51 protein-coding genes (2 of these 51 only partly in view) are annotated in these 56,789 nt (G+C 73.5%); 31 read left to right on the top strand and 20 right to left on the bottom strand.

Going from position 1 to position 56,789, the window contains the following annotated elements; translation table 11 throughout:
• From IO33_RS0129430 to IO33_RS0129405, 6 genes are all read left to right on the top strand, one after another.
• Positions 1-423: the 3' portion of a carbohydrate ABC transporter permease gene (locus IO33_RS0129430; protein ID WP_031170483.1), read on the top strand. It extends 537 nt beyond the left edge of the window; the window shows 423 of its 960 coding nt (coding positions 538-960); its start codon lies off the left edge, out of view; the stop codon is at positions 421-423.
• On the top strand, positions 420-1,289 hold the full coding sequence (locus IO33_RS0129425; RefSeq protein ID WP_031170481.1) for a carbohydrate ABC transporter permease: 870 nt from the start codon (positions 420-422) through the stop codon (positions 1,287-1,289). The genes IO33_RS0129430 and IO33_RS0129425 overlap by 4 nt, the downstream gene beginning before the upstream one ends.
• Before the next feature lie 103 nt (positions 1,290-1,392).
• Positions 1,393-2,202, top strand: coding sequence for a LytR/AlgR family response regulator transcription factor (locus tag IO33_RS0129420; RefSeq protein ID WP_031170479.1), 810 nt, complete (start codon positions 1,393-1,395; stop codon positions 2,200-2,202).
• 125 nt (positions 2,203-2,327) lie between these two features.
• Positions 2,328-2,702 carry a hypothetical protein gene (locus tag IO33_RS0129415; RefSeq protein WP_078963943.1) on the top strand — a complete coding sequence of 125 codons (375 nt, stop codon included), beginning with the start codon at positions 2,328-2,330 and terminating at the stop codon, positions 2,700-2,702.
• A 31-nt stretch (positions 2,703-2,733) separates the two neighbouring features.
• The gene (locus IO33_RS0129410; protein ID WP_051927028.1) at positions 2,734-4,470 is read left to right on the top strand and encodes a sodium/solute symporter; all 1,737 of its coding nucleotides are present in this window, start codon (positions 2,734-2,736) and stop codon (positions 4,468-4,470) included.
• A gap of 93 nt (positions 4,471-4,563) precedes the next feature.
• A complete protein-coding gene (locus IO33_RS0129405; protein WP_031170474.1) occupies positions 4,564-5,751 on the top strand; it encodes a sensor histidine kinase in 1,188 nt (395 codons plus the stop codon).
• Between the two features lie 39 nt (positions 5,752-5,790).
• Here the strand turns inward: IO33_RS0129405 and IO33_RS46100 are convergent, their stop codons facing one another.
• From IO33_RS46100 to IO33_RS0129380, 5 genes are read right to left on the bottom strand one after another with little or no spacing between them, the layout of a single operon-like run.
• A complete protein-coding gene (locus tag IO33_RS46100; protein WP_031170472.1) occupies positions 5,791-6,324 on the bottom strand; it encodes a hypothetical protein in 534 nt (177 codons plus the stop codon).
• A complete protein-coding gene (locus IO33_RS0129395) occupies positions 6,321-7,496 on the bottom strand; it encodes a hypothetical protein (RefSeq protein ID WP_031170470.1) in 1,176 nt (391 codons plus the stop codon). Before IO33_RS0129395 ends, IO33_RS46100 begins: the two co-directional genes overlap by 4 nt.
• Positions 7,497-7,556: 60 nt before the next feature.
• Positions 7,557-9,788 carry a hypothetical protein gene (locus tag IO33_RS0129390; RefSeq protein WP_031170468.1) on the bottom strand — a complete coding sequence of 744 codons (2,232 nt, stop codon included), beginning with the start codon at positions 9,786-9,788 and terminating at the stop codon, positions 7,557-7,559.
• Positions 9,785-10,861 (bottom strand): hypothetical protein, encoded by a 1,077-nt coding sequence (locus IO33_RS0129385; RefSeq protein WP_157857926.1) that lies wholly within the window; start codon positions 10,859-10,861, stop codon positions 9,785-9,787. The genes IO33_RS0129390 and IO33_RS0129385 overlap by 4 nt, the downstream gene beginning before the upstream one ends.
• Positions 10,862-10,874: 13 nt before the next feature.
• Complete coding sequence (locus IO33_RS0129380) at positions 10,875-11,813, bottom strand: protein kinase domain-containing protein (RefSeq protein ID WP_031170464.1); 939 nt, start codon at positions 11,811-11,813, stop codon at positions 10,875-10,877.
• A gap of 243 nt (positions 11,814-12,056) precedes the next feature.
• Between IO33_RS0129380 and IO33_RS46095 the strand changes: the two genes are divergently transcribed.
• From IO33_RS46095 to IO33_RS0129315, 13 genes are read left to right on the top strand one after another with little or no spacing between them, the layout of a single operon-like run.
• Positions 12,057-12,908: a CHAT domain-containing protein gene (locus IO33_RS46095; RefSeq protein WP_157857925.1), complete on the top strand. Its 852-nt coding sequence runs from the start codon at positions 12,057-12,059 to the stop codon at positions 12,906-12,908.
• Complete coding sequence (locus tag IO33_RS0129370) at positions 12,905-13,543, top strand: hypothetical protein (protein WP_157857924.1); 639 nt, start codon at positions 12,905-12,907, stop codon at positions 13,541-13,543. Before IO33_RS46095 ends, IO33_RS0129370 begins: the two co-directional genes overlap by 4 nt.
• A gap of 1 nt (position 13,544) precedes the next feature.
• Positions 13,545-14,558, top strand: a complete 1,014-nt coding sequence (locus tag IO33_RS0129365) for a HesA/MoeB/ThiF family protein (RefSeq protein ID WP_031170459.1) — start codon at positions 13,545-13,547, stop codon at positions 14,556-14,558.
• Positions 14,555-16,054 carry an effector-associated domain EAD1-containing protein gene (locus IO33_RS0129360; protein ID WP_031170457.1) on the top strand — a complete coding sequence of 500 codons (1,500 nt, stop codon included), beginning with the start codon at positions 14,555-14,557 and terminating at the stop codon, positions 16,052-16,054. The genes IO33_RS0129365 and IO33_RS0129360 overlap by 4 nt, the downstream gene beginning before the upstream one ends.
• Positions 16,047-17,138, top strand: a complete 1,092-nt coding sequence (locus tag IO33_RS0129355; protein WP_031170455.1) for a JAB N-terminal domain-containing protein — start codon at positions 16,047-16,049, stop codon at positions 17,136-17,138. The genes IO33_RS0129360 and IO33_RS0129355 overlap by 8 nt, the downstream gene beginning before the upstream one ends.
• Positions 17,086-17,958, top strand: a complete 873-nt coding sequence (locus tag IO33_RS0129350; protein WP_157857923.1) for a hypothetical protein — start codon at positions 17,086-17,088, stop codon at positions 17,956-17,958. The genes IO33_RS0129355 and IO33_RS0129350 overlap by 53 nt, the downstream gene beginning before the upstream one ends.
• A complete protein-coding gene (locus IO33_RS0129345) occupies positions 17,955-19,865 on the top strand; it encodes an ATP-binding protein (protein WP_051927025.1) in 1,911 nt (636 codons plus the stop codon). Before IO33_RS0129350 ends, IO33_RS0129345 begins: the two co-directional genes overlap by 4 nt.
• 39 nt (positions 19,866-19,904) lie before the next feature.
• Positions 19,905-21,110 (top strand): AAA family ATPase, encoded by a 1,206-nt coding sequence (locus IO33_RS44595; RefSeq protein ID WP_051927024.1) that lies wholly within the window; start codon positions 19,905-19,907, stop codon positions 21,108-21,110.
• A 30-nt stretch (positions 21,111-21,140) separates the two neighbouring features.
• Positions 21,141-21,935: a hypothetical protein gene (locus IO33_RS0129335; protein ID WP_031170447.1), complete on the top strand. Its 795-nt coding sequence runs from the start codon at positions 21,141-21,143 to the stop codon at positions 21,933-21,935.
• A 3-nt stretch (positions 21,936-21,938) separates the two neighbouring features.
• The gene (locus tag IO33_RS0129330) at positions 21,939-22,211 is read left to right on the top strand and encodes a hypothetical protein (RefSeq protein ID WP_031170445.1); all 273 of its coding nucleotides are present in this window, start codon (positions 21,939-21,941) and stop codon (positions 22,209-22,211) included.
• Positions 22,208-22,882: a hypothetical protein gene (locus IO33_RS0129325; protein ID WP_031170443.1), complete on the top strand. Its 675-nt coding sequence runs from the start codon at positions 22,208-22,210 to the stop codon at positions 22,880-22,882. The genes IO33_RS0129330 and IO33_RS0129325 overlap by 4 nt, the downstream gene beginning before the upstream one ends.
• A gap of 37 nt (positions 22,883-22,919) precedes the next feature.
• Positions 22,920-24,575, top strand: a complete 1,656-nt coding sequence (locus IO33_RS49585; protein WP_157857922.1) for a hypothetical protein — start codon at positions 22,920-22,922, stop codon at positions 24,573-24,575.
• A complete protein-coding gene (locus IO33_RS0129315; RefSeq protein ID WP_031170439.1) occupies positions 24,572-27,739 on the top strand; it encodes a WD40 repeat domain-containing protein in 3,168 nt (1,055 codons plus the stop codon). Before IO33_RS49585 ends, IO33_RS0129315 begins: the two co-directional genes overlap by 4 nt.
• A gap of 63 nt (positions 27,740-27,802) precedes the next feature.
• Here the strand turns inward: IO33_RS0129315 and IO33_RS0129310 are convergent, their stop codons facing one another.
• The 4 genes from IO33_RS0129310 to IO33_RS0129295 all read right to left on the bottom strand — a co-directional run bounded on the left by IO33_RS0129310 (position 27,803) and on the right by IO33_RS0129295 (position 31,261).
• Entirely contained in the window at positions 27,803-28,012 is a 210-nt protein-coding gene (locus tag IO33_RS0129310; protein ID WP_031170437.1) for a radical SAM-modified peptide, FtsH ternary system-associated, read from the bottom strand.
• A gap of 4 nt (positions 28,013-28,016) precedes the next feature.
• Positions 28,017-29,024, bottom strand: coding sequence for an AmmeMemoRadiSam system radical SAM enzyme (gene amrS, locus IO33_RS0129305; protein WP_031170435.1), 1,008 nt, complete (start codon positions 29,022-29,024; stop codon positions 28,017-28,019).
• A gap of 117 nt (positions 29,025-29,141) precedes the next feature.
• A complete protein-coding gene (locus IO33_RS0129300; protein WP_031170433.1) occupies positions 29,142-30,296 on the bottom strand; it encodes a hypothetical protein in 1,155 nt (384 codons plus the stop codon).
• 140 nt (positions 30,297-30,436) lie between these two features.
• A complete protein-coding gene (locus IO33_RS0129295; RefSeq protein ID WP_031170431.1) occupies positions 30,437-31,261 on the bottom strand; it encodes a hypothetical protein in 825 nt (274 codons plus the stop codon).
• 235 nt (positions 31,262-31,496) lie between these two features.
• Here IO33_RS0129295 and IO33_RS0129290 point away from each other — a divergent pair, with 235 nt between their 5' ends.
• The 4 genes from IO33_RS0129290 (at position 31,497) to IO33_RS0129275 (ending at position 33,953) form a co-directional block, all read left to right on the top strand.
• Positions 31,497-32,144, top strand: coding sequence for a methyltransferase family protein (locus IO33_RS0129290; RefSeq protein WP_031170429.1), 648 nt, complete (start codon positions 31,497-31,499; stop codon positions 32,142-32,144).
• Positions 32,145-32,478: 334 nt separating this feature from the next.
• Positions 32,479-32,700 (top strand): CbtB domain-containing protein, encoded by a 222-nt coding sequence (locus tag IO33_RS0129285; RefSeq protein ID WP_031170427.1) that lies wholly within the window; start codon positions 32,479-32,481, stop codon positions 32,698-32,700.
• Between the two features lie 22 nt (positions 32,701-32,722).
• Entirely contained in the window at positions 32,723-33,475 is a 753-nt protein-coding gene (locus IO33_RS0129280; protein WP_031170426.1) for a CbtA family protein, read from the top strand.
• A 145-nt stretch (positions 33,476-33,620) separates the two neighbouring features.
• A complete protein-coding gene (locus IO33_RS0129275; RefSeq protein WP_031170424.1) occupies positions 33,621-33,953 on the top strand; it encodes a hypothetical protein in 333 nt (110 codons plus the stop codon).
• Positions 33,954-34,142: 189 nt separating this feature from the next.
• Here IO33_RS0129275 and IO33_RS0129270 read toward each other — a convergent pair whose 3' ends face one another.
• The 3 genes from IO33_RS0129270 to IO33_RS0129260 all read right to left on the bottom strand — a co-directional run bounded on the left by IO33_RS0129270 (position 34,143) and on the right by IO33_RS0129260 (position 35,922).
• Positions 34,143-34,724: a histidine phosphatase family protein gene (locus IO33_RS0129270; RefSeq protein ID WP_031170422.1), complete on the bottom strand. Its 582-nt coding sequence runs from the start codon at positions 34,722-34,724 to the stop codon at positions 34,143-34,145.
• 185 nt (positions 34,725-34,909) lie between these two features.
• Entirely contained in the window at positions 34,910-35,458 is a 549-nt protein-coding gene (locus tag IO33_RS0129265; protein ID WP_037686207.1) for an NIPSNAP family protein, read from the bottom strand.
• Complete coding sequence (locus tag IO33_RS0129260; RefSeq protein WP_031170419.1) at positions 35,455-35,922, bottom strand: hypothetical protein; 468 nt, start codon at positions 35,920-35,922, stop codon at positions 35,455-35,457. Before IO33_RS0129260 ends, IO33_RS0129265 begins: the two co-directional genes overlap by 4 nt.
• A gap of 56 nt (positions 35,923-35,978) precedes the next feature.
• On the opposite strand from IO33_RS0129260, the gene IO33_RS0129255 reads away from it, so the two are divergent.
• The 5 genes from IO33_RS0129255 to IO33_RS0129235 all read left to right on the top strand — a co-directional run bounded on the left by IO33_RS0129255 (position 35,979) and on the right by IO33_RS0129235 (position 42,176).
• On the top strand, positions 35,979-36,908 hold the full coding sequence (locus IO33_RS0129255; RefSeq protein ID WP_031170417.1) for a helix-turn-helix transcriptional regulator: 930 nt from the start codon (positions 35,979-35,981) through the stop codon (positions 36,906-36,908).
• Between the two features lie 224 nt (positions 36,909-37,132).
• Complete coding sequence (locus IO33_RS0129250; protein WP_031170415.1) at positions 37,133-37,936, top strand: intradiol ring-cleavage dioxygenase; 804 nt, start codon at positions 37,133-37,135, stop codon at positions 37,934-37,936.
• A 113-nt stretch (positions 37,937-38,049) separates the two neighbouring features.
• Positions 38,050-40,560, top strand: a complete 2,511-nt coding sequence (locus tag IO33_RS0129245; RefSeq protein ID WP_245235913.1) for an ATP-binding protein — start codon at positions 38,050-38,052, stop codon at positions 40,558-40,560.
• A gap of 67 nt (positions 40,561-40,627) precedes the next feature.
• Entirely contained in the window at positions 40,628-41,341 is a 714-nt protein-coding gene (locus IO33_RS0129240; RefSeq protein WP_031170411.1) for a FadR/GntR family transcriptional regulator, read from the top strand.
• A gap of 1 nt (position 41,342) precedes the next feature.
• Positions 41,343-42,176, top strand: coding sequence for a sterol desaturase family protein (locus IO33_RS0129235; RefSeq protein WP_031170409.1), 834 nt, complete (start codon positions 41,343-41,345; stop codon positions 42,174-42,176).
• A 165-nt stretch (positions 42,177-42,341) separates the two neighbouring features.
• On the opposite strand, the gene IO33_RS0129225 is transcribed toward IO33_RS0129235, so the two are convergent.
• Together IO33_RS0129225 and IO33_RS51785 are read right to left on the bottom strand one after the other, a co-directional pair.
• Positions 42,342-43,010, bottom strand: coding sequence for a peptidoglycan DD-metalloendopeptidase family protein (locus tag IO33_RS0129225; RefSeq protein WP_031170407.1), 669 nt, complete (start codon positions 43,008-43,010; stop codon positions 42,342-42,344).
• A gap of 9 nt (positions 43,011-43,019) precedes the next feature.
• Entirely contained in the window at positions 43,020-43,736 is a 717-nt protein-coding gene (locus IO33_RS51785; protein ID WP_209438932.1) for a peptidoglycan-binding protein, read from the bottom strand.
• A gap of 367 nt (positions 43,737-44,103) precedes the next feature.
• On the opposite strand from IO33_RS51785, the gene IO33_RS0129215 reads away from it, so the two are divergent.
• Complete coding sequence (locus IO33_RS0129215) at positions 44,104-44,874, top strand: AfsR/SARP family transcriptional regulator (protein ID WP_051927022.1); 771 nt, start codon at positions 44,104-44,106, stop codon at positions 44,872-44,874.
• Positions 44,875-45,036: 162 nt separating this feature from the next.
• On the opposite strand, the gene IO33_RS0129210 is transcribed toward IO33_RS0129215, so the two are convergent.
• The gene (locus IO33_RS0129210; RefSeq protein ID WP_157857921.1) at positions 45,037-45,222 is read right to left on the bottom strand and encodes a hypothetical protein; all 186 of its coding nucleotides are present in this window, start codon (positions 45,220-45,222) and stop codon (positions 45,037-45,039) included.
• Between the two features lie 170 nt (positions 45,223-45,392).
• On the opposite strand from IO33_RS0129210, the gene IO33_RS46090 reads away from it, so the two are divergent.
• Both IO33_RS46090 and IO33_RS0129200 read left to right on the top strand, forming a co-directional pair.
• Positions 45,393-48,794 (top strand): LodA/GoxA family CTQ-dependent oxidase, encoded by a 3,402-nt coding sequence (locus IO33_RS46090; protein ID WP_051927021.1) that lies wholly within the window; start codon positions 45,393-45,395, stop codon positions 48,792-48,794.
• Positions 48,795-48,834: 40 nt separating this feature from the next.
• Positions 48,835-50,043, top strand: coding sequence for an NAD(P)/FAD-dependent oxidoreductase (locus tag IO33_RS0129200; RefSeq protein ID WP_051927020.1), 1,209 nt, complete (start codon positions 48,835-48,837; stop codon positions 50,041-50,043).
• Here the strand turns inward: IO33_RS0129200 and IO33_RS46085 are convergent.
• The 5 genes in view from IO33_RS46085 to IO33_RS0129175 are tightly spaced (at most 51 nt apart) and all read right to left on the bottom strand, a layout consistent with a single transcriptional unit that may run on beyond the window.
• The gene (locus IO33_RS46085; RefSeq protein ID WP_051927019.1) at positions 49,955-50,845 is read right to left on the bottom strand and encodes an RICIN domain-containing protein; all 891 of its coding nucleotides are present in this window, start codon (positions 50,843-50,845) and stop codon (positions 49,955-49,957) included. The two genes, IO33_RS0129200 and IO33_RS46085, sit on opposite strands and share 89 nt — an antisense overlap.
• Before the next feature lie 34 nt (positions 50,846-50,879).
• A complete protein-coding gene (locus IO33_RS0129190; protein WP_031170398.1) occupies positions 50,880-51,647 on the bottom strand; it encodes a T-complex 10 C-terminal domain-containing protein in 768 nt (255 codons plus the stop codon).
• Between the two features lie 51 nt (positions 51,648-51,698).
• On the bottom strand, positions 51,699-53,876 hold the full coding sequence (locus IO33_RS0129185) for a hypothetical protein (protein WP_031170396.1): 2,178 nt from the start codon (positions 53,874-53,876) through the stop codon (positions 51,699-51,701).
• Between the two features lie 28 nt (positions 53,877-53,904).
• Positions 53,905-56,229: a hypothetical protein gene (locus tag IO33_RS0129180; RefSeq protein WP_031170394.1), complete on the bottom strand. Its 2,325-nt coding sequence runs from the start codon at positions 56,227-56,229 to the stop codon at positions 53,905-53,907.
• A 25-nt stretch (positions 56,230-56,254) separates the two neighbouring features.
• A protein-coding gene (locus IO33_RS0129175; RefSeq protein WP_031170393.1) for a hypothetical protein crosses the window boundary here: on the bottom strand, positions 56,255-56,789 show its final stretch. It continues 1,493 nt past the right edge of the window; only the last 535 of its 2,028 coding nucleotides appear in the window; the start codon falls outside the window, past its right edge — the gene reads right to left on this strand; the stop codon is at positions 56,255-56,257.

Here is a 56,789-nt window from a genome sequence, read left to right as displayed (position 1 = left end):
GGCACCGCGCTGCCGTCGGTGGTGGTCGTCCAGGCCTGGGCCTCGGTCGGCTCGGCGATCCTCGTGCTGACCGCCGGGCTGAAGTCCGTCCCCGAGTCGTACTACGAGGCTGCCGCGCTCGACGGCGCCGGACCCGTCACGGTCTTCTGGAGGATCACCCTGCCCCTGCTGCGGCCCTCCCTGCTGTTCGTGTGCGTCACCCAGTTCCTCACCGGCCTGCAGTCGTTCGCCCTGATCATCGTGATGACCAAGGGCGGGCCGGGCGACGCGACCAACGTGGCCGCGCTGGAGATGTACCGGCAGGCCTTCAGCTACGGCGACTGGGGCACGGCGAGCGCCGCCGCCTTCGTGCTGTTCGTGGTGGTCCTCCTGGTCACCCTGGTGCAGTTGTGGATCTTCCGGCGCAAGGGGGAGGACGCGTGAACCGCCGACGTTTCCCGTGGCTGTCGTACCTGGTGGTGGTGACCGGTGCCGTGCTCACCGTGGTGCCGTTCCTCGACATGGTGATGACGTCGTTCAAGGGGCCGGGCGAGGCCGGCACGCTGCCGTACCGGTTCCTGCCCGAGGCGTTCGACCTGTCCAACTACCGGGCGGCCGTCGACCAGCTCGATCTGCCGGTGCTCTTCCGCAACAGCGTCGTCGCCACCGCCCTGATCACCGGATCGGTGCTGCTCACGTCGTCATTGGCCGGCTACGCGCTCGCCAAACTCCGCTTCCCCGGACGGGACCTCGTCTTCCGCCTGGTGCTGTCGACGATGATGTTCCCGCCGTTCCTCTTCTTCATCCCGCACTTCCTGATCCTGGTGCACTGGCCGCTGGCGGGCGGCAACGACCTGACGGGGCGCGGCGGAGCGGGCCTGACCGTCAGCATCGTGGCGCTCGCCATGCCGTTCCTGGTCAGCAGCTTCGGCATCTTCCTGACGCGTCAGTTCATGGTCTCGATCCCGGACGAGGTCCTGGAGGCCGCGCGCATCGACGGGGCGGGGGAGTTCACCGTGTGGTGGCGGATCGTGCTGCCGCAGACCACCCCGGTCCTGGTGACGCTCGGGCTGCTGACCTTCGTCGACGCCTGGAACGAGTACATCTGGGCGCTGCTCGTCTCGACCGCCAACCCGGACGTGATGACCCTGCCGGTCGGCATCCAGCTCCTCCAGGACCACGTCGACCCGACCCGCACGATGCCCGTCGTGATGGCCGGACTCGTCCTCAGCATCCTGCCGGTCCTGGTCCTCTTCCTGCTGCTGCAGAAGTACTACATCCGCGGCGTCATGCTCAGCGGACTCAAGTGAAGCGGACCTGGCCGCCCCCGCGCGCGTCCGCGATCTCGACGGCGGCGGCCGTGGGGGCCACCATGCTCCAGTAAGCGGTTGCGAAGGGGAGGAGCCTGCGGAGATGAGCGCGAGCGACGTGGCCCTGCGCGTGCTGGCGGTGGACGACGAGGAGCCCGCGCTCGAGGAACTGCTGTACCTCCTGGGGCGGGACCCGCGCGTCGGCGGCGTGGTGCCCGCCACCGGACCCACCGAGGCACTGCGGCGACTCAGCCACTCCGCAGAGGACCCGGACGGCGCGGGAGGCGTCGACGTCGTCTTCCTCGACATCAACATGCCGGGACTCGACGGCCTCGAACTGGCCCGGCTGCTCGGCCGTCTCGCCGCACCACCGCTGATCGTCTTCGTCACCGCCCACGACGACTTCGCCGTCCGCGCCTTCGAGGTCAAGGCCGTCGACTACCTGCTCAAACCCCTCCGCGAGGAGCGCTTCGCCGAGGCCGTACGCCGGGTCGCCGAACTGGTCCGGGCCGGCCAGGGCCCCCGGCCGGCCGCACCCGCCGGCACCCCGCCCGAGCCGGTGCCCGCCTTCGGTGACCACGTTCCCGTCGAACTGGGCGGGGTGACCCGGTTCGTGTCCATCGCCGACATCACCCATGTCGAGGCACAGGGCGACTACGCCCGGCTGCACACCCCGCACGGCAGCCACCTGGTACGCGTAGCGCTGTCCGCCCTGGAGGAACAGTGGCGCGCCCGCGGCTTCGTACGCATCCACCGCAGCCGGCTCGTCGCACTCGGCCGCATCGAGGAACTGCGCCTGGACGGCGGCAACGTGACCGTACGCATCGGCGACCGCGTCCTCGCCGTGAGCCGACGCAACGCCCGGGAACTGCGGGACCTGCTGGCCGGGCACGCGGCCGGCCGGGCACGTTGAGCGTCCGGGACGGTCCCCGGGTGACGGACCCGTGGCGATGTGCGTCCGCCGGCTGTCTGAGCGCCGGCCCGCTGCGTACACTCGCCGCAGCACAAGGTGATCACCGCGGCGTCGGGGAGAGCGGCATGGGTGCGGAGTCCGTCCCTCGCAGAGAGGTGGTCACCGGACGGCCGCCCCGCCCGCTCGGCGGTACGACCGCACCACGCCCCGCGCCCTCACCCGACCCCCGGCCGGACCCGCGCCTGCGCCGGTTGATGCACCGGCAACTGCGAGCCGCGCTCATCGCCACGGCCCTCCTCGCGCTGCCGCTCGGCCTGCTCCCCGTCCTCCTGCGGACGCTGCCCCTCGCCGGCGCCGCGCCCCGCGTTCCCCCGGCGGTCTGGCTCCTCCTGGGCGTGGCGCCGTACCCCGCCCTGCTGGCCATCGGCGCCTGGTACGTCCGCCGCGCCGAACGCAACGAGACCGACACGGCCGCCGACGCCCCCGCGGAACGCCCCTGACCATGCGCCGACCACCCGCCGGAGCCAGCCGGTGAACCAGACGTACGGCATCGTGGGCGTGACGGCCGTGATCCTCGCCACCGTCCTCGTCGGCGTGCTCGGCCTGCGCGTCTCCCGCACCACCTCCGACTTCTACGTCGCCTCCCGCACCGTCGCCCCGCACCTCAACGCCTTCGCGGTCAGCGGCGAGTACCTCTCCGCCGCCTCCTTCCTCGGCGTCGCCGGGCTCGTCCTCGCCCAGGGCGTCGACATGCTGTGGTTCCCCATCGGCTACACCGCCGGCTTCCTCGTCCTGCTGGTCTTGGTGGCCGCCCCGCTGCGCCGCTCCGGCGCCTACACCCTGCCCGACTTCGCCGAGGCCCGGCTGGAGTCCCGGGCCGTGCGCCGGGTCGCCGGGGTGCTGGTCGTCGGCATCGGCTGGCTGTATCTGCTGCCCCAGCTGCGCGGCGCCGGCCTCACCCTGCGGCTGCTCACCGGCGCCCCCGGCTGGCTCGGCGGACTCGTCGTCGCCGCCGTGGTGACCGTCGCCGTCGCCGCCGGCGGGATGCGCAGCGTCACCTTCGTCCAGGCCTTCCAGTACTGGCTGAAACTCACCGCCCTGCTGGTGCCCGTGGTGTTCCTGCTGCTCGCCTGGCGCGCCGACCGCGCCCCCGCCCCCGCCTGGGACGACCGGCCCGTCTTCCACCGCTCCACCGAGGTGCGGGTGGACCGGCCGCTCACCCTCACCGTGCGCGAGCCGGTCCGCGTGACCGTCTCCGGAACCGTCGACGGCCGCCCGGCGCACGGGACTTCGCTGCGGCTCGGCGAGGGCCGGCACCGGATCGGCGCGGACACCACCGTGCGTTTCCCGGCCGGCGCCCGCGTCCCCCTGCCCGACCGCACACCCGGCCGCACCACGCCCTCCGGCTGGGCCGAGCCTCTGTCCGCGGACCGCGAGCAGCACAGCCTGTACGCCACCTACGGCCGCATCCTCGCCACCTTCCTCGGCACCATGGGCCTGCCGCACGTCGTCGTCCGCTTCTACACCAACCCCGACGGCCGCGCCGCCCGCCGCACCACCGTGAGCGTGCTCGGTCTGCTCGGCGCGTTCTACCTGCTCGTGCCCCTGTACGGCGTGCTCGGCCGGCTGTACGCCCCCGACCTGCTGCTCACCGGCGACACCGACGCCGCGGTCCTGGTCCTGCCGCAGCGGCTGATCGGCGGGGTCGCCGGAGACCTGCTCGGCGCCCTCGTCGCCGGCGGCGCCTGCGCGGCGTTCCTCTCCACGGCCTCCGGACTCACCATGTCCGTCGCGGGCGTCCTCGCCCAGGATGTCCTGCCCGGGCTCCGCATCCGGCACTTCCGGCTCGCCACCCTGCCCGCGATCGCGGTGCCGGCCGCCGCCGCGGCCGTGGTCAGCGACCTGCCCGTGGCCGACGCGGTCGGCCTGGCCTTCGCCGTCTCGGCCTCCTCCTTCTGCCCGCTGCTCGTCCTCGGCATCTGGTGGCGCGGCCTGACCCCGCCGGGCGCGATCGGCGGACTGCTCCTCGGCGGCGGCTCGGCGCTCACCGCGGTGACGGCCACCATCGCGGGCGGCGCCCGCTCGGGCCGGCTGCACACCCTGCTCGCCTGGCCCGCGGTGTGGTCCGTGCCCGTGGGCTTCGCGGCGATGGTCCTGATCTCCCTGGCCACCCGCGACCGCGTCCCACCCGGCACCGCCACCACCATGGCCCGCCTGCACCTCCCCGAGCCCACGCCCACCCCCCGCCCAGGACCGGCCACGACCTGACCGAGGAGCCGACGTGTTCACCCGTTCCGCGCGCTTGCGCCACCCCGCCCGAAGAAGTCACGTTCGCCGGTATCCGCCGGCTCACCGGCGCCCATGACCGTCCTCGGCACCGCGGCCCTCACGCTGGCCGCTCTCGCGCTGTTCGTGCTCGGTGTCGCCCTCGGGCACGGCGCGGCGCGCCGGCAGCGGGAGCACGCGGGCGGCAGCGACGGGGCGGGTGCCCTCGCCCAGGCGCTGCACACCGCCGCGCTCGCCGCGGCACCTCTGCGCGCCGGACTGACCCCGGACACCGCCCGCAAGGCCGCCCGCAGGCTTCGCCCGCAGCTCGGCACCCCCGCCCTCGCCCTCACCGACGACACCGCCGTGCTCGCCTGGGACGGCGCCGCCGACCACCACCGCGCGCAGCTCGCGCAGCGGCTCGCCCACCCGCCCCGCCCCCGGGCCTTCCCGCTGTCCTGCGACGACGCCGGCTGCCCCGTCCGCTGGGGTGTCCTGGTGCCCCTCGCGGCCGACGGCGAAGTCCCCGGCGCCCTCGCCGTGTTCGCCGCCGCCGAGTCCGGCACACTGCTGCGGGCCGCCGAGGAAGCGGCGCGCCGGCTCTCGCTGGAACTCGAACTCGCCGGTCTGGACCGGGCCCGTACCAGCGCCCACGAGGCCGAGGTCCGGGCCCTGCGCGCCCAGATCTCCCCGCACTTCATCTACAACTCCCTCGCGAGCATCGCCTCCTTCGTCCGCACCGACCCCGAGCGCGCCCGTGAACTGCTGCAGGAGTTCGCCGACTTCACCCGCTACTCGTTCCGCCGGGACGGCGACTTCACCACCCTCGCCGAGGAGTTGCGCTCCATCGAGCAGTACCTGGAACTCGCCCGCGCCCGCTTCGGCCGCCGCCTGAAGGTCACCCTGCGCATCGCCCCCGAGGTGCTCCCCGTGACCCTGCCCTTCCTCTGTCTGCAGCCGCTCGTCGAGAACGCCCTCAAACACGGCCTGGAGGAGACCGTGGAACGCAGCAACGTCACGATCACCGCCGAGGACGAGGGAACCGAGGCCCGGGTCGTCATCGAGGACGACGGCGTCGGCATGGAACCGGAACGCCTGCGCGCGATCCTGCGCGGCACCGCCGGACCCGCCACCGGCATCGGCCTGAGCAACGTCGACCGCCGGCTGCGCCAGGTCTACGGCGACGACCACGGCCTCGTCATCGAGACGGGCGTCGGCGCGGGCACGAAGATCACCCTCCGCGTCCCCAAGTTCCGCCCGGGCGTCCAGGCCCCGCCACCGTGACCCCCGCCGCGGTCCGGCCGCCACCGGGATCCCGGTCGGTCAGCTGTCGTCGGAGGAGTGACACCCTTTCGGGAACGAGGTGTCGCCGTCGGCCGTGGCGAGGAAGAAGACGTCGATCCTGACCTCGCCGGAGGGCCCGCCCTTCCAGTAGCCCCGCTTGGGCGCGTGCCTGAAGTGGGAGAACCCCCCGGTGATCATCGAGTTGACCTTGTCGGCGGCCTCCTGGCCCGGCCCCGGATCCGGCGCCGTACCGAAGGAGAGCACAAACCCCGCCGTACGGCTCGCCACCCCGGCCCCGCGCAGCTGCGTGCCGAACTGCTTCCGCACGGACCCGGCGCTGCCCGTCCGCACGGTGAAGCTGCACGGCTTGAGCACCAGCCCGCGCTCCGCCGGCTGGGTGCTCGGCGGCGGGCTGGACGGCGTGCCGGGCTTCGGTGTCGCGTGGGTGCGCTGCTCGCGCGGCAGCGAACCGAGCGCGATCACGAGCAGCAGCAGGAGCAGGTCGGCGAAGAGCCACCCGGCGAGCAGCACGGTGCGCCCGACGGCGGCCCGCTGGGGTGGCCGGCCGCTCATGGCCGCCCCCGGTACGGCGGCGGGTCGGCGTTGTCCAGGCCCCCGGGCGGAAGATGGCCGGCGCGGCTGTCGAGGCGGTCGACGAGCTGCCAGATGCTCCGGGTGGAGTCCACCAGGTTCTCCGCCCGCTCGGTGAAGACCAGCAGCGTCTCCCCGAGGCTGCGGGCCAGTTCCCGGACCGCGGCGACCGCCAGGTCGTGCCGGTGGATCTCCTGCCCGGTCGTCTCCTGGGCGCGCCGCAGATCGCCGACGAGCGTCTCGATGGCGGCGCGCAGCTTCGCCTCGTCCTCGGCGGTCTGCTCCCGGATCCGGATCAGGTCCTGGGCCAGCTGGCTGGGCGGGGTGAGTCCCCGGATCAGCCGGGTGAGTTCGTCGACCGTCTTCGTCCAGCCGTCCAGGGCGCTCTGGATCCTGCTGCCCGGCCCGGTCTCCAGGACCGCCGTGATCTCCTCGGAGGTCCTGCGCAGCGCCGATTCCAGCTGCTGCGTACCGGCGTTGAGCTGGGCGGCGAGCCGCTCCGCGCTGCGGCTGTCCAGCGGTTTGCCGGCCGGCCGCGCGGGCGTGGCGAGCAGGAACGTGGCCAGGGCCAGCTCGTTGGCGAGCTGCCCGCGCTCCTCCTCCCGCGACAGCCGCCGTTCCCGGCTGCGCTGCAGGGCGTGCAGCGCCAGGGTCAGCGCGACGACGACCAGGATGAGCAGGGTGACGTGCAGGGCGGACGTGCCGAGGGTCACGGTGGTCGGTCCGGGCGGGCTGCCCTGCGGGAAGCCGCGTGCCCAGCCGAGCAGGAAGGGGTCCGTGCTGCGGGTCGCGTCGTAGGCGTCCAGGGCCCCCCGCAGCCGCCACCAGGTCAGCGCGATGGGCGCGAACACCAGCACGTCGCGGACGACGCCGAGCCAGCCCTCCAGGCCGCCGCGGCCCTTCGCGGGTGCGTCCGGGAGCAGCACCTCGGGCGGGTAGGCGGCGACCAGATCGGTCCCGGCGAGGGTGGCACCGCCCCGTTCCAGGTCGGCGACGACATGGTCGAGCACCCGGGTGTCGGAGCCGTCGGCGCGGGCACGGTTCGCCAGGGCGCGGATCCGCCCGGCGATGCGGTCGAGGTCCGCATCGGGGCCCGTGCGTTGCGCGGGCACCGACCCGGGGTTCGGCGGTGTGGCCTGATCAGTGGATGTCATGCGGCGTCATTCGTCTCGTCCTGCGGTCGGTGGGGAGAGGGGGCGGCGGGTGTGCGGAGGTCAGGGCATCCAGGTCAGCAGGATGTAGCCGAGCATGCAGAGCAGGACGAAGAGCAGCGCCGACACGATGGTCACGGTCACGCCGTCGAGCTGACCGAGACCCGGGACCCTGCGCCGGGGGCCCTCGGACGGCACCTGCGGGCCGCCGGCGTGCGGGAAGGGCGCGTCGCCCGGCTCCTGGGGCGGGGCGAGGGGGTCCCAGCGGGCGGGGTCGGGGAGGACCTCGGGGGCATGGTGGTCCGCACCCGGGTGCGCGGCGGGCGCCTGGGGCCGGCCCGGGGCGGCCGGATGCGCCCACTCGGAGTGCGCCTGCGCGGGGGAGGAGGACGACGGATACGACCCCGCACCCGCGGCGGCCGGCGGCGAGGAGCCTTCGCCCGGGAGCGGCGGGCCCTGCCAGGGCCGTTCCGCCGCCCCCGGGACCGGCCCCGCGGCGCTGTGGCCGGGCGGTGCACCCGGCCCGGCCGTTCTGCCGCCGAGCACCGGCCCGCGCGGGCGGGATCCGTACCCGGACGCCGGGCCGGGACCGGCGTAGCCCTCGGCACGCAGGAACTGCTCCGACAGCTCGTACCGGATCCGCTGCTCGGCCCCGTCGTCCGCGGCGAGTTCCAGCGCGGCGGCGTACAGTCCCAGCGGCGCCCGCACCCCGGCGCGTTCCACCAGGGCCGCGGCGGCCGTGTGGTCCAGGCGCGGGCCGTGCGCGGCGAGGAGCAGCTGGCGGAAGCAGTCGGCCTCCGTGGCGCGGTCGCCGCCGGCGATTCGGTCCACCGGGTCGAGCAGCAGGCCGTGTTCGTACCACAGTCGTGCGGCGACCGGGCTCTGACCGGCGTCCGCGAGGTGGCGCAGCACCAGGTGCATGGCCTTTGGGTAGCGGTCGGAGTAGCGCACCACGAGGTCCAGCAGCTCGTGCGCCGGGCTGGCGGCGAAGAGGTCCGCGTGGTCGAGCGTGTCGGGGGACATGCGCAGTGCCAGGGCCACGATCAGCAGCCGCCGGTGTCCGGCCCGGCTCAGGTCCAGGCCCCGGGGCGGCACCTGCCGGCCGAACACCCTGGCCACCGCCGGGGGCGCCGGCTCCGCTTCCCGCGTCGCCTCCACCAGCTCGTCGGGCCCCTGGCCGGCGAGGCAGGCCTCCAGGGCCTCGCTCATCAGCAGGTCCCGTAGTTCGGGATGGCGGGTGGCCCGCTGTTCCAGGCGGCGCCAGCGGTGCAGCGCCGCGATGAGCCACTCCGCGGGCTGCTTCCTCAGTTCCCCGGTCATACGGGCCCGTTCGTGGACCAGGGCGGCGCGTGCCACGGTCCGTTCGAGCAGGGAGTCGTCGAGGAAGATGTCGAGCCGCACCCGCGGGTCGGCGATCCGGCCGTCCACGACCGGCACCGACCGCCGCCAGGCGTCCACGTCGTCCGCGGTGTGCAGGGGGTGCCGCGGCCGGATCCGCTCCAGCGCCGCGGGTCCGGCCTCCCGGTACAGCTCCACCAGCTGGGCGGCGAACCGGGCGCTGTCCGTGTCGGGCGGGGGCTCGGTGACGTCGACGCGCCGGCGCTGGTTGATGTACATCGACTGGGGCGGGCGGGCACCGAGGAACACCACCCGGGGCTGATGGCCGCCCTTGTCGGTGGACTCCCGGCTCGCGAAGGTCCAGGGCCGGCCGGCGACCGGCCCGGCGATGTCGAGCAGGGCCGTCATCGTGGGCAGGGCGAGCTGGGGCCGGGTGAGGACGCTGAACTCCTCGGCGGGCTCGGCGAGCACCCGGGCGACGAGTGCGTTCAGCTGCTCGGCCGGGACCTCGGTGACCCGGTCGCGCAGCGCGGCCAGCCCGGGCCGCGCCGCCTCCCTGAGGTCGTCGAGGTCGAGCGGGGCGAGGTCCGCCGCGGTGCCGTCCGGTTCGCGGTCCCGCCAGCCCGGCCAGTCGTGCAGTCCCAGGGCGAGCTGTGCGTCGATCGCGCGCGGGTCGCCCACCAGGACGTGGGTCAGGGTGGCGCCGCCGCGGCCGTGCGGGTTGCGCGAGGGCAGCTTGCGCAGGACGGCCGCCTCGTCGTCGAACACCAGGTGGACGAGGCTGGCGGAGTCCTCCGGCTGTTCGCCCTGGCCGTCCTGGGTGGCCCAGACGTACTGGAGCCGTTTCGCCCAGCGGTCGAGGGTGCGCAGCCCGGAGTGCGCGACCGGGCGCACCCCGGCGTTGCCTTCGTGGTCCCGTTCGGCCCAGCCGAAGAGGATCTGGTCGACCGTCGTCATCGGACAGCTCCCTGGCCGAGGTCGTGGATATCGAGGACCCCGCACATGGCGAAGAGGGCGAGCATGGGTTTGAGGGTCCGGCGCGGCGCGAAACTGCCGTGCGGGGAGCGCTGGACGCCGTCCGCCTCGACCGCCTTGTGGCCGGTCGCGGTGGCGAAGTGCAGCGTGGAGCGGGCGCAGCGCACGAAGGGGGCGAGCCAGCCGGCGGCCCCGCGCGAGCTGAGGAAGGCGTAGGCGTCCTCGCTCTCCTGCTCCAGGGTGGCGAGCTGCAGCTCCTCGTCGGCGGAGGCGTTCTGGAACCAGCGGTCCACGAGGGGTTCGTGGTGCCGCAGCAGATCGCACTTGCCGACCACGACGGCGGCCGGCAGCGGCAGGAACTGGGAGCCGTCCACCCCGTGCAGACGGCCGATCTTGTCCAGTACGACGCCGAAGGACGGGTCGCCGGTGACGCTGCCGGTGGCCGTGGTCAGGCCGCGGATGCGGGTCGGGTCGACCACGAAGACCAGGGCGCTGACCGCGCCGAGGAACGGCACCTCGGCGTCGTGGTCGGCGAGCCACTCGCCGGAGACGTCGAAGAAGGCGACCGCGAAGTTGCGCCCGGAGTTGCTGTTGTGGATCCACAGGGCGTCGGTGAACTCCGGTGGCTGGGCCGGGGTTCCGGCCAGGCCCTGTCCCTGGTCGAGGAAGGGCCGGACGACGTCCTTCAGATAGCGCTGGTGCAGTTTCAGGTCGAGCCCGCCGACGACCAGGCCGAGGCGGGCCATCCGGTCGACGTCGGAGAGCATGCCGAGCATGGCGGCGAGCAGGTGGCTCTTGCCGGCCGCGGACTCGCCGACCACGCCGATGACCAGGGGTTCGCCGAAGTCGCCGTAGCGGCCGGGCAGGACGTGCGGCTCACCGCCGCCGGCGCACAGCCGGTAGGCGTTGAGCCGGCGGTGGTTCCAGCGCACGTCGTCCTCGCCCTCGCCCCGGACGAGCTGTTCGGGCCGGCCGTCGGCGTTGAGGGTGACCGTGTCGGCCCTCGCCCAGTCGACCATGTCGAGGCAGATGGGGCACCTCACCTTTGCAGCCATGTCACTCCTCCCCTCAGGTCAGCGCCAGGACGGCGATCAGCACGCCGAGGAGCGCGGCGGCCAGGGCGACGGACAGGACGACGACCCGCCGGCGCCCGGCGGGCATGAGCGGGCGGTCGCGCGGGGGAACGGCGGGCGGCTGGGGGTACGCCGGTCTGTGCTGCTGCCGGCTGAAGGCGTGCTGCCGGGCGCGCAGTTCGTGGAAGTGCTGGCGGGCCTGCTGCTCGACCTCGGCGAGCCGGGGCGGGCGGGACGCGCCCGGTCCCGGGCCGGTGCTGCGGCCCGCGTCGGTGTCACGGCGCAGCCGGAGCGCGTAGCCGCTGACGCGCTGGCGCGCCTCGTCGGTGAACACCCCTTCCAGCAGCTTGCGCTGACTGGCGTCGAGCCAGCGCACCCGGTCGCGCATGTCCGCGGCCGTGGTGGCCTCCTCGCCGGTGGCGAGGTGGAAGATGACGGCGCCGGCGGAGTAGACGTCGTCCCGGCAGTCGGCCCGGCCCTGGCCCTTGGCCTGTTCCGGGGACCGCCAGGGGTCGGTCCCGGCCGCCGCGCCGCGCGGCTCGCCCTCGTCCAGGGTGAGACCGAAGTCGGCCAGCTGCACGGTGGTCCCGTCCCACCACAGGGTCTCGGGCCGGATGTCCCGGTGCACCAGACGCAGGTCGTTCAGCTGCCGCAGGACCGTGAGGATGCCGTCCACGACGGCCCACAGCTGGCCCGCCTCCAGAGGTAACCGGTCGCCCAGTGCGGACAGGGGGCCACCGCGCCGCGTGGCGACCAGGTAGGGCGCGCGGCCGTCCGGCCGGTAGCCGACGACGCGGCTGAGTTCGGGCGGGTAGCGGGTGATGCCGAGCCGGCGCACCAGCACATCGGCCGTTCTCACGGTCCGCTCCAGCTCCTGGCGCGCCGCGTCGGTGTGGGCGATGCGCTGTACGACCCGCTCCCCGCCGCCGTGCACCAGCAGTCCGTGGCGTTCCCGGAACCCGTTCCGGGAAGTTTCTCCCTGGCGATCAAAATCGATCTCGAAGATCGATTTTCCGGCATCGCGGCCACCACAGGTGATCATTTCCAGACGCTCGATCAAACCCGCCCCCGATAAGTGTGCTGCGGAATCCGAAACTACACCCGCGGAGCGTCACTGCGCGTACCCTTCTCACCAACGGCCCAATACGTGACGGTAGTTGGCTCGGGGGACGAACAGATGGCCAGTCCTGCATGGACACACCTGCGCGATGCCGGCGCATTCGAAACACTGGGCGAATTGTTTCCGGACGCCCTCAGTAGTCACGCCTTTCTCGAAGACCTCGGAATCAGCCCCGCGCTGCTGCCCTCGTTCGCCCAGACGCCCGCCGCCTCCTGGTGGCGCACCGTCTGCCGGACCGTCGACCAGGGCCGCTTCCAGGGCGTCACGCTCGGCCACCTCCTTTCCGCGGCCGCGGCCCTGTTCCCGGGGCACGAGCAGCTCGCGGCCCTGGCCGGCCGGAGCGCGCCGGGGGGCCTGCGGGTGCTCTGCCTGCTGTCCGCGCCGCTCGACGAGGCCCGGCTGCGCCTCGGCGCCGAGCAGCGCGTCATCCGGGAGGCGGCGGCCCGCTCCGCCGGCCGGCTGACCGTGGAGGCGCACCCGGCGGCCCGGGTGTCCGACATCCTGCCCCAGCTCCAGGCGGTCCGGCCGCACCTCGTGCACTTCGCCGGACACGGCACGGACGACGGGCGGCTGCTCTTCGAGGACGAGACGGGCACCTCCGCCCCCGTCCCGGTGCGGGCGCTCGCCGCGGCCCTCGCACTGCACGCGCCGCTCGACTGCGTCGTCCTCAACTCCTGCTGGTCCGCGGCGTACGCGGACGGCCTGCTCGACTGCGCCGCCACCGTCGTGGGCACCGGCGGCGAACTCCCCGACGAGGCCGCCCTCGCCTTCGCCAGGGGCTTCTACGAGTCCCTGGCCCACTCCGCCGCCGTCGACCGGGCCTGCGCGGCCGCTCGCGTGTCCCTCCTGCTCGGCGGCCACGACCCGGACGAGGTGCACCAGTGCTCGCGCAGGGACCGCGCCGCATGACGGCATCCGAGACGCCCGCCGCCACCTCCGCCCCGGCCGGCGTCGCCAGTGCCTTCGAGCGGGGACTGCAGCGCGGCGACAACCCGCAGGTGGCCGGCGCCGACGGCCCGGCCTCCACCACCCTGGACTCGCGCTGGCTCGGCACCTGGCGACGGCCCGGCTCCACGCGCCGCGCCCCCTGCCGGGTGTGCGGCCACACCTTCCGGCTGGACGACACCGTCTATCTGCGGCACGCCGAGGACGGCAGACTGACCGACGTCACCCACCACCTGCGCAACCTGCCGTGCAGCGGCGAGGCCCCGCCCGCCGGCCCGTCCGACCCCGGGGCGCAGGCCGCCTTCTTCCGCGGCGTCGACACCAGCGATCCCCGGCCGGACACCCTGCACACCGTCCGGCTGATGCCCGGCGACACGGTCCTCGGGCACCCACGGCAGCGCAACGCCTGCTTCGTGTGCACCCACACCTTCCGGCTCTTCGAGACGGTGGTCGTCTGCCCCTGCTCGCCCGGGGACCCCGGCTGCCGCAAGGCCGTCCACCAGGACCCGGCACGCGGCCTCGGCTGCTTCGAGCAGTGGCGCAGCGAACTGACCGTCCAGCAGTGCCCGATGAACTTCCGCACCCTGAGGCGGAACTGACATGGGACGCTTCGACCGGCACGCCCTCATCAACGGCTGGGACCAGCAGCGGCTGGCCGAGGCGACCGTCGTGGTGTGCGGGGTGGGCGCCCTGGGCAGCCAGTGCGCGCAGGCGCTCGCCCTGGCCGGCGTCGGCCGCCTGGTGCTGTGCGACCCCGACGACGTCTCCGAGTCCAACCTCAGCCGCGCCCCGCTGTTCCGCGCCGACGACATCGGCAGGCCCAAGGCGCCCACCGCGGCCCGCGGGCTGGCCGCCCTGTCCCCGGTGACCCGGGTCGAGGCCCGCACCGCGCCCCTGGTCAGCGGGGTGGGCCTGGCGGAACTGCGGGACGCCTCGCTGGTCGTCAGCTGCCTGGACAGTCTGGCGGCCCGCCTCCAGCTCGCCGGCCGCTGCCAACTGGCCGGTGCGGCCCTGCTGGACGGCGGCACCAGCGCCTGGGGCGGCGAGGTACGGCTGTACGAGCCGGCCGGGCCCTGCTTCGGCTGCGGCCTCACCCCCCGGGACCGCGCCACCCAGGACGACCCGTGGGCCTGCGCCGACGCCGTCGTACCCGAGGCCGGCGCCTCCGCGCCCGTGTCCGCGCTGATCGGCTCCTGGCTGGCGGTGACCGCGGTACGGCTGCTGTGCGGCGCCGCCACCGGCCCGGGCGTGATCCGGGTGGACGCCGCCGGCGGTACGGCGACCCCGGTCACCGTGCCCCGTGACCCCGACTGCCCCCTGCACAGCCGCATCCCCGCCGACCTGGTGGCCCCCGTCCCGGACACGGTGCTGTCCACCCCGGCCGACCTGACCGACCATCTGGCCCCCGAGGAGACCGTGATGACCTGGGCGCCGCTGCCCGGCTCCCCGCCCACGCGCGAGTCCACCCGGCTCGCCGACGCGCCCCCGCGGGCCCGGCTCGCCGACCTCGGCGTGGCGCCGCGCGAGATCCTGCCGGTCCTGCGGGCCGGCCGCCCCCGCGGAATCCGCTACCTGGAACTGGCCGAGGCCGACGGGAAGGGAACACCCCGATGACCTACGAAGCGGGCAAGCTGCCCCCCGAGATCAAACGCGAGCTCGTCGACCTGCTGGCCGAGCTCTACCGCACCCAGAACCAGGCCGAGGAAGTCCTGGAGGACATGGACTTCCCGCCGCAGGCCCGGCCGCGCTGGGACGCGGGCCAGGAGGTCGTCGCCTACTGGCGGCAGGTGGTGCGCGCGCTGGAGCTGGGCGCCGTGCAGCGGGACGGCGTCCACCAGCTGCTGGTCACGGTGCTGCGCCGCTGGCCGGGCAACCAGGTCCTGCAGAAGATCCGCGCCTTCCTCGACGAGGAGGAGCGGGAGCAGGGGGGCACCGCAGGCAACGCCGAGACGCTGTACCGCACGGTGGAGTTCGTGGGCAGCGAGGCCTACCCCGAACTGCTCCGGCTGGTGCGCGAACTAATCGACGCCGACGCCGTCCAGCTGTACGCCGGCCACCGGCAGGCCGCCTTCCGGATCGCCGCGATGCTCCCGGACCGGCTGGACCAGCTGCGCGAGCGGGCCGCGCGGATCGCACCCGACGTGGAAGTGCTCTACGGCGAGTACGACTTCCGGCCCACCCTCTACACCCGCCTGGAGGTCATGGGCCCCGACGGCCAGCAGTTCGAGATCCCGTACGTGCCCAACACGACCCTGCCGAGCGAACTCGTCCCGGCCGTCTGGGCGCAGTACCGTCCGGAGGTCGCCCAGGACGCCAACGGGCATCTGCTGCGCGCCGTCGTCGACTTCCGCGACGAGAGCGGCGAGGCCCGCCGCCTCGACCCGGAGCAGCCGCTCTACAACCAGGGCGTGCGCGACGGCGGCCAGTTGCAGATGTCCGCCGAGTCGACCGCCGGCGTCGACAGCTGGCTGCGCTTCGAGGCACTGGCCCGGGCCCGCGACGACATCGTCGACTTCGCCGCCGAGCACGACGAGTTCACGCTGGTCGCCATGGACGACGACAAGCTCCCCGTGGAGTACCGGGTGGAGCTGCACGTCCCCGGCTTCGCACCACCCGAGGACCTGGAGTCCTGGCCGCTCGACCCCCGCCGCATCGACCAGCACGAGCTGACCGTCTGGATGCCCTCGGAGTTCCCCATCCAGGCCCCGCGCGTGCGCTGGCGGTCGGACGTGTTCCACCCGAACATCGCCCGCGACGAGGACCGCAAGGGCGCGGTGTGCCTCGGCCCGCTGATGACGGACTACACACCGAACCTGAGCATGTACTCGCTGTGCCAGATGCTCATCGACATGGCCCGCTACCGCAACTACGAGATCCTGCCCCACGACTACCGGATGGCCATGGACTTCGACAGCCTCGTGCAGGACATCATCGAACGCGGCGGATACCTCGACGGAGACGCCGCCGCCTGGGCGTTCTCCTGGGAGGGCCAGGAGCGCATCAAGGAGATCGGCGGCACCACCTGGCTGGCCCGGGCGGGCCTGACCGAGCGCGCCGACCGCTCCCGGTTCCTGGAGGTCCAGCGCGTGGAGGCGAGCGCGGATGAGTGAGGAGAACCGCGCCGGCACGGCCATGGTGCTGCTCTACAAGGGCACGGCCTTCGACCTGATCGGCAAGATGACCCTGTCCTCGCTGATGGTCGAAGGGCTGCGCCGGGACCTGCCCGACGGCGAACCGGACGAGCCGCTGATCATGCATCTGCGGTATGTGCGCAGGCCGGATCCCCGGCTGGTGGACGGCCCGCGCACGATCCACAACCTCCGCAGCCAGATCGGCCGCCTGGGGGTGATCGTCTCCCAGGGCGGAGAGACCGTCATCGACCGCGAGTACCCGGTGCGCGAACTGCTCGGCCCGGTCCTGCAGCACGTGGTGCAGCAGCTCGACCCCGACGAACAGGTCTGGGGCTTCTGCATCGACCACCCTTCCCTGAGCGGTCTGGCACTCGGCCGCTCGACCCCCGAGGTCGAGGGCACCATGGACCTCAACCTCCGGGAGAGCAGGCGCAGTTTCACCGTGCGCAAGGTGGCCGAGCCGCCGGTACCCGGTATCGACCCGGCCGAGCTGGGCATCGACGCCGCCGATCTCGGTCAGGTGACGGTCCTGCTGTCCGAGGACATCCACGGCCATCTGCAGGAGATGAAGCTGTCCCGCCGGCTGGAGGAGGGCGGCTTCCTGCTCGGCAAGGTGCTGCGCGTCCTCGGCGCGGAGCTACCGCAACGGGCCGGCGACGACGGCGAGGCGTCGGCCGACCGCTATCTCGTGGAGATCAACGAGGTCACCCCGGCCGAGCACTCGGGCGCCGGAGCGCTGCACTTCACCTTCACCGGGGACTCCTTCCGCGACGTGAACCAGCGCATCACCGCCTCCGGCCAGGACCGGCAGCTGATGGGCTGGTACCACACGCATCTGTTCTCGGGGAACGACTCGGGTCTGTCGAGCATCGACGTCGATCTGCACCTGGGCACGTTCCGCCAGCCCTGGCAGGTGGCCGGACTGATCAATCTCAGCGGCGACGACCGGCTGCTGCGTTTCTACGCACGCTCCGGCGACTCGGTGCGCGAATGCGAACAGTGGGTGAAAGATGACCGCGGTCGATACCGCCTTGCGCGTGCTGTCGTGGGCGACGGCCGCTGACGGCGGCCCGGCCGCCCGTCCGGCGCCCCCCGAGGGAGAACTGACCCTTCCTCAGGAGCTGGCCGCGCCCCCGCCCGACGTCACCGCGGCGGTGGTCCGGCTGGCGGCGCAGTCGGCGGCCCGGCTGCGGCTGGACGCCCTGGCCTCCCGCGAGCGGCGGCCGGTCGGGGCCGGGGCCCTGCTGCTGGCCGCCGCGGTCGGCGCGCGGTCCCAGGCCCAGCTCGCGGCCGAGGCCGTCCGCGCCGTGCCGCCCGCCCGCTCGCTGTGGGACGTGCTCGCCCACCACACGGTGGTCGCGCCCGCACTCCCGCACATCGCCGACCCGGCGCTGGCCGGCCGGCTGCGGGCCGCCTCACCGCTCACCGCCCTGCTCGACCGCCCCGACCCGGTCGGCGAGAGCAACGCCGAGCTCCTGCTGGAGGACGTGCTGCTGACCCACCCTCAGGGCCGCCGTCTGATCACCGCCGTCTACTGCGAGGCCCCCGCTTCCCCGGCCCAGGCCCTGTGGCGGGGCCGGCTGCTCGACCAGCTCCGGATGAGCGAGCGCGAGCTGGTGATCGACGTGTACGAGGCGGCCCTGCTGCGGCACACGGAGGCCCACCTCTCGCTCGTCCGCCGGGCCCGCGCCGGCCTGACCGTGCCGCCCGACCTGGCCGCCGCCCGCCCGGTCGCCTACTGGTGGGCCGCGCTCGCCCGGCTGGAGCGCTCGCACCGGCGGCTGCTGCGGGCCCGCTCCGGCATCGGCACCGCGTACCTGGCGGGCGTACGCCTGTACCGGCAGGTGGAACGGCTCGAAGCGAGTGGGGGGAGTACCGCATGACCACGTCCGTACGCCGTATGTCCGTCGTCGCCCCGGACGAGGCGTCCCTGGCGGCGCTGCGCCGGCAGCCGCCCCACATCACCGTCGAACAGGCCCTGGCCTCCGGGCCGTACATGCTGCTCCTCCCGCTCCCGCCGGGCTGGGACGTGCTGAGCTGGGAGACCGTCTCACCGGAACTGCTGCTCCAGTCGGAGCTGCCGCACGGTACGCCGCTGTACGCGCCGGCGTACTCGCCGACCGTGCCGGCGCCCGACCTCACCAAGCGGCCCGGCCCGGACGGCACCGCCGAGGCGTCCCGCGAACAGCCCGCACCCGAGGAGCCGGTGTACCGGCACCCGCAGCCCCGGGAACTCCACGAGGACCAGTCCACGGTCCTCGCCTACGGCCGGGACATCGCCCAGGTCGCCTCGCTGCTGCGGGCCCGGCTGTCGGTGCTGGTCGTCGCGGAGAAACCGGTGGTGCCGCACCTGTGGCGGGAGATGGCCTCCCGGGCCGGACTGCGGGCCGAGGTGCTGGAGGAGCCCCCCGAGGGCGAGGACGGCGACCCGCAGGAGCAGCCGCCGCCCGGCGAACAGCTCATCCCGGTGCAGCAGAACCCGCGCCAGCGCCTGCTGGCCCGGCTGCGCGAGCTGGTGCGCGCACTCAACGACGACACCGTGCTCGTCGTCCAGCACCTCGATCTGCTCGCCGGCGGCTCCGACGGCCAGCTCTCGCCGGAGGCGCGGGAGGTGACCGAGCTGCTGCACGGGGCGCCCGAGCGGGTGATGCTCGCCTTCGCCGCGCCCTCGCTGTCGGTGCCCGAGGTGCTGGCCGAGCGGTTCAGCACCCGTGTCACCATCACGGGCGTCCCGCGTACCGTCTGGTTCCGCGACGACCAGGAGGAACAGCCGCTGGGCCGGGCCCTGGTGACGGTCGACGAGGCCGAGCGGTTCGAGCGGTACGACCCCATCGAGTTCTACAAGCACGTCGCCGGTATGAACCCCGTCCTGCTGCGCCAGGCCATGCGCTACGCGGTGAGCGTCCACAAGGACCACCCGGCGCCGGTCGCCCGCGACCTGTACGCCACGATCCGGGCGTTCAAGGCCCAGATGTCCAGCAACTTCGAGGTCCCCGACGTCGGCTTCGACGACATCGCCGGCTACGACGAGGTCAAGGCCCAGATCCAGCGGGCCATCGACATCGTGATGGGCCACCACCGGCTGCCCCCTGAACACGACCACCTGCGCACCAAGCTGATCCCGCGCGGCTTCATCTTCCACGGCCCGCCGGGCACCGGTAAGACCCTGTTCGCCAAGGCCATCGCCAACCGGATGAACGCCACCATCCTCGTCGTGTCCGGCCCGGAGGTCATGGGCACCTACGTCGGCGAGAGCGAGCGCAACGTCCGGGAGATCTTCTCCGAGGCGCGCCGCAACGCCCCCTCGGTGGTGGTCTTCGACGAGTTCGACTCCATCGCCTCGCGCCGCTCGGAGCACTCCGACGGCGGCACCCGCGCGGGCAACGCCGTGGTCGCCCAGATCCTCACCGAGATGGACGGCTTCCGGCCGGAGGTACCGACGCTGGTGATCGGCACCACCAACCGGCTCAACCTGATCGACGAGGCCCTGCTGCGGCCCAGCCGATTCGAGAGCATCGCCATCGACCTGCCCAACGACGAGGCCCGGCTGAAGATGATCAACCTGCACGCGGCGAAGTTCGGCATCGACGTCGGCGGCGGCGTGGACGAGCTGATCGCGTCGGCCCTGCGCGGACGCAACGGCGACGACATCCACTCGGTCTTCCGCGACGCCTTCGTCGCCGCCCACTTCCAGGATCCGCCGGTACCGCCGACACCCGAACAACTGGGCCAGATCGTCGGCCAGTTGCAGCGCAAGCGCCGCGAACAGCGCCGCTCGGGCAGGCGCTGACGCCGTGACGGTCACGAGGGACACGCGGAAGGAGGCACGGTGAGCTGGGGCCAGGACACCGTCGACACCATCAGGGACCTGGAGTACGTACGGCGACGGCTCGACGGCGAGTTCGTCGGCCGCGACCGCGCCGTGCGGCTGTTGCAGCTCGCCGTGGTCTGCCGGGAACACGCGCTGCTGCTGGGGCCCACCGGAACCGCCAAGAGCGAGCTGATCTCGGCCCTCGCCCGGCACATCGAGGCCCACCACTTCAGCTATCTGCTCACCCGGTTCACCGAACCGTCGGAGATCTTCGGCGCGCTGGACTTCGAGCAGTTCCGGCAGGGCACCTACCAGGTGCGCACCGAGGGCATGCTGCCGACCGCCGAACTCGTCTTCCTGGACGAGGTGTTCCAGGGCAGCAGCGCCATCCTCAACACCCTGCTCACCCTGCTCAACGAACGCCGTTACCACAACGGCGCCCGAGCCGAGAACGCCCCGCTGATCAGCCTGCTGGGCGCCACCAACGAGATACCCGACGACCCCGGCCTGACCGCCTTCTCGGACCGCTTCCTGATCCGGCTGGAGGTGGAGCCGGTGGGCGGCACCGATCTCGAACGGCTCCTCCAGGTGGGCTGGGAGCACGAGGCCCGCCGGTTCACCGCCGCCGTCCAGGCGGCCGAACGGGCGCGGGGCACGGGCACCGCGGCCCCGTCCGCCGGTCACCGCACCTCCGGCGCGGTGACCGTCGACCGGCTGGGCCGGCTCACCCTGCGGCTGAGGGACGTCGACCTGGACCCCGTACTCGGCGAACACCGCGAGCTGGTAAGGCAGTTGCTGATCCAGGGGGTCCGGCTCTCGGACCGCCGGCTGGTGCGCAGTCTGAAGCTGGTCGCCGGGGCCGCGCTGCTGCGCGAGTCGCGCACCGCCGAGCCCGTCGACCTGTGGCCGCTGGCCCACATCTGGACCGACCCGGCCGACCGCACCACGGTGGAGGAGGCCGTCCAGGCCGTGGTGGAGAAGCACGGCGGGGAGCCGGCCCGACGGCGCCGCCCCGACCACGAGATCCTGCTCGACGCCCGGGAGGTCGGCGCGCCGCTGACCGCCGACCGGCGGCCCAGCGAATGGAGCGTCGTCGAAGGACTCCACAAACTCGCCGACCTGTCACGGGAGTTGAGGGAGCATCCCCCCGTGAACACCCAGACCGAGGCAGAGCTGTCTCGTATCATTGCCGAAGTGAACGCCTTGCTCGACCAGTTCGAGTGAGGGCGGGAACACACGAGGGGGTACCCCAGCATGTGCAATCCCCGACGGGTCCGTGTCCGGGCCTCCAGCCGGCTCACCCGCATGTGGCAGGAAGAGCTGCGCCGCACGGGCCGGGCCAGCGCGGAGGTGGCCGGCGAGGCCACGCTCCGGGAGGAGTTCGGGACCCTGCTAGGCGCCCCGGCCCGCCGGGCGTTCGAGGACGCGCTCGGCGCCGACACCCGCTGGACCTGGCAGGACGGCGCCTACCGGCTCGACATGGACGGCGGCACGGTCGTCTACCACCTCGACACCGGAGAGATCGAGATGACCGCCCGGCTCAGCGACGTCGTGACCGCCGAGGCCGAGGTGACCCGCACCCTGCAGGGCACGGTCGACGTGAACACCACCGCCGAGCACACCGCGCGGTACTACGACGACAGCTGGGCGGGTCTGAGCAAGTCGGTGGCCGAGCGCACCGCCCGCGCCCAGGCCCAGGAACGGGCCGACCGCGACGCCGCGGAACAGGCCGCCCGCCAGGAGGAACAGGAGCGGCTCGCCGGCCAGCGCAGACTGGCCGGCCAGCGCGACGAGATCGACGCCGAGGCCCGGGCGGAGGCCGAACGCCGGGCCGCCGCCGAGGCAGAGCGGCGCCGCGAGGAACTCGAACGGGACGCCGAGGCCCAGCTGCGGGACACCCGGACCGGCTTCCTGCGCCCGGTGCACGAGGTACTGGCCGTGGCCTACCGCGACGCCATCGTGGCCTACGCGCGCGAGCACGGCGTGCAGGACATCCAGGTCGACGACACGGACGGCACGCTCAACATCCAGTTCGAGATGGAGGCCTGAGCGATGCGGGTCAGGGTCGAGTTCCGGTACAACGCCGAGACCGGCGAGGTCGAGCTGTTCCAGGTGGACGACATCGGCCGCACCACCCGGATCGAGGACCACGACGCAGCCCACGACGAGATCGCGTACGCGATCGGCCGGGTGCTGGACCGCAGGCCCGGCGTGGCGGAAGAGGTACCCGAGCGGGAACGTGAGCCCCAGCTCCGGCAGCAGTCCGCGCAGACCGATCCGGACGACGGGGAGCAGTACCACGAACCGAAGCGCGCCTACGAATGACGAGATCGCCCGACCTCCTGGCGGACGCCGCCCGCTGCTACGAGCAGGCGGGCGACTACGCCGAGGCCGCCCGCTGCCACGCCGACGCCGGCCACCCGCTGAAGGCGGCCGAGCTGTGGGAGCAGGCCGGCGACCCGGAGCGCGCCGCCGGCCTCTGGCGGCGGGCCCGGCGGCCGAGCCGCGCCGCGGAATGCCTGCTGTCCGCACGCCGGTTCGAGGCCGCGGCCGAGTGCTTCGAGGAGGGCGGCGACCTGCTGCGCGCCGGCTGGACCCTGGTCACCCTCACGCGGTCCTACGCCACCGCGGAGCACCTGTTCGCCCTCGCGGAACCACGGACCGCGGCCGAGCGGCTGCGGCGCCGGCTGGGCCGGCAGCTGGCCGCGGCCCGCGCGTACGGCGAGAGCGAGGCGCTGCTGCGCACCCTGGCGGACGTGCCGGAGCGCATCGGCTCGCTCGGCCCGGCCCGGGAGCGGGCCGAGGTGGAGGCGTGGGCGGTCACCGCGGCGGACCACATCCGCCGCCCGGACCTCGGCGCCCTGGTGTTCGCCGCCTCCTACCGCGCCGGCGTCACCGGCTGCGCCGACCGCTGGCAGCAATGGGCCGCCCGCACCCTCGGCGACACCACCGGCGTACCCACCGGACCCGCGCCGCCGGGCCCGGCACAGGCGTAGGCGAGCGGCATCGGCAGATCCATCCATCGGGGGACCCATGAGTACTCTTTGGCGGCGCAAGAAGTTCCCCTTCGTGTTTCCCGCCCAGCCATCCGCCCAGCCCGTGCCGGCGCCGGCCGACCGCGCACGCCCCATCACCGTGATCCCCGTGTCCCCGCACGGCCAGGACACACCGCCCGCGCCGCCCGGCGAACCCCCGGCCACCGACCCGGGGGAGCGGGGCGAGCCGGCCGGCTGGTCGGCCGTCGTCCGGTTCCCGTCCCCCCGCGCCGCCCTGGGCCATGTCGCGGCGACGGCGGAACTGGGCCCGCCGGGCCTGCGCAGGCCGCCCTACGACCAGTCCGTGTGGGCGCTGCTCACCCCCGGGCACCAGCCGGGCCTGCCGCTGGCGGCCGGGTACGGCGGTGTGGTCTGCGAGGCCGACGCCGACGGCCTGCTGTGGCCCGACCGGCCGGCCGCGGGCGTCCCGCGGGCCATCGGCGAGCTGTCCACCGTCGCCGAATGGGACCCGGTGTCCCTCGCCGAACTCGCCGCCCACAGCCCGGTGGCGGGCCCGCCGCCCGGCCTGAAGGAGGTCGCCGTCCTCGCGCCGGGCGCGCTGGGCCGCTGGCTGCTGCGCCGCTGTCTGGCCACGGGCGTCGCGACCACCTTTACACCCGTCGAGCGGCTCGGCCCCGGCGCCCGGGCGGACACGGGCTGGCTGCTGCTGCGGCTGCGGGCCGCGGACGGCTCCGTACCCGTCGGACTGGTCGAGGCGTGCGGCAGGCTGCCGGGAACCGTGGCCTGCCGGGCGGCGGACCCGGACTGCCGGCTCCTGGTCGACGTGCGGCTGCGGCTTCCGCTGGACGACGCCGTACTGCTGGCGGAGGTCCCGCCCGGCGGGCACCTCGTGGTGGAACGCGCCGTGGCCGGGCCGCCCTGGCAGTGGCGGCCGCTGGGCGAACCGGCCGCGGGTGAACTCCTCGACGCGCACCCGGTGCCGGCCGCCGCCCCGCCCGTCCGCACACCGGTGCCCGTACCCGCCCTCGGGCCGCCGCTGCCGGTCCGCCTGGTGACCAGCGCACGCGCCCCGCACCGGGTCGACGCCGTGCTGGTCGCGGACGGCGAACTCGACGCCCTGCGCCGCTTCCTGCGCACCCGGCCGCTGCACGAGACCGCCGTGGTCGCCTTCGGACCCGGCCGCCACCTGGTGACCGAGCCGCCCGGACTGTGCCAGGCCCTGCCCTTCGGCATCCCCGTCCACCAGGCCGGTCCGGGCGCCCTGTACCTGGAGAGCGGCTGCGTCCTCAACCCGCCGCTGCCGGACACCGCACGCGACGAGGTCCTCGGCCTCGGCCCGGACGTCATCACCGTGCTGTGCCGCGACGGCGCCTGGCGGCTGCGGCTGGCCGACGTACGGCCCGCCTGGCAGCTGTGGATGCCCGCACCGCCCGCCTTCGCCACCGGACTGTCCGAGTCCGCTCGGGACCTGCTGGACCGGCTGGCCCAGGTGATGCCCGAACCGGAGCCCGCCGCACCGGCCGCGGCGCGCACCCCGGAGGTGGAACGGCGGCGGCTGAACCAGGTCGCCATGGAGCACTCCCTGCGCGGCGAGTACCGCAAGGCCGCCGAACTCCTGGAACAGGCGGGCCACTTCCAGCGCGCCGCCCAGATGTACGAGCGGGCCGCGGCCGAGCTGGGCGAGGGCCTGTGAGCACTCCGCCGGCCGGCGCCTGGAGCGCCCAGCAGATCCTCACCGTGCCGGCGGCCGACGCCCGCGGCCTGTGCCTGTCGCCGGACGGCACCGGACTGGTCGTGCCGCACGGCGGCGAGGTGCTGCGCTACGACGACGAGGGCCGTGTCGTGTGGCGGCTGGCCCGGCCCGGCGCCCCGCCCGGGCCGGACCCGCACCCCGGTACCGACGCGGCGGTGTGGACCCCCGACGGCGACCGGCTGTTCCTGCTCGGCGCGGGCCGGCTGATCCTCCTCGACGCCGACACCGGGGAGCCCGTGGAACTGCCCGCGCAGCTCCACACCGAAGGTGAGATCACCGCCCTGGCCCTGTCGCCCGACGCCCGGCTGCTCGCGGCGGGGCTGCGGACCGGCGACGTCCTGCTGCTGTACCGCGCCGAAGGCACCGTGACCCGGCTGCGCGGGGTCGACCCGGTGGTGGAGGTGTGCTGGATCCCGGGCCGGCAGGACACCCTGTGCGTGGCCACGGCCACGTCCGCGCAGCTGTGGGAACCGCACGGCGGCACCATGACCGGCACGCTCGGCGGGCTGTTCGAGGGCCTGCGCCGCGTGGCGTGCTCCCCGGAGGGGCGGGCCATCGCCGTCGAGGACTACGCGGGCCTGCGGCTCCTGGACCCGGGCTCCGGACGGGAACTGCGCCGCGAGTTCGTGCCGTACCGCATGAACGCGCTGACGTTCAGCCACGACGGCTCCCTGCTGATCGCCGGCTCCGAGCTGGACGGGCTGCGCGTCCTCGGCCCCCGCCTCGACGTCCTCGGACAACTGCCCGGCCGGGTCACCGGCCCCGGCGACCTGAGCCTGTCGGCGAGCGGGCTGGTCGCCGCCCGGCTCGACGCGGACACGATCGCGGTGTGGGAGCCGTCCGGCGCGGTACCGCGCCCGCACCGGCGCCGGGACCCGGCCGCGCTGCGCCGCTGGGCCAACGCCATGGGCGTCACCGTCGGCAAGGTCCACACCCGCACCGGGGAGCGGCCGCCGGGGGTGCTGCGCGCCCTGCGCCTGCCCGAGGCCGGGCTGGGCTGTGTCGCACCGGCCCTCGTGTGGTCGCCCGACGGTGCCGGGCACTGGTGCGAGTCGGGGCCGGGCCGCATCCTCGCCTACGCCGCCGACGCGACACAGCCGCGCGGCGAGGCGGCCGTGCGCAGCTTCCCGCACGGCTGGTACGACGCCGCCTGCCTGGCCGGCGACGGCCCGGTCCTGGTGCTCGCGTCCCACTACGAACAGGGTGTCAACCGGCTGGTGGACCCGCGCGACGGCCGGGTGCTCGCCGAACGCGTGGCGGGGCAGGCGGTCACCGCCCATCCGGTGCGCCCGCTGCGCTGGGCGGCGCCCGAGCCGGGCGCCGCTCCCCGGCAGGTGCTGGTGCACGACCTGGCCCAGGACAGCGGCGGACCGCAGCGGCTGCCCGTGGAGGACGGGGTGCGCCGGCCCGCCTGGTCCCCGGACGGCCGGCTGCTCGCGGCCGGCACCCGTGGCCGGGTGATCGTCTGGGGCACCGGTCCCACCGGCCGCTGCCGCCGGGTGCGGGTGCTGGACTGGCCCGACCCGCAGGCCATGGTGTGCCGGGTGGCCTGGTCACCGGACGGCAGCCGGCTGGCCGCCACACCGGGCAGCGCCGGCGGCCCGGTCGTGGTCTGGGACACCGGCGCCTGGCAGCGGCGGCAGACGTTCGGCGAGGCCGGCGGCCGGGACTGGGCGCCCGCGCTGTCCTGGTGCGCCGACTCCCGGCTGCTGGCGTTCGCGTCCGCCGACCAGGACTCCGTGGCAGAGGTCTGGGACGCGCAGGAGGCGCGCCGGATCCGGGTGCTCGTGCCGCCGGACGGCGTCGGCGGGCATCTGTGGACCTTGCGCTGGTCACCGGTCGGCGACCAGCTCGCGGCCACCTACAACTCGGGTGCCGCGGTCCTGTGGGAGCTGTTCACTGGCGGCCCGCGCACGGCCGCCGCACCGGTTGCGCCCAACGGCCAGGAGGAACTCGTACGGCTCGCCGTGCTCGCCGCCGTCCACGGGTTCGGGGTGCCGCTGGACCTGCTGGCGGACGTACTGGCGCTGCTGCGCGGCACCACCCCGCCCCGGCTGCGGATCCTGGCCGACCACCGCGGCCTGCACGCGCTGCGCGAACTGGGCTGGCCCGGTCCCGCCCTGGCGGGGCTGGCGCTGCTGCTGGTCGCGGACCTGCCCGCCGACCCGGCGTACCTGGCCCCGCCCGAGGTCACCCCGGCCGATCTGGCCCAGGCCCTGGGCCGGGCGCTGACCGGCTCCTCCATCCCCGCCCGCGGGTCCGCGCCCATCCTCACCGAACTGACCGCGGCACTGGGCACCGTGGACGACCGGCTGGTCGCGCTGCTGCGCATCCTCGGCCCCGAGGCGGTGGCCGCCGACCCCACCCTGCCGGCCCGGATGCGCCGGCTGCCGCTCTCCCTCACCCCGCCCGGACCCGCGCAGCGCGCCCTGCTGGGCCTGCGGCTGCTGGATGGTGACACCGGCCTCGCCATGGGCGGCGCGGGCGGCACCGGCCGCTCCGGGCTCGCCCGGCACGGCCCCGCCGACCGGCTGCTGCCCACCCAACTCGCCCTGCCCACCGAGCTGCTCAGGGCCCGGCACGCCCGCGACGAGCTGCTGTACCGCACCAGCAGCGGCCGGCTGCCGCGCGATCCGCACGGCCTGGTGCTGGTGCTGGACGACACACCCGCCACCCACGGCAAGGTCGGCTCCGTGCTGCGGCTCGCGGCCCATCTGATGGCCGCCACCGTGCTCAGGCTGGGGCGGCCCTGCGCCCTGGTGCCGCTCGCCGAGCCCTGGCGGTCGCGGTACCTGCAGGGCCCGGAGGACCTGGTCCATGTGTGGGCCGCCGGTCCGCTGACGGCCGGAGACGCGCCCACGGCGTTCCGGGAGGCCGAGGTGGTGGCCGCCCGGCTCACCGCCGACCTGTCCGGACCGCCCCGGGTGGTGCTGCTGTCCCATCCCTACCTGCGGCCCGCACCGCGACCGGGACTGCGCGAACTGCGCGTGCACTACCCGCACATCCCCTGGCGCGAGCCCGCCCGGCACCGCCAGGTACTGCCGCCGGAGCCGTCCCCGGAGGAACTGCGGGCGGCCCTGACGGCGCTCCTGTCGGACGAGTGAGACGTCGGGGGCACGCGGTCGGCCGCCGCCGCGCCCGGCGGTTCAGGGTGGGGCGCGGCGCGGTCAGCCGCAGAGCATCTGCTCGATCGCGTCCGGTCCCAGTGTCTGCAGCAACTGCTCCAGCACCTCGGGCCGGAAGGCGTCACCGAGCACCTGGACGCCCCCGCCGTCGACCCGGATGCTGATCCGCACCAGGCGCCCCTCGGGATGCTGCTCGTACTCCTCGGGCTGGATCAGGTCGGGGATGTGCTCGACCATCCGGTACTCGATCATGGTGTCACCATCGTCCTTCCACTTCGGCGCCGCACCGCGGGCACCTGCCGTCCTCGAGAACGTTCTCGCCCAGGGCCCACACGTCCCGCGCCACCACGGTGCTACGGCATCTCGCGCACCGGGTGGCCCGCCCGTCGGCGCCCAGGGCCCGCTCGACGTACACGTGCCGCAGCCCCTCCTCGTGCCCGATGCGCACCCCGGCCTCCAGGTCGGCCACCGGCGTGGGCGCGTGACCGGTGCGGCGGTGGGCGGGCGTGGCCCGGACCAAGTGCCAGGGGATCGCGGGGTCCAGCGCGGCCAGCGCCCGGGCGATCGGGCGCAACGTGCCGGGCCCGGCGGTGAGCCCGGGGATCAGCGGGGTCGACACCTCCAGCCAGACGCCGCGTTCCCGCAGCCCGGTGAGCGCGTCGAGCACGGGCCCCGGCCGCGCGCCGGTGAGTTCACGGTGGTCGCGTTCGTCCAGCGTCTTCACATCGACGTTGACGGCGGCCACATGGCGCGCCGCGAGCTCGACGGCCTCGGCGGTCAGGAAGCCGTTGCTCTTCCAGACCACCTCCACCCCGAGCGGACGGCCCGCTTCGGCCAGTGCGGCGGTGAGTTCGATGGCCAGCGAGGGTTCGGTGTAGGAGATCGCGACACAGCCCGAGCGTCCCGCCGCCTCCCCGGTCACCTCCGCCGGGTCCACCGGCTCGGCGTCCCAGCGCACGGAGTCCGCACGGCCGTACTGCGACATGCGGTGGTTGATGCAGTAGTCGCAGGCGAAGGTGCAACCGGGTGCGGCCAGGGTCAGACAGGGAGTGCCCGGCCGGTAGTGGTACAGCGGCTTGCGCTCGACGGCGTCCCAGTGCCGCACCGACGACGCGAAGGTCGCGGTCTCCAGCCGGTCCCCGGACCGACGGCGCACCCCGCACAGACCCGTCTCGCCGTCCTGCAGCGCACAGCGGAAGGGGCACAGCAAGCACTGCACCCGACCGCGCTGCGGCCGGTGCAGGACCGCCGGTGTCCACTGCATGCCCATGTACCGTCCCCCGTCCGGTCGGTGCGCTGTGGTCAGCGTAGCCCGGCGCCGCTCAACTCATCCGGGAACCGGCGGACTTGGGGTACCGGGTCGGCAGGTCGTGGCAGGCACTCACCCGACCACCGCTTCCCCGGGGGCCGCCGTCGCGTCGAGCGCGGCCAGCAGCGCACCGCCCGCCTCCGCCCGCGAGCGACGGCGGTGGGCGGCCGACGGATCCGCGGCCGGCGCGGCCCGGGTGCCGGCGGACCGCAGGCGCAGCACCTCGGTCACGGCCCGCTCGCCGACGTCCCGCCGGTCGTACGCGGCGGGATCCTGCTGGAAGGCGAGGGCGGAGGCGGCCAGCACCCCGGCCGCCGAGGAGCAGCGGGACGGGCCGCCCGCCAGCATCCGGCGCGCCCCCTCGGAGACGTCCGCACCGCCGGGCGGCCGTACGGGCGCGAGCAGTTCGGTCAGTGTCAGCCCGCCCAGCCCGGACCAGCCGCCCGTCGTCAGCGCCCCGGCCACGGCACGGGCCTCGGCGCCGTCGCCGGTGTCGTCCGGCGCGCCCGGGCGCCCGGCCGGCCGGGCGGCGGCGGCCGCCAGCCGCAGCCGGGCGCCGGGCGGCGGATGCGCGCCGTCGAAGTCCCGCTCGTCCACGTCGTCCCCGGCGTCGAGCAGTTCGGCCAGTACGGCGGCGTAGGCGGGCCCGCACAGCACGGCGGCGCACACGTCGGCGAACGCCTCGCCCGACCACCGCTCCCAGTGGGCGGCACGCTCCGGGGGCAGGCCGGCCGTCGCGACCCGCCGCCGGATCTCGTCCCCCAGACCGCAGTCGTCGTCGATGTGGTGCGCGGCCTCGTGTGCCACGGTGAGCAGGCCGGGCAGGTGCGAGCGGAAGGACCAGGGCACGTCGATGACCGGGAACGGCAGCCGCGCGGCGGCCTCGCGGCCCTTGGCGGTGTGGATGCCGCCGCGGGGCAGCAGATCGTGGTAGGCGCTGCCCCGGCGGTGGGCGCGCGGCGCGGCCGCCCGGCTGAAGCCGACCAGCGGGGGCTCCTTGGGGCGGGCACCGGCGAGCCCCAGGACCGGGCCGTAGCACTCCCACGCCAGCTCGTCGGCGACGCCGAGGAGGCGGCGGTAGTCGCGGACGCGGCGCAGCAGGAACCGGGTGCGGTAGAAGTCCCACACATGGTGCAGGTCCAGGACCCGGCCGGGCACGTCCCCGGCGCGTCCGTCCCCGAGCCGGGCCCGTACGTCGGCCAGCCCCACGCCGAGCAGCGCGGCCACCGCCTCCAGTTGGCTGTGGTGCTTCTCCAGCGGGCCGCCGGCGCGGCTCGCGGCCTGCCACTGGTGCAGTTCCTCCTCCAGCCCGGCGACGGCGTGCAGCCGCGCGGCGGCGCGCCGGACGGACAGCGGCGCAGCGCCGGTCAGGACGGGTCCCGGGCCGGTTCGGGTGCCACGAGGAGCTGCCGCGGGGCCTCGAGCACGGCCGCCGGGTCGTCGGCGGCCTGCTCCAGCAGCAGGGGCGGTACCGGCTCGGCGTCGAGGCCGCGCCCCGGCTGCACGGGCCCGTACTCCTCGCGCACCCCGCCCAGCCAGGTGCCGCGCAGCCGTACGACCCGGAAGAGCGGGGTGAGCGCCTCGCCGATCCACTGGAAGCCCAGGTGCCGGCTGCCGGCCAGCTGCGCCGAGCCCGCCAGGTCGAGCAGCTGCACCGGACCGCTGCCCACGGACGTGGCCAGGCGCAGCTCGGCGGCGGCACCCGCTCCGGCGGCCACCAGCACGACGGCCGCGTCCGCCCGGACCACCTCGGTCACGGCGAGCAGCCCGGTGTCCCACCGGCCCGCCCAGTAACGCCGGACGAGCGCGCCGGCCAGGGCCCGGCTGTCCGCCATCCCGCTCCCGGTCAGGCCCCGGTACGCCACCAGAGCGGCCCGCTGCCGGGCGAACCGCAGCAGCACTCCGGCGTCCGCGTCGGCGAGGGCCGCGAAGAGGGGGTCCGTGGCACCGGACGCCTTGAAGCGGACATCGATCCCGCCCCCGGCGTCGTACAGGAAGGCTCCGCGGGCCTCGGGCGGCGTCTCCTCGAAGCGGATCCTGTGGTCGGCCAGTGTCCCGGCCGCGCGGACGGACCCCCGCGAGTCGTGCAGGACGTCCCCGACGGCGACCTTCTGCAGCAGGGGCCAGGCCAGCCACCAGTCTCCCCACGCCTCACGCATGGCGTCCCGGTACACGGCGAACGCATGGACCACGGCGTTCAGCTCCTCCCCTGTCCCGCCCGAGCACCTGGGCGCAGGCTAGCAGCGGCCCACCCGGGACACGCCCGAACTTCCCGGGCCCGCACGGAACTTGGCTCCGGCGCCCGGCTCCGCGGCCGCGGGGACCGGTTTCTCCATCCGTGGGTGGAGACCGGTGGAGACCGGTGGCGTCCTCTCCATCGACCCGTGGGCGGTGGTGACCCGCGGGTACGCGGAGCAGGCTTGAGGCATGGGCTCTCTTCACTCGGCACTGGTCCTGATCACCGACGTCTGCGTCCTGGTCTTCGTCGCCGCCTGGGTCGCCGGCGCCGTCTACTTCGGCGTGCGGAGCCGGTCCGGGGCGCGCGACTGGGTGCGCGGACTGCGCCGCACCCTGCCGCGCCGGATGCTGCTGGTCGCGGGCGTCTGTGTGTTCTTCGCCCTGGTCGGTCGCTCCGAGGGTTTCTGGCGGCACTTGCGGTACTGGCAGCCCGAGCTGGCGCTGCCGGGCGTCCTGCTCGCCGTCGCCTCGACCGCCCTGCTGCTGTGGGCCCGCTGGGTGCTGGGCACCATGTGGGCCAGTGTGCCGACGCTCCGGGAACACCACGAGCTGCGCACGGACGGTCCCTACCGGCTGGTCCGCCACCCCATCTACACCGGGTTGCTCGGCCTGGTCATCGGCTCCATGCTGGCCTGCGGCTTCGGCGTCCGTGTGGCGTACCTCGCGGTCGCCCTCCCCTGGCTGCTGCGCCGGGTCCGCGTCGAGGACGGCCTGATGGCCCGTCGGTTCGGTGCCGCCTACGACGCCTACCGCGCCGAAGTCCCGGCCCTGATCCCCCGTATACGGTCCGTGTCCCACCGGGCCGGCAGCGGGCGCGGCGGCACAGCGCCGGCCTGAGGCGCGGGAGCGCGGTGACGCCGGGGAGGTCCGCGGTGCGGCGGCCCTGAGCCTGCTTCCGTGCCCCCGGCTCGTCCCTCTGCCACCACCCGTCCATGCCGAACCGCCTGGTGGAGAGGAAGATCACGCCGGGCGGAGGCGGTCTTGGCGGGGTGCGCGGCACGCGGTACGGTCTGTCCGATATCGACGACGGCGAGACGGAAGCCGGTGGGAATCCGGAACGGTCGCGCCACTGTGTGCGAGTCGCCACCCGAGGCGTCTCGTGAGTCAGACCCGTGGCCGTCGTCCTGTGCACCACCGAGATGGGACGCGAACTCCCAGAGGAGGTCCTGCCATGGCGCAGACCGTCGCCCAGCCGACAGCCACCACCCCCGTCGTTCCCGCCACGCTGCCCCTGAAGGCGATTGCTCCCTGGGCGGTCTTCTTCGGCATCCTCATGCTGGTCCTGCTGTACTTCGTCGGTGCCGAGCAGGGCGCCACCTCCGTGTTCAACGGCACGGACGTCCACGAGTGGGTGCACGACGCCCGTCACCTGCTCGGTTTCCCCTGCCACTGAGGCGAGGGGACACCGCACGCCCATGAACTCCGCAACCGTACGGAACCTCCTCGTACGGGGCATGCTCGCCGGCCTCGCGGCCGGCGTGCTCGCCCTCGTCGTGGCGTACTTCCTCGGTGAGCCGGCCGTCGACAAGGCGATCGGCTTCGAGGAGGCCCACTCCCACGAGCACGAGATGGAGGTCGTCTCCCGTTCCCTGCAGTCCACCGCCGGGCTCGCCACCGGCGTCCTCGTCTACGGGGTCGCCTTCGGCGGCATCGCCGCGCTCGCCTTCTGCTTCGCCCTCGGCCGCGTGGGCCGCTTCAGCCCGCGCGCCACGGCACTGCTGCTGTCGGGCTGCGCCCTGCTCGCGGTGTACGTCGTGCCGTTCCTGAAGTACCCGGCCAACCCGCCGTCGGTCGGCAGCCCCGACACCATCGGCAAGCGGACCACCCTGTACTTCCTGATGATGCTGCTCAGCGTCCTGCTGGCGGTCGCCGCCACCCTGCTGGGCAAGCGCCTGGCCCCCCGCCTGGGCACCTGGTGGGCGACGGTCGCCGCGGTGGCGGCGTTCGCCGTCGTGGTCGCCCTGGCCTACCGGTTCCTGCCGGTCGTCAACGAGGTGCCCAAGGACTTCCCGGCCACCCTGCTGTGGCGGTTCCGGCTCTCCGCGCTGGCGGTCCAGAGCGTTCTGTGGGGCGGATTCGGTCTGGTCTTCGGCGAGTTGGCCGAGCGTCTGCTGAACCCGAAGCCGGCCGAGGCCGCGAGCGGGCGAGCGGTTCCGGCCGCGCACTGACTCCTTCCGGACAACAGAGGGCCCTTCGGAACCATCCGGGGGCCCTCTGGCGTTTCCGGGACACCGACGCGCACGGGATCACCGGCAGGGCCCGGGAGCCCGGCCGGCCGGCGCGGTGCACCCGGGCGAGGAGCGGAGGAACCGAGTGGCCAGACCCCCACAGCCCCGCCGGATCACCCTCGGCGGCCGCGAGGCGGTCGCCCTCACCCTGCGGGAATACGAGCAACTGGTGGCCAGCCGACGGCAGGTCGGCGGCCAGAGCGCCCGCGTGCGCGTGCTCGCCCAGCAGGCAAGGCGCACCGAACGGCTCCTGCACGACCTGGAGACGCTGATAGCGGCCTCGTGGGACGACTGCCCGGGACGGCCCCACCAGGCGCCCGCGGCATGCCCCGACCGCGCGGAGGGCGGCACCGACGCCCCCTGCCTGCGCTGCGCGATAGCGGCGCTGCTGCGCCGTCACCGGGACCCGGCGGACTGAACCCCCGGTCGGCCGTCGGGCAGTGCGCTGCCGCGCGGGTCGCGCAGCCCGGGACGGCCGCCGGCGCGAGCTCCAGGACCGGGCGACGTCGCCTTCGGGGGTCGGAGAGTGACGACACGCGGCAGATACGTGTGCCGGGCCCCAGGCCCCGCGACGCCGGCCAGATCCGAAAGACCCGGCGGAGAGGCCCTAGCCGGCGTCCGGCGCGGTGAGCGGACGGCCCAGCCGCACGTTCCAGCGCCCGGACCGGCCACTGAGTTCGGTCACGGTCAGCGGCGGCACGTCCAGGCGCCAGAAGCCCGAAGCCGGCAGGTCCAGCGCGTCGACGACCGCCGCCCGCACCACCTCCGGCTCGACCACGGCGACCGTACGGCCCTGCACGGCCTGCGCGTCGGCCAGCCAGCGTGCGACCCTCCCGCACAGGTCCCGCACGGACTCGCCCCCGTGCGGTGCGCACGTCGGGTCGGTGAGCCAGCGGCCCACCGCCTCCGGCTCCGCGGCCCCCACCTCCTCCAGGGTGCGGCCCCGCCAGCGGCCCGCATCAAGACCCGCCAGCTCACGCGCCGGCCCACCCTCCAGACCCAGTGCCCGCGCCGTCTCCCGGCAGCGCGCGCTGGGGGAGGTGAGCACCCGGACCGCGGAGGGCAGCGCCCCGGCCGCCGCCCGGGCCCGCGCCGCGCCGCCCTCGTCGAGAGGGTCCCCGTCGTCGAAGCGGGCCTGTCGCGAGGACGCACTCATCGCGGGAGAGACGAGAAGAACCCGACTGGTCACGCGGTCACTCCGGCTGCTGAGGTGGGGGGACTCGGGCAGGGGCCCGCCGGGCAAGGGCGGTGCAGCAGTCTACCCACGTCCGCGACCCGCGTGACCGACACGAGGTCGACCGGGCAACGGACCACCGCGGCAGCACTTCTGCGGCACCCTCACCCGCCGGACGCCCGCCGCCCGGCAGCGCGAGATCACGTCGTCACGGGTGCCAGGCGCAGCCGCGCGGTCGGCCACGGGGGTGGCTCGGCCGGGCCGAACCAGACCCGGACGTCGTCCCCGGTGCGGACGGGCAGAAGCGGGTAGTCGTTCTCGGCGTGCTCGGTGCGGTGCAGCGCGTGGGCCGGGCCCAGGTGCCGGGCGGCGTACGCGTCGAAGGCGGCCGGCTCGGCCGGCCGGCAGATCGTCGCGACCACCTCGCGGGTGCCCGGCTCCGCCTGGAAGCCCGGGCCGCGCAGCAGCAGGACGTCGTCGCTGTCCACCATGGTGGCGTTGGCCGCGTCGCGGTGCCTGCGCCAGACCGGGCCGCTGTAGAAGGCCTCCAGCGCGCGCCGGCGGTGCGCCATGTCCGGGAAGGCGCGCAGCCAGACGAAGCGGTCCGGGTCGTCCAGGTCTCGGAAACGGCCGCCGACGGTGATGCCGGCCGCCTGCTGGCCGGTCACGAACGCGCGCTCGAACAGCTCGATCAGTGTCTCCCGGCTGCCCGGACGCAGGGTGTACTGCCGGAGTTCGACGATCCTCATGCGCCGGGCCGCCCGGTGCGGGTGAGGTCCATGGTCCAGTTGAGCTCCCAGGTGCGGCCGCCGTCGGCGGAGAACTCCTGCTCCCAGCGGGCGGTGTCCGGGCCGAGGCGGTACCAGGTGAAGTGCACCCGGATCGGGCGGCCGGCGTAGGTGTCGTCGCCGTGGAAGTCACCGCGGTCGCCCGTGAAGCCGCCGGTCACGGGGGGATCGAGCCGGCCCGTCCGGCTGTCGGACCAGTGGATCGCCCAGCGTTGCGCCTCCCGGTCGAACAGGCGCAGGGTCACGCCCTGGCGGCCGAGGGTGGGGAAGGTGATCTCGTCGATGTTGCCGGCACCGCCGAACAGCGGCCGGACCACCGCGTGACCGGGGAACTCCACCCAGCTGCCCGGGCCGGCGCCGAGCGGCGTGGTGAGACGGCGGTTGGCCACGTCCCAGGAGCCGTGCAGGAAGTCGAAGTCGTCCATGCGCCGCAGGTTAGGGACTATCCACTGACATCCACTGTCAGTGGATACTGGGCGCCATGCGCGCGAGCCGACTGGTCACCCTGCTTCTGCTGCTCCAGAACCGGGGCCGGATGACCGCCCGGGAGCTGGCCGAGGAACTGGAGGTCTCCGTCCGGACGGTCTACCGGGACGTCGAGGCGCTCGGCGGCGCCGGCATCCCGCTGTACGGGGAGGCCGGACACGCGGGCGGCTACCGGCTGGTCGACGGCTACCGGACCCGCCTCACCGGGCTGACCGCGGACGAGGCCCAGGCCGCGTTCCTCGCCGCGCTCCCCGGCACCGCCGCCGAGCTCGGACTCGGCGAGGCGCTCGCCACCGCCCAGCTCAAGCTGCGGGCCGCCCTCCCGGCGGAGCTGCGCGAGCACGCCGGGCGGATCCAGGAGCGCTTCCTTCTCGACGCCCCCAGCTGGTACGACGACGCCGACCGCACGCCTCACCTGGCCGCGGTCGCCGCAGCGGTGTGGGAGCTGCGGGTGGTGGTCCTGCGGTACCGGCGCTGGCGGGCGCCCGAGGAGATCGAGCGGCGGGTGCAGCCGTACGGGCTCGTCCTCAAGGCCGGGCGCTGGTACCTGGTCGCCGGCGGGCCGTCCGGCATCCGTACCTACCGGGTCGACCAGATCGTCGAACTCCGCTGTCTGGACGAGGAGTTCACTCTCCCGGCGGGCTTCGGCCTGGCCGCGCACTGGAAGAGCTATCTGGCCGGCTTCCGGGCCCGGCTGCACACCGGGGAGGCGCTGGTACGGCTCACCCCGGAGGGTGCCCGCCGCCTCGGCGTGACGCCCGCGGGCGACGGATGGACGGAGACCCGGGTGCCCATCGAGTCGATCGACCACGCCCACGGGGAGTTCCTGCGGCTGGGCGGCGACGTCGAGGTCATGGCACCGGCCGAACTCCGCGACCGCATCGCCGAGACGGTACGGACCCTCGCCGTCCGCTACGCGGGATGAGTCCGGGCCGGCCCCGCGCACCTGACGGCGCGGTGTGGCCGGCCGCACCTGACCCGGCACGGCGTCGTCGACGGGGTGGCCGCCCGGGAGCGGCGAACGACCGGACCCGCTCGCGGCCTCGGTGTACGGCGCGCACGCGCCACCGGTGGTGGGTTTCGTAACGCGGTGGCTTCGTGGGTCGTCCGTGCGATCCCGTCCCTCGTCACCGGCGCCATGCTCACCCCATGACTGACATCCCCCACCACAACACCGCGGAACCGCAGCGCGGCCCGGAGCCGTCGGACCTTCCCGCAGGTGCCACGCGCAGGTCCGTCATAGCCACCCTGGGCGGCGCCACCCTCGGCGTGGCCGCGCTGGGTCTCGCCGCCACGCAGGCGACCGCCGCCACCGGGCACCGGACCGCGGCCCGGCCGGCCGTCGCCTGCGTCCTCACACCCGAGCAGACGGAGGGGCCGTACTACCTGGACCTGGAGACGGTCCGCAAGAACATCACAGAGGGGAAGGCGGGCGTTTTGCTGACCCTCCGCGTGACGGTGGTCGACGCGGCGACCTGCGCCCCGCTGCCCCAGACGGCGGTCGACATCTGGCACTGCGACGCCCTCGGAGTCTACTCCGGATATGTGGCCGGAGGCTCCACCCCGGACACCACCTTCCTGCGCGGGGTGCAGCTGACGGACTCCGCCGGTGTCGCGGAGTTCACCACCGTCTACCCCGGCTGGTACGTCGGCCGGGCCCTCCACATCCACGTCAAGACGCATGCGGGCGGCACCGTGTCGGGCGGGACGTACCACGGCGGCCACGTGTCCCACACGGGCCAGCTCTACTTCCCGGAGACGTACAACACCAGGATCGCCGCCCTGTCCCCTTACCGGAACAACACGGCCACCCGCACACTCAACGCGCGGGACGGCATCTACCGCAACGGCGGGTCCGCCACCCTCCTGACCCTCACCCAGGCGGGCAGCGACCTCGGCAAGGGAGTGACCGGAACCGTCGTCCTCGGCATCAACCCCGCCGCCACTCCCTGACGCACCGGAAAGACCCGCGGTGGCCGGCCCTGCCACGGTGCCGGCCATCGCACGCGTCACGGCGGGCGCTCCGGTCCGGCCGAGGCCGACCGGCGCGGCTCTCGCAGGGAGACATGGCCGAAGGCGATGGTTTCGTTCCGGGGCGGTACGGCCAGGAATCGGGGATGGGCCGGAGTCGAACATGTGAGCTGTGCGGTGCGGCACTGATCGTGCGGCCGCACGGGGGCCGGCCGGCTCGGTACTGCTCCAGCGCCTGCCGGCAGCGGGCGCTGCGCCGGCGGGCGGCCGCGGGCGTCGCGCCCGCGGTCCCGACGGCCGGCGGGAGCGTCCTGCCGTCGGCGCTCGACTCCTTCGTCGGCCGGCAGCGCGAGCTGTCGGACCTGCGCCCCCTCCTGAGGAGCACGCGTCTGCTCACGCTGACCGGCGCCGGAGGCGTGGGCAAGACGCGGCTGGCGCTCGAGTTCGCGAAGGGGTTACCGAAGCGTTTCGCACGGGCCGACCTCGTGGAACTCGCCTCGCTCCAGGACGGCGCACTGCTGACGCAGACCCTGGCCGCCGCGCTGGGGGTGGGCGAACGAGCGGGCCGGACCGGCGTCGACGTGCTGGTCCGGGCGATCGGCGACACCTCACGGGTGCTGATTCTGGACAACTGCGAGCATCTGGCGGAGCCGTGCGCCCGGCTCGCGGCGACCCTGCTGGTCCGGTGCCCCCGGCTGCGGATCCTGGCCACCAGCCGGGAGGCGCTGAGGGTGCCCGGAGAGACCGTGTTCCGGGTCGGCGAGCTGTCCCTGCCGCCGGCCGACGCCGGAGACGATGTGACAGCCCTCCTGCGGTCCGAGGCGGTACGGCTCTTCGTCGACCGCGCCGCGAGCGACTCCCCGGGATTCACGCTCCATCGCGGCAACGGCCATCTGGTGGCCGAGATCTGCCGGCGCCTCGACGGCCTGGCGCTCGCCGTCGAACTCGTGGCCCGCCACGTCGGCGCGCTCGCGCTGAGCGACATCCTGGCCGGGCTGGAAGACCAGTTCTCGCAGCTGGACCTGCTGACCGGGGGCAGCAGAACCGGGCCGGCACGCCACAGCGGGCTCGCCGCAGCGGTCGACTGGAGCCACCGGCTGCTGGATCCGGCCGAGCAGGCGGTCTTCCGGCGTCTTTCGGTCCTGGTCGGCGGGTTCGACACGACCGCCGCGCAAACAGTCTGCACCGGTGACGGCATAGCCCGGCGGCAGGTCTTCCGCATCCTGTGCGCCCTGGAAGCCAAGTCGCTCGTCGTCCGTCTGCCCGGAGAGGGAACGCCCACGCGTTTCCGGCAGTTGAGTGCCATCCGCGTCTGCGCCCTGGAGCGTCTGCGCGCATCCGGCGAGCTGCACGCCACCCTGCGCCGCGCGTTCGCGTGGCTGACCGAGCTCGCCGGGCGGTGCCGCGGGGAGGTGTTCGCCGACCAGGCCGGCAGCCCGCTCGCGGTGGAGCGGGACAACCTCGCCTCGGTGCTGGCCTGCGGCGCCGGCCACGGCGACGCCGTACGGGCGCGGCTGACCCTGGAGCTGGCGCGTGTGCACTACCAGCAGGAGCAGCCCTCGGCCGCCCGTGCGCTGCTCACCGGCCTCCTGCGGGGAGCCGGGGGCCGGGCGCCAGGTGGGCAGGTGCCCGCGCTCGCCGCACGCGTGGCCTGTCAGCAGGCCGATCCGGACGAGGCGCTGCGCCTGGGCGAGCAGGCGGTGCGGAGCGAGCGGATGCGCCGGGACGCCGCAGGACTGGCCAACGCCCTGGACGCCCGGGCGGCGGCGCGACTGTGCCGCGGGGAGTTCGCCGAGGCCGTCGCGGACCTGAGGGAGTGCCTGGAGATCGTCGCCTCCTCCGGCAGCCCTCAGGACACCGCCTGGTGCACCCATCACCTGGCCTGGGCGCTGCTCCAGGCCGGCGGGGAACTGGAGGCCGACGAACTGATGTCACGGTGCCTGCCCGTGCTGAGGCAGCAGGCACCGTGGCCCCGGACCGCGGCCGCGCTGCACACCGCGGGTGCCGTACGGCTGGCCCTGGGGCGTCTGCGCAGCGCCGAGACTCTGTTCGCCGAGGTGCTGCGGATCGCCCCGGAGGCCAGCTTCCATGCCCTGTACCCCGTGGAGGGCTTGGCCCTCGTGGCCGCGGAGAGCGGCGACATGCAGCGTGCGCTGCGGCTGTACGAGGCGAGCGCGCAGGCGCGGCGCCGCCTGGACACCGAGCCGGAGGCTCCGTGGCGGCACAGGATGGAACAGGCGGCGGCGCGGGCCCGGACACGGCTGTCGGCGGCGGCGCAGGAGGCCGCCGTCGCCGGTGCCCGTGGGCTGCGCGGAGAGCGGCTGGTCGCGTACGCGCTCGGCGCGGGAGGAGGCGAGGAGCGCACGGGCGGCCATGTCCGGGCCACCGGCCAGCGGATCCTGCTCACCGCGAGGGAGTCCACGGTGGCCGGACTCGTCGCGGAAGGGCTGACCAACCGTCAGATCGCGGACCGGCTGGGCCTTTCGATCCACACGGTCGCCACGCACCTGGACAAGATCCGCGACAAGCTGGGCCTGCGCTCTCGCACCCAGATCGCGGTGTGGGCAGCCGCGCGGACCGACGGCGGGCGCACGGTTCCGCGGTGAGCACCGGGAACCGAAATACTGGTCCAACCAGTTGACCAGCGAGCCGGTCGCCGTCACCCTGAGCGCCATGAATGAGGGACTCATCCGGCGCGAGGCGGTCTCCGACCAGCTCTTCGCCGTGCTGCGCGACAGGATCCTCGGCGGGGAACTGCCGGCCGGTGCCGCGCTCACCGCCGAACGGGCTTTGGCCGCGGAGTTCGGGGTGAACCGGCATGCCGTCCGGGAGGCGGTCAAGCGGCTCCAGCAGGCGCGGCTGGTCGAGGTCAGCCACGGCGGCCGCACGCTCGTCCTGGACTGGCGGCACACCGCCGGTCTCGACCTCGCCATGGGCATCGCGGCGGCCGACGCCGGGCCCTCGGTGGAGGACCTCGCCCGCGACGCCCTGGAGATGCGGGCGTGCATCGGCGCCGACGCGGCACGGCTGTGCGCGATCCGGTGCTCCGAGGACACCGCCGGCAGGATCGTCGAGGCCGCGGGCCGGTACGCGCACACCGGGCCCGACCTGACCGAGCTGGCCGACGCGGACGTCGCCTGGTGGCGGCTGATCGTGCAGGGTTCCGGGAACGTCGCCTACCTGCTGGCCTTCAACAGCCTGGTGGGCGGCACGTTCCCGGTCGCCGACGTGCCGGACGACCTGCGGACCGCGGAACTCCTCGACGTCGAAGCGCATCAGCGGCTGGCGGCACACATCGCGGCTCGCGAGTCCGAGGCGGCCGAACGGCTGGCGCGCGAGCTGCTGTCCCGCAGCGTGCCGGCGACACCGCGCGAGGTGGTGCGCTGACATGATCCCCGCCGTGGTCTACGCGATACCCGCGTTCGTGCTCCTGGTCGTCGTCGAGGCGCTTTCCTACCGCTTCCTCCCGGACGACGACGAACGCGGCTACGAGCTGCGCGACACCGTCACCAGCATGTCCATGGGCGCCGGAAGCCAGGTCGTCGCGATGCCCTGGAAGGCGGTGACGATCGTGCTGTACGCGGCGGTCTTCGCCGTCGCCCCCTGGCGTCTGTCGCCGTCCTCCGCGTGGACGTGGGTCCTGCTCCTCTTCGGCGACGACCTGGCGTACTACGCCTTCCACCGCGCCCACCACCGGGTGCGGGTGCTGTGGGCGAGCCATGTGGTCCACCACTCCAGCCTCCGCTTCAACCTCTCCACGGCCCTGCGCCAGAGCTGGACGCCGATGACGGGCCTGCCGTTCTGGCTGCCGCTGGCGCTGCTCGGCATCCCGCCGTGGATGATCCTGCTCCAGCAGGCCTTCAGCCTCGTCTACCAGTTCTTCCTGCACACCGAGCGGGTGGAGAGGCTGTGGCGGCCGGTGGAGTGGTTCTTCAACACGCCCTCCCACCACCGCGTCCACCACGGCTCGAACGACATCTACCTGGACCGCAACTACGGCGGCATCCTCATCGTCTGGGACCGGCTCTTCGGCACGTTCGAACCGGAGGGCGTGCGGGTGGTGTACGGCCTGACGAAGAACATCGGCACCCACAACCCGGTGCGGGTGGCCTTCCACGAGTTCGCGGCCGCCTGGCGTGACGTCCGCGCGGCGCGGCGCTGGCGCGACCGCGCCGGGTACCTGTTCGGGCCGCCCGGCTGGGCACCCGGGGCGGACGGCTGACGTGCCGCCGCTGATCGCCGCCTCCCGCGCGGGCGCCCTGCGCCAATCGCGTTCCCGCCGCCGGCTGTGCGCCGCCCATCTCGCCGTCACCCGCGATCTCCGCGCGATCACGGCGGTCACAGAGCGCTGAGGCAGGACAGGATCTGCCGCGCGTTCAGGGGAGGTTCAGTAGGAGGGCTTCGCCACACTGCCGTAGGCCCACGTGGGGCCCTTGGACATCTCGAAGTGCAGATGCGGTCCGGTGGAGTTGCCCGTGGTGCCGACCCGGCCGAGCTGCTGCCCGGCGCTGACCTTCTGGCCGGCCGCCACCTGCCGCTGCGAGAGGTGGCAGTAGGTGTACACGTGACCGTTGTCCGCCGCCAGACCGATCCACTGGCCGTACGCCCCGCCTTCGCCGTTGGACCAGGCGATGCTGCCGTTGCGTACGGCGACCACAGGGGTGCCGCTCTGGGCGGCGAAGTCCTGCCCGGTGTGCCGGCCGACACCGTCCGGCTTCCAGGCGTAGGGCCCGCGCTCGTAGAACTCGAAGGTGACCTTGTGACCCGGCACGGGCGACGCTATCCGTCCTGTGCCGGCGGACGCGCCCTGGCAGTCCACGCTGAAGCCGGCGTGGTGACCGAGGGCCGTGAGGGAGGTGCAGCCGGGTATGCCGTCCGCGTCGGCTCCCGTGAAGCCCTGGGCGAGCTGTTCGGCCCGGTAGGCCGCCTTGGTCTGTTCGCCGAAGTATCCGGTCGCCCCCTCGGGGATCGTGCGGCCGCGGGCGATCAGGGCCTTCTGTACGGTGCGCACGTCCTCGTTCTGCTTGCCGAACTGGACGTTGGACAGGGCCACCATGACGGGCTCCTAGTATCCCTGGGGTGGGCGGTTCGGATCCGCCTGCTGGACCCGGGCGGCGAAGTTGGATCCGGACTGGTCCACGTGGTAGCGGTCGCGGACGTAGTTGATCGTCGCGCACATGCACGCGACCACGTCGTAGGGCGTGGTGGCCGTGCCCGCCTGGTGGTAGGCGGCGAACGTGGCCGGGATGCACTGGGTGGCGCCGCGGGAGCAGTTCAGCGCGTGACCGTCGGCAGCCTTGCTGCCGTGTGCGTTGACGTCCCAGGTGTTGACCCGCTGGCCGGGCGCGTTGTACGCGGACTCGCGGTGGGCGATGGTGGTCAGCGCCGGAACCCCGAACCGGGGGTCCATGCCGGTCAGTTCGCACGCCTTGCGCGCATAGCGCTGCATGGCCGCCTCACCGAAGTCGTCGCCGGGGTCGTGGTAGGTGACCTGGGCGAGACTCAGCCGTCCCGCGCCTTTGGCGGACACGCCGGCGCAGTCGACGGGGAAGCCGATGCTTTTGCCGAGGGCGGTCAGGGAGGCGCAGCCGGGTATGCCGTCGGCGCCGGATCCCGTGAAGCCCTGTGCGCGTTGCTCGGCCTGGTAGGCGGCCTTGGTCTGTTCGCCGAAGTATCCGGTGGCGCCGTCGGGGATCGTGTGGCCTCGGGCGATCAAAGCCTTCTGCACGGTGCGTACGTCCTCGTTCTCCTCGCCGAACTGGACGTTGGCCAGAGAGACCATGATGTTTCGCTTCCCCTCGTCAGTTCCAGCCGGTCACGGTGAGGCGGATCCGCGCGTCCGCCGTGACCGAAGCTAGGGAACCGCCGTCAGCCCGGCGTCACCCCGCCGTCATCGCGGCCGCTGCCGCGGTGCGCGCCGCTTGGCGGAGGGCACCCCGGTGACCAGCGGTATGTCGCCCCTCGGCGTGGTCGTGCGGTGGGTTGCGGAGCGGGAAGCCGGGGCTGAGACTGGTGGGGACAGGCCTCCTGTGAGGTTGTGGACCCCGAAGCCGGACCGACGGATCCCAGCGAGCTGTGGAGCAACGCCGACGGGACGGTACGGCTTTCGAGAGGCGCGCTCACGCGAGACCACGGTGAGTGAGGCGATCATGAACGTGTCTCCCTCCGTCCGGTTGCGGTTGCTCGGCCAGTTCCGGCTGGAGTTCGGAACCGAGAGCGTCGAGCTGTGCCGCAACGGCCAGCGGCTCCTGGCCTTCCTGAGCCTGCGCGAGAGGGCGTCCCGCACGGTCCTCGCCGGCACGCTGTGGCCCGAGGTCACCGAGGAGCACGCCAGGGGCAGCCTGCGGACCACTTTGTGGAAACTCCCGCGGGGTGACACCCCGCTCGTCCGCTGCTGCGCAGACGTACTGCTGGTCACCCCGGCCCTGCGCGTGGACGTCTACGCCCTCACCCGCACGGCCCTCAGCGTCGTCGCGGGCTGCGGCCCACCGCCGTGCTGCCATCCCCCGCTCGGACTCCTCGTCGGGGAGGACCTCCTGCCGGGCTGGGACGAGGACTGGGTGCTGCTGGAGCGCGAGCGCCTGCGGCAACTGCGGTTGCACGCGCTCGACTCGCTGGCGGAAACCCTGATCGAGCAGGGCAGAACCGCACTGGCGATGGAGGCGGCATGGGCCGGCATACGCGCCGAGCCGCTGCGCGAGAGTGCGCACCGGGCCGTCGTGTCCGCGCATCTCGCGGAGGGCAATGTGTGCGAAGCGCTGCGTCACTACGCGGCGTTCCGCAGCTCGTTGAACGACGAACTGGGCGTCGAGCCCTCGCCCCGGTTCACACGCCTGCTCGCCGAGCGGCTGCCGCCGCGCCGCGGCAGGACACCACGAGTGTGTTCCCGGTCCGACCGTGTGACCGACGTCCACGCCTGACGGAAGACCGCCCCACGGACAGAGCGTTTGCGCCCGCGGCCCTTCCGGCCGTCAGGCGTCCAGCACCGTCACGCGCGGACCCGGCCGCCGTATCCCACGGGATTCGGCGCCCGGGTCAGGACCGCGTCCTTGTGCGGGGTCGCGTCCTCGTTTCCGGAGGCGTCAGCCCCGGCCGTACCTCCTCGGCTCGGGAGCGGGCGGTTCCGCCGGCGCGACGGGCTCGGCAGGAGCCTTCTCGGGCGTCTGGCTCTCCTTCTGCTTGCTCGGGATGTCCTGCTTGCGCTGCTTCTGCGTGTCCTTCGCGGACTGTTCGGCGCGCAGGGCTGCCTCGTCCTTGGAATCGGCCACGACGACCACTTCTTTCGCAACGATGGTGTCCGGCTTCGGGATCCCTCCTGCCATTCTAGTCGCCGGGGCGCCCGCCAACCTCTTGAGCCACTGCACCGCACAGGTGACAAACCGTGCCCCGGGCAGGCCGCTCTTCGTGTCGGCCGCAGGAGTCCGGTGAACTGCTGCCTGTGAATCTGGACGACGTCGTACGGTGTGAGATCCATCCGTCCCTCGGCATTGCCCGGGTGGGGAACAGCCCGGCGGAATTCTTCATCGGCCCGGAGGTGCCGGGGGTCCCCCCGCAGCCGGCCGGCGGCTTCAAGGACGGCGAGGGCCGCGTCAAGCGGCAGGCGGCACGCTTCCGTGTCTACGGTTACGCGGCGGACGGCACCGTGCTGGGCGAGCTGACCGCGGAGCACGCCGAGATCTCCTGGACGGTGGAGCTCGCCAACACCAAGGCCGCCTGGTTCAAGTTCGTCGGGCGGCACCAGGACGGGACGGAAGGCGGGGGAGCACGGGACCCGAGGGCCCGCCGCAACCAGGCCGTCGACGTCGACGACCCCGAGGCCCGCTCCCGGCTCGCCGTCAGACCCGGCCCCCGCACCGTCACCGGGCCGGGCCGGTCGGGCCCCGGCGGGCGATTCGACACCGGCACGTTCCTCGGCCGACCGGTACCGCTGGGAGAGCTGCGCACCGACGACGACGGCCGGCTGCTCGTCCTGGGCGGCTTCGGCCATTCCGGCACCACCCGGCCGGACAACCCGGTCGTCCATTTCGCCAACAACGACTTCTGGTACGACGACGTGTCCGACGGGCCCGTCCACGCCAGCGTCACCTTGCGGAACGGGGGCGAGCCGCTGCGGGCACAGCCGGCCTGGGTCCTGGTCACACCGCCCGACTTCTCCCCCCACACGGAGAACCTCGTCACGCTCTACGACGTGATCGCCGAGGCCCAGCGGTACGAGCAGCCCGACTCCGTCTCCTTCACGCGGGACATCCATCCGATCCTGCGCCGCGTCAGCGACTACCAGTGGGTGAACGCCGCCGCGCTGCGCGGCCACGGCGAGGGGGAGCCCGGTCACTTCCTCGCCCCCGCGTTCCTCGGGCAGCTGGCGTCGAACGGCCCCGGGACGGCCGAGCTGCGCCGGTCGGTCTTCCGGCGGCTGCGCGGCCCCGGTGCCGGGGTCGCCGAGGCCACCTCCGTGTACATGCCCCAGCTCGCCGGCGATGACGGAGAACCCCTGGACGGCAGGCCGGGCAGATGGATGTCCCTGCTGCCCGGACAGTACGAGAGGATGCGCCGCTGGGCGGAGGGGGACTTCACCCCCGACTGGACGGGCCGGGCGCCCGACCCGGCGGAGCCCGCCCCCCAGGACGAGCCGCACGCCCTGGTGCGGGCCGCCCTCGAAGCATGCAGCGGGGGGCCGTTCTACCCGGGTATCGAGATGACGTACATCGCCCAGGACCCGGACCTCTGGGCGGGCCCCTTCCGGGTGCGGGAGGACCTGGAGCCCGGCGACCTGACCAAACACATGGCCCTGCCGTGGCAGGCCGACTTCTACGAGTGCAACACCCACTGGTGGCCCGCCCAGCGGCCCGACGACGTCTATCCCGAGACGCTCTTCCTCTCCCTGGTCCGCGCGGCGGGCGAGCAGGCCGCCCGGAGCATCGGCCCGACCCCGTACCGCCGGCCGTGGGCGCGCGGCGTCGGGCAGCAGATCGTCCGCAAGCCGAAGCCGGCCCGCATGGCCGGGGAGAGCGACACCGCCTACGACAAGAGGGTGGACGACCGGTGGAGACGGATGCGCGCGCACGCCGGTGCCCAGGACATGGTCGGGCAGTGGAGCCGGCTCGGCTTCGTCGTGGCCCGGCAGGCACCCGACGGCAGCCGTGTCCTGGTGGAAACGGAACGCGCCGACCAGGTCGGCCTCAGCCACCGCGAATGGTTCTACGCACTGCAGCATCCCGACCGCTTCCCCGACCAGGTCAAGGCCTCCCGGGCGTTCGCCCAGTCGTTCCTCGCCGAGGCCGTGGCCGTCCAGCACGATCCCACCGCACCCCAGACGCTGCGGCCGTTCCGCTACACGCAGGAGAGCCTGGAGGAGCGGCTGGACCTGATCTACAGCCGGCTGGCGCAGGACGCCGAGGCGTACGATCCGGCCGACCCGGACGTCGAGCAGGTGTTCCGCACCCGGGACTCGGTCCTCGAACGGGTCAAACAGATGGCGCCCTTCAACCTCCTGGACGGGGTGTGGCTGCGGCACCTCACGGAGGCCAAACCCATGGACGACGTCCGCGGCCTGCTGTTCTCGATCTGGAAGGAGGAGGTGGGCGACGGCAATCCGGCACTGAACCACTCCACCCTCTACCAGACCCTGCTGCAGCAACTCGGCATCCACCTGCCGCCTGTGGACTCCTACGCCTTCACCACCAGGACCGACCTGCTCGACTCCGCGTTCACCGTCCCGGCGTTCGAGCTGGCGATCTCCTGCCATCCCGAGGCGTTCTTCCCGGAACTGCTCGGCATGACGCTGTTCCTGGAGTGGGAGGTGCTGGGCGTCGTGCCCATGGCGAAACTGATGGACCACCACGGCATCGACTCCCGCTTCTTCCGTATGCACATCGGCATCGACAACGCAGCGGACGGACACGGCGCCCGCGCGCGTGACGCCGTCATGCGCTACCTCGACCAGCTGCACACCCTCGGCGGGGAGGAGGCCGTCCAACGCCAGTGGGAGCGCATCTGGAACGGGTACGTGGCCTTCGCGGTCACCGGCAACCTCGGCGAGGAACTGGTCGCGCACCTGAAGTCACCGCCCACGCCCGAGGAGAGCCTGCTGCGCATGATCAGGGACAAGGCTCCACGGGCCGCCCTCAACCACGAGAAGAGGATGCTCGCGGGCAGCTACCTCAACGACTGGTTCGCCGATCCCGAGGGCCTCCTCGCGGCGCTGACCGCCTCGGAGTGGATCGTCCCCGGGGATCCGGCAGGGAGCCCCCTCTTCCGCCTCTTCCGCTGGAACGGCCCCATGTACAAGGTGTTCGACGAGGAGGAGACCGAGGTGTGGCGGGAGTGGATCCGCTCGCTCGCCGAGGAACCGGCCGAGCGGCGCGCCTACTCCCCGCTCGAGGCCGTCCTCCTCCTGGCCGACGCCGTACGGACACGACCGGACGGTCTCCTCTCCGACAGCCGAACCCTGGTCGGCCCCCAGCCGGGCAACCCGGACCGGCTCGTCGAGCGGCCGGTCGCCTGGTGGTGCCTCCAGCCGGCCCCCGCGCTGCTCGCGGCGCTGACACATCCCGCGAACACGACGGACGGCACGGGCGACGACGGCCCGCCGACGGCCCCGGCGGCCGCCGCGGACTTCCTCCATGAGTTCTTCGCCTCGGCGGACGCCACCCGGCTCGCCCGTGACCTGCCGGTCTCGCGGACGGTGCGGCAGATCGTGCACGACTGGGTGGAGGCCGGCTGCCCGCTCCCCGACACCGGGGCTCCGGACACGCGCGTGAGCCTGTCGACGATCCAGCCCGTGCCCGAACCCGACAGCCCGCTGCGACTGCGCATCCAGGGCATGGGCGGCATCCATTGACCCGGACAGGGCACCGAGCGGGCGCTGGAGGCGGCACACCATGACCCGGCCGCGGAACAGCCCGGACGTCCTGGTCGCCGGAGGCGGCCCCGCAGGGGTGGCCGCAGCCCTCACCCTGGCGTCACGGGGCGCCGACGTCGTCCTCGTCCATTCCGCCCCGGCGGCGGGACGGCGCGTCCCTGAGAGCCTGTCACCCCTGGCACGGCCCCTGCTGCAGGGCCTCGGCGTGCTGGACCGGCTGCCTTCGGAATGCCACGCGCCCTGCTACGGCAACCAGTCGTCCTGGGGCGGGCCGGCCCTGACGGCCTCCGACTTCCTCCACGGGCCCTACAGAACCGGCTGGCACGTGGACCGCGCACCGTTCGACGCGGCGCTGCGCCGGGCGGCCCGTGCGGCGGGCGTGCGGCTGCACGCCGGCGGTGTCCGGTCGGTGGCCCGGCACGGCGGCCGGTGGCAGGCGACCGTGTCCGGGACGGTGATGACCGCCCCGTACCTCGTCGATGCCACAGGAGCGCGGGCGCGGCTCGCCCGCCGGCTCGGCGCACGGGTGGTGCACACCGACCACCTGGTGGCCGTGGCGGCCGAGGTGCCGGTCGCCGTGCCGGGACATGACGGCCCGTACGGCGCGCGGAACGGCCCCGAACGCACGTCGCTCGTGGAGTCCACGCCGTTCGGCTGGTGGTACACGGCGCCCCTGCCGTGCGGGCGGCACGTCGTCATGGCCGTGACGGACGCGGATCTGGTGGCCGGTGCGGGACTGCGGACACCGCAAGGCTGGTGGGCCGCACTGGCCGCCACCCGGCACGTGCGTGCCCGGGCGGCCGCTCACCGCACCACCGCACCGCACGCTCTGCGGGTGCTGCCTGCCGGCACCTCGCGCACGCTGCCCCCCGCCGGTCCGGGCTGGGTGGCGGCCGGGGACGCGGCCGCCGTGACCGATCCCGTCGCCGCGCGCGGCATCACCTACGCCCTGGCGACGGGGATCGCGGCAGCCACCGCACTGACCGAGGAGGCCGACGGCGATCCGCGGGCCCAGGGCCGCTACGCGGCGCTGGTGGGCGCGGTGCATGACGAGTTCCTGAGCGCCCGAGCCACCTGCTATCGCGCGGAGGAGCGATGGGACACCCCCTTCTGGACACGCCGTCGCACCCCGGCGGGCGTCACTGGACGGGCACCAGGCGCCACCCCTGGTTCTTCCCGTCGAGACACGTCCACTGCTCCAGGTACGCGCCGGGAGCCGGCGCGATGAAGAGCGGATTGTGCGCCGTCAGGCACTTGTTGCTGTGCCGCGAACGCAGCTGCCAGTACCCGTCCTTCTGCGTCCACAAGGACCACACGGCGCCTTCCGACCAGTCGCAGTCACCCATGACGACACGGTTGCCGTTGTTCTGCCCGGCCTGGGCCACGGTCAGGCACCGGCCCGACGCCCGGTCCCGGACCTGGAAGGCGTTCTCGTGCGCCTTCAGGTCTCCGCGCCGCACGAACTGGAACCGCTGGGAGTCCGTGTCGTTGGCGCGGGCGACCTTGGTGCCCGTCGCGTCCTCGACCGGCGCACCCTGCGCGTCGATCACCAGCCCGCCTCCGGTCGCGTCCGCGTTCGGCGTCGGGCTCGCGGCAGCCGGCCGCCCGGCGATCGTGTACGTCGTGTCGGGGTAGAGGAAGGGATGGGCGTTGCCCCCGTCCGACCGCGCGGTGGCGGTCCAGCGGTCGGGGGCCTCACTGTTGTCCTGCCAGGCCTGCGAGCGGACCTCCGGATCGACGCACGTGAGGTCGTCCGGGGTGCCTTCGCGCCAGACCCAGCCCTGCAGACAGGTCGCGGGTCCGTAGGGACCGCCGTCGGGACTGCGCCGCTCATCGGCGTGGCTGTTGTCCTCGACCACCTGGTCGTGGACCGCCGGGTCGACACAGACGTGGTCCTCGGGCGTCGCCAGACGCCACACATACCCCTCCACACAGGAGTCCGGTCCCTGGGGCGTCGCTCCCTGCGCGGTACCGAGGCCGGCCGCCGCCAGGACAAGCGCGGCGATCACCGCGACACGGTGCCTGGTCACGGGGCACCTCCTTGGTCCGAGCGTGCCGTCGCCGTCACGCTTCCGTCATTCCGGTGTCGGGCCACATCAGTGTGAGGTGGTCCGCGTAGAACTCGTCGTCGTTCTTGCGGCAGGCGGTGACCCAGATCTCGTTGAGGGTCCGGCGCGGGTCGCTGCCCAGGTAGGCGGTGCGCAAAAGGACCCGGTTCCGCAGGGCCGAGCCGGCGGCTCCGTCGGCCAGCTGCCCGGCCGCGGTACGGACGCCTTCGGCGAAGCGTGTCTGCTTCTCCTGAACCGTCTCCGGGGAGTCGAGCGAGTAGGGCCCCTGAGGATAGACGGGCTCGCCCATGTCCAGGGCGCCGTACATGAGTCCGTAGCAGTAGCCCATCGTGCCGTAGGCGCGGGGCGCGGAGTCCAGCGCGTGCCAGATCTCCAGGGCCATGCTGATCGGCGCGAACATGGCGTTGATCGGCTCGACGAGGGCCAGCGCGCCCTCGGCGTTCGCCAGGACCAGCGCCGCCTCCAGGACGCCGGTGATCACGTGGACCCCGCTCTCGACCTCCCCGCAGGTCACCACGGGCTGCTCGGTCACGGGCGGGGCGGGCAGCGGGTTGCCGGTGTCGGGATCCAGCGGTGTGCCGTACCGGTCGTTGAAGGTGCGCGTTCCGTCCGGGTAGGTGTTCAGCACCCTTCCGTCCGGGAACGTGCGCATGGTGGAACCGTCGGCGTAGCCGACTTCGGTCGTGCCGTCGGACCACGTCGTCGTCGACGTACCGTCCCCGTTGTCCACGGTGGTGGAGCCGTCGGCATTGGTCACTGTCATCGCGTCTCTCCTGTTCCTGCGTGTCCTGCTCCGGCACCGTGGTGACTGCTTTCAGGTCACCGGAGTGACGAGCAGGTTCCGTCCCACCACCGACTCCCACGGGGAGAAGGGCCCGGTGCCCTTGGTCGCGACGTTGCGCCGCCGGTACTCGAACTTCGGCTGGTCCGGGTGCAGATCCGCGACCAGGTCCGAGAACCCGAACGGGATGTCGCTGGTCGCCTCGGGCGCGTCCCGGGTGAGGCTCACGGTGACCGCCTCGGCGCTGCCCCGCCTCATCTCGACGTCGATGCCGAACACGTCGGCCAGCTCGGGCGGAAGGGTCTCCGGGTGCTTGAGCTGGTAGCTGCTCACGTTCACGTGGGCCACCAGGCCGGTGGACGTGCCCAGTTCGTGCACGCGCTCCAGCATGACGGCGGGATCGATCTTCACCGTGACCCCGGTGTAGTCGAGGGCCAGCGAGCTGACCAGGCGCGGATCGACGGGTTCGGCCTCGGTCTGGGTGAGCCGGAGCAGCACCTCACCGTTTCCCACCGGCGGGTTGGCGGGCGGCTGGAACGCGGGCGCGCCCGCGGGGGTGGCCGGCGCAGCCTCGGCGGGGGGCTGCACCGGCGCCGCGTCGGGCCCGCCCAGGGAGAACGACGCGGGGGTGGCCGCCGCGCGGGCGCGGTCGACCGGTACGCCGGTGAGCGGGTCGTTCACGAGCAAGGCCGCCACCACCCCCGAGACGTCGGCCCGCACGGCGCTCGGGGAGCGCACCTTGGCGTAGAACGGCGGAGTCCAGCCGGCCGGCCAGCTGGCGGCATCCGGGAAGGGGGCGGTGATCTGTTCCGTGGTGAGGAAACCGTCGTCGGGCTGGTCGAGCCGTATCCTCACCGGCACGTCGCGCTGTTCCTTCGCCGTGTCGTCGTCGGGCGACCTGCGCAGGCTGAGCACGACCCGGCCCTCGATCCCGGTGGCCGTGCCGGACGCCGGTGCGAGCAACCGCGCCAGCAGCGTGTAGTACTCCATGGAGCAGTCCTGCACGAGCTCGAAACCGCGGGCGTCGATCGTGGTGTTCCCGGCCTCCGTGCTGAGTGTCCTGCCTCCCAGGTCCTTGAGCCAGGAGGACTCGTCGAAGGTGGCACCGGCGTAGCCGCCCAGCACCAGTTGCGGGTAGGCGATCCCTTCCACGTCGGCCACGGCCGCGCGCAGGCGCTCCATCGACTGCGGCTCCAGCCAGGGCACCAGTTTGAAGCGCACCCTGATCTTCCACGCCTGGTCCGGGCCGGCGGCGGCGTCCGCTGCCGCGTCCGGCCGCACCAGCAGCACACTCATGGCGGGAGTGCCGCGCTCCAGATCGAAGGCCAGCCGGTACTCGCTGGGCAGGACGAAGTACTGGTTGGGCAGGGGCGACATCTGCCACAGCCCCGCGGGACTGTCCACCCACACGTTGTCCGGGTCGAGCCCCTGGTCCGCGTCGGCGCCGCTCTTGAAGTTCCAGTGGTAGTAGATCGGGCGGTTGGGCTTGTCGGACGTCGGAAGGTAGGCGGCGATCCCCCCGCCCCCCGGGCCGAGCAGCATCGCCGTGCTGGCCACCTCCAGCTGGTCCTCTTCCTCCGGGGCCAGGTCCGGGAGTACCTCACCGGTGAGGGTTTCGGCGTTCCACACCCGGTAGGACAGGGTGCCGTTGACGACGATGGCCGCGTTCATGTCGTTCTGCAGCGTGTCGGCGGCTACGGCGGGATCCACCTCGGCGGCGAGGGCGAGGCGGCGCACGACATGGGGGTCCGGTGCCGGCAGGTCGGTCACCGACGCGAAGGTCACGGTGGACTGCTCATCGGTCGTGGTGAGGAGGGCCGTGAGGTCGCTCAGCGGCATCGGCCGGGCGTCGGCCGGAGCGGTGTCCGGCCGCACCAGGTCGATCCACACCAGCAGGCTCCATCTGCCCAGGTCGTCGGCCTCCAGGAACACCGCGGGTGTCCGCGACCGCTTCGAGCGGGCGGGCAGGGTCGCCACCGGCACGAAGTAGCCGCCGTGGGCCCCCTGCAGGACCTCGCCGGGTTCCTCGGGTGCCGTGGGCACGAGCGGAATCTGGTCGGCTTCCGGCTCGGCCCGCCGGGCCATCAGGTCGTTCAGGAGACCGGGCTGGAAGGTCTCACCGGTCGCGGTCAGGGTCTGTCCGGTGGCGCCCGTGAGCCCGGGATCCAGGTTCCGTGTCTCGAGGTGCGGGGCTCCCGCTTCGTCGCTCATGACGCAGCTCCCTTCGGACGGCCGTCCGTCACAGCTCGACCACGAGCAGCTGTTCGCTGCTCGTCGTGGCGGCCACCGTCTTGTGGGTTCCGTCGACGCCGTAACCGTCCAGCTCGTAGGTGAAGGTCGTCGCGGTGGGGTCCTTCAGGGCGACCTTCCACGACTGGTCCTGGCCGGCATTGGCCGGGGTCAGCTTGATCGTCTGCTCCTGCACCTCATGGGTGGCCGTGTCCTCGTGCCGCAGCTTGACGACGACGAGCTTCCACTTGGCCATGTCCAGCGCGGCCGCGGTCACCGTCACATCCATCAGCGAGGTCTTCACCTCGCCGACCTGGACGGTGCCCTCCTGGCCCGCCTGCCACTGCCCGGCAGTGGTCGTCCCGTCGACGTAGGTGATGTCGGCCTTGTACTGGAACTCGCGGTTCTTCGCGGAGGGCAGGTCGACGTCCCAGCGCCAGGGCGTGGTGTTGTTGGTGAAGATGTAGGTGCCTTCGGTGTGGTACGAGGCGGCCTCGTCCGCGTACTTCGTGGACAGCACGATCGACTGCAGCGGGGGGAAGAGGCCCTGGGGCACGAAGGTGGCGCTCATGCGGTCCTCGAAAGGCGCGTCGATGAGCAGCCGTGAGGCGGAGGTGCGCTGCGGTGGGGTCGTCATGCGGCTGCCGTTCACCAGCAGGAACTCGCAGCTGTACTCGTATTCGGGGGAGGTCTGGCCGCCGGTGTAGCTGAACCAGCTGTCCTCGACGGCCTGCTGGCTGAGGATGACCGTCTTCGTGGCCGACGGCAGGGACACGCCGGGCAGTCGCAGGTCGACCTGGACCGACTGGACCGTCGCCCACGGCACGGTGCCGGCCACCACCTTGACGTCGACACAACTCAGCCGGTCGTAGCCGATGATGAGGCTCTTCTCGCGGGTGGGCTGCGGGGGGATGTCGGTGGACGCCTGTGCGGCCTTGTAGTGGAGCCGGCTGGAGTAGGTGAACGTGTCCTTGGGCGCTCCCTGGGCGTCCTTGGCCAGGGTGGTGCGGAAGTAGTACGTCTCGCCTCCCTTGAGGAAGTCGTAGGTCTGAGAGAAGGCCTTGACCTCGCCGGTTCGGTCGTCGGTCTGCCGGTAGTCGAGCGTCACCTGGATGCCCGCGATCGGGTCGTGCTCGAAGTCGGCGGTCACCCGGACCGGGACCTGAAGGGTATGGAAGATGGGCGTGTTGAGGTCGGCCTCGATGAACGCCTTCTCCAACTGCGGCTGGGTGACCATGGAGACCAGCGCGGCACTGGGATACGTGGAGAAGGGCCGGGCGATGTTGCCGTGGAAGGTCATCCCGAAGTCCGTCTCACCCGTCTGCTCGAACTCCTTGAGCCACAGCTGGTTGCCGCCGCTGACGGGCGTACCGGGCGGCTTGAAGTTCTGCATCGGGTCGGTGCCCAGCTTCTCCTTGTCCAGCTGACCGGTGATCAGGGGCTGGCAGAACATGCTCTTCAGGTACGACGTCGTGATGTCCAGGACGAAGCTCTCCAGTTGTTCGCGCAGCTTGTCGTCCTGCTGGGCGAAGTCGAACTTCGTGTACTCGACGTGGAGGCTGCCGCATGTGTCCTGCAACTGCTGCAGGCTGGTCACCTGGGGGAACGTGCGGACGGGGACGCCGTTCTCGGTCTCCACGATGGGGGCGAGGTCCTTCAACTCCTGGTGCACCGCTTCGGCGTGACCGGTGATGGTGACCGTGATCGACGGGACACGGGCGACGAACTGTAGGCTGTAGGCCACGTGGGCGGGCAGCTTGCCCGAGCTGATCGTCTCCCGGAAGAGCCGTATGCCCTCCTGCCCGAGTGCGATGGAGAAGCTGGCGACGTTCGACTCGGTCAGGGACGGCTTGACCTTGTTGTCCCCGGGCTTGACGAACGTGGGCCCCAGGGCCGAGGGCAGGCAGAACTGGACGTCACCCTCGATCCAGGTCGGGTAGGCGAGTTTGGGATCGCCGCTCACGGCGCCACGCCACTCGGTGCCGATCTCCCCGCCGGAGGCCACCGGACGCGCGAGGTGAAGCGCTCCCGACAGGACCTGGCTGCGCAGGTACGCGAGGATCTTCTCCTGGTCCTCCTGCTGCACCGTGCACTCGACGGTCAGGGTCATCAGACCGCCCTCGGTCTCGCCGGGCGGCAGCGGTGTGTCGATACCCGCCATCAGGCTCAGGTCCCTGGCGAAGGCGAAGATGGACAGTTCCGGGGTGTCCTCCGGACCGAGGGCGGCCCGGACCCGCTGCGGAATCATCCAGAACTGGAGCGGGTCCTCGTCGTCCTGGTAGATGTCGACGTGACTCACCTCGGGAACCACGAACTTGTTGAGCAGATTCAGCATGACGTGCTCTCCTCGCACAGCTGCTTCAGGCCGGGAGCCGCAGCACCACGATCGGGTCGGTCCCGGGTGTCTCGGGGGTGCTGCGGTGGTCTCCGTCCCGCAGGTAGAAGGTGGAGGTGACGGTGTAGTCCGGGCCGCCGGCGCCGGCGCCGCCGTCGTCGGTCAGCGGCAACTGCCACGACTCGCTGGTGGCCCGGCCGGGGGCGAACACCATCTCGTGGGTGGCCGGCTCACCCGTGGGCACCGGATGGCGGAGGGTGGTCTTCACGAGCTTGACGACCGTGAAGTCCACGAGGTCGGCCACCACCGTCACATCCAGGACCCGCGACGGTGCCGGCCCGACATCGAGAGTCCGGGAACCCTCGTCGTCCTTCCAGGGGTCCACGGTGGAGTGCCCGTCCGCGTAGAGGGTCGTCACGCGGTAGCGGAACCGCCCGGTGGCGGCGGGGGCGAGGCCGGTGCGCCAGTCCGCCGTTCCGGTCTCGGGGGTGAGCCGTACGGTGTTCCTGCTGGTGCGTCCCGTTCCGTCCTCGGCTTCCAGGTCGACCTGGAAGGCGCTG

It is taken from the genome of Streptomyces durhamensis (genome assembly GCF_000725475.1).
Classification (GTDB): Bacteria; Actinomycetota; Actinomycetes; order Streptomycetales; family Streptomycetaceae; genus Streptomyces; species Streptomyces filipinensis.
Note: the sequence above shows the minus strand (reverse complement) of the source record. Positions and strands in the feature narration are given on the sequence as shown.

Bases quoted from the DNA above. Each gene is read 5' to 3' on its own strand.
- IO33_RS0129420 (WP_031170479.1), top strand. From the start codon at position 1,393: ATGAGCGCGAGCGACGTGGCCCTGCGCGTGCTGGCGGTGGACGACGAG.
- IO33_RS0129415 (WP_078963943.1), top strand. From the start codon at position 2,328: ATGGGTGCGGAGTCCGTCCCTCGCAGAGAGGTGGTCACCGGACGGCCG.
- IO33_RS0129405 (WP_031170474.1), top strand. From the start codon at position 4,564: ATGACCGTCCTCGGCACCGCGGCCCTCACGCTGGCCGCTCTCGCGCTG.
- IO33_RS46100 (WP_031170472.1), bottom strand. From the start codon at position 6,324: ATGAGCGGCCGGCCACCCCAGCGGGCCGCCGTCGGGCGCACCGTGCTG.
- IO33_RS0129395 (WP_031170470.1), bottom strand. From the start codon at position 7,496: ATGACATCCACTGATCAGGCCACACCGCCGAACCCCGGGTCGGTGCCC.
- IO33_RS0129390 (WP_031170468.1), bottom strand. From the start codon at position 9,788: ATGACGACGGTCGACCAGATCCTCTTCGGCTGGGCCGAACGGGACCAC.
- IO33_RS0129385 (WP_157857926.1), bottom strand. From the start codon at position 10,861: ATGGCTGCAAAGGTGAGGTGCCCCATCTGCCTCGACATGGTCGACTGG.
- IO33_RS46095 (WP_157857925.1), top strand. From the start codon at position 12,057: ATGGCCAGTCCTGCATGGACACACCTGCGCGATGCCGGCGCATTCGAA.
- IO33_RS0129370 (WP_157857924.1), top strand. From the start codon at position 12,905: ATGACGGCATCCGAGACGCCCGCCGCCACCTCCGCCCCGGCCGGCGTC.
- IO33_RS0129365 (WP_031170459.1), top strand. From the start codon at position 13,545: ATGGGACGCTTCGACCGGCACGCCCTCATCAACGGCTGGGACCAGCAG.
- IO33_RS0129360 (WP_031170457.1), top strand. From the start codon at position 14,555: ATGACCTACGAAGCGGGCAAGCTGCCCCCCGAGATCAAACGCGAGCTC.
- IO33_RS0129355 (WP_031170455.1), top strand. From the start codon at position 16,047: ATGAGTGAGGAGAACCGCGCCGGCACGGCCATGGTGCTGCTCTACAAG.
- IO33_RS0129350 (WP_157857923.1), top strand. From the start codon at position 17,086: ATGACCGCGGTCGATACCGCCTTGCGCGTGCTGTCGTGGGCGACGGCC.
- IO33_RS0129345 (WP_051927025.1), top strand. From the start codon at position 17,955: ATGACCACGTCCGTACGCCGTATGTCCGTCGTCGCCCCGGACGAGGCG.
- IO33_RS0129335 (WP_031170447.1), top strand. From the start codon at position 21,141: ATGTGCAATCCCCGACGGGTCCGTGTCCGGGCCTCCAGCCGGCTCACC.
- IO33_RS0129330 (WP_031170445.1), top strand. From the start codon at position 21,939: ATGCGGGTCAGGGTCGAGTTCCGGTACAACGCCGAGACCGGCGAGGTC.
- IO33_RS0129325 (WP_031170443.1), top strand. From the start codon at position 22,208: ATGACGAGATCGCCCGACCTCCTGGCGGACGCCGCCCGCTGCTACGAG.
- IO33_RS49585 (WP_157857922.1), top strand. From the start codon at position 22,920: ATGAGTACTCTTTGGCGGCGCAAGAAGTTCCCCTTCGTGTTTCCCGCC.
- IO33_RS0129310 (WP_031170437.1), bottom strand. From the start codon at position 28,012: ATGATCGAGTACCGGATGGTCGAGCACATCCCCGACCTGATCCAGCCC.
- amrS (WP_031170435.1), bottom strand. From the start codon at position 29,024: ATGCAGTGGACACCGGCGGTCCTGCACCGGCCGCAGCGCGGTCGGGTG.
- IO33_RS0129290 (WP_031170429.1), top strand. From the start codon at position 31,497: ATGGGCTCTCTTCACTCGGCACTGGTCCTGATCACCGACGTCTGCGTC.
- IO33_RS0129285 (WP_031170427.1), top strand. From the start codon at position 32,479: ATGGCGCAGACCGTCGCCCAGCCGACAGCCACCACCCCCGTCGTTCCC.
- IO33_RS0129280 (WP_031170426.1), top strand. From the start codon at position 32,723: ATGAACTCCGCAACCGTACGGAACCTCCTCGTACGGGGCATGCTCGCC.
- IO33_RS0129265 (WP_037686207.1), bottom strand. From the start codon at position 35,458: ATGAGGATCGTCGAACTCCGGCAGTACACCCTGCGTCCGGGCAGCCGG.
- IO33_RS0129260 (WP_031170419.1), bottom strand. From the start codon at position 35,922: ATGGACGACTTCGACTTCCTGCACGGCTCCTGGGACGTGGCCAACCGC.
- IO33_RS0129255 (WP_031170417.1), top strand. From the start codon at position 35,979: ATGCGCGCGAGCCGACTGGTCACCCTGCTTCTGCTGCTCCAGAACCGG.
- IO33_RS0129250 (WP_031170415.1), top strand. From the start codon at position 37,133: ATGACTGACATCCCCCACCACAACACCGCGGAACCGCAGCGCGGCCCG.
- IO33_RS0129245 (WP_245235913.1), top strand. From the start codon at position 38,050: ATGGCCGAAGGCGATGGTTTCGTTCCGGGGCGGTACGGCCAGGAATCG.
- IO33_RS0129240 (WP_031170411.1), top strand. From the start codon at position 40,628: ATGAATGAGGGACTCATCCGGCGCGAGGCGGTCTCCGACCAGCTCTTC.
- IO33_RS0129235 (WP_031170409.1), top strand. From the start codon at position 41,343: ATGATCCCCGCCGTGGTCTACGCGATACCCGCGTTCGTGCTCCTGGTC.
- IO33_RS0129225 (WP_031170407.1), bottom strand. From the start codon at position 43,010: ATGGTGGCCCTGTCCAACGTCCAGTTCGGCAAGCAGAACGAGGACGTG.
- IO33_RS51785 (WP_209438932.1), bottom strand. From the start codon at position 43,736: ATGGTCTCTCTGGCCAACGTCCAGTTCGGCGAGGAGAACGAGGACGTA.
- IO33_RS0129215 (WP_051927022.1), top strand. From the start codon at position 44,104: ATGAACGTGTCTCCCTCCGTCCGGTTGCGGTTGCTCGGCCAGTTCCGG.
- IO33_RS0129200 (WP_051927020.1), top strand. From the start codon at position 48,835: ATGACCCGGCCGCGGAACAGCCCGGACGTCCTGGTCGCCGGAGGCGGC.
- IO33_RS0129190 (WP_031170398.1), bottom strand. From the start codon at position 51,647: ATGACAGTGACCAATGCCGACGGCTCCACCACCGTGGACAACGGGGAC.
- IO33_RS0129185 (WP_031170396.1), bottom strand. From the start codon at position 53,876: ATGAGCGACGAAGCGGGAGCCCCGCACCTCGAGACACGGAACCTGGAT.
- IO33_RS0129180 (WP_031170394.1), bottom strand. From the start codon at position 56,229: ATGCTGAATCTGCTCAACAAGTTCGTGGTTCCCGAGGTGAGTCACGTC.